Here is a 57,095-nt window from a genome sequence, read left to right as displayed (position 1 = left end):
CCCGGCCGACGGCTCGTCCAGGAACAGCAGCCCCGGCCGGTGGACCAGCGCCATCGCGACGTCCACCCGGCGCCGCTGGCCACCGGAGAGCGTGCCGACCCGGCGCTTGGCCAGCCCGGTCAGGTCGAACGCCTCGGCGACCTCCCCGGCCCGGCGCTTGGCCTCCCCGCGGCTCATGCCGTGGAACCGGCCCTGGGTGTAGAGCTCGTCGCGGACCAGGTGGTTGTGGCCGCCGCTGGTGCCCTGGCCGAGGTAGCCGATGCGCAGGCGGACCTCCTGCGGCGCGGCGACGACGTCGTGCCCGGCCACCTCCGCGGTGCCGGAGGACGGCGGCAGCAGGGTGCTCAGCATCCGCATGCTCGTGGTCTTCCCGGCGCCGTTCGGGCCGAGGAACGCCACGACCTCGCCCGCCGCCACCTCGACGTCCAGCCCGCGCACCGCGTCGACCTGGCCCTTCTTCACCTTGAAGCGCCTGGTCAAGCCCTGCGCGCGAATGATCGGGGGTGCCGTCATCGCAAATCCTCTCCACGTGCTGGGGGATTCCTCGGGCGCCTTCGAGGATTGACACGGGCACGGTAGTGCCGTTTACTACATCACCGTCAGGAGTCTTGACAAAGCTCCCCGGGGGCGTGGGGCGACCCCCGTGACCGGTGACCACGGCCTAGCCGATGATCGACTTGTACCAGTGGTAGGAGTCCTTCGGCGTACGCCGTTGCGTGGCGTAATCGACGTGGACCAAGCCGAACCGCTCCCGGTACCCCGCAGCCCACTCGAAATTGTCGGTCGCCGACCAAGCGAAATAACCTCGAACATCAGCCCCGTCGGCCATGGCCTGGTGCAGAGCCCGCAGGTGCGCGTCGTGGTAGGCGATGCGGTCGGGGTCGGGGACCCGACCGTCCACAGGGTCCGGATCGTGGTACGAGCACCCGGACTCGGTGATGTAGAGCGGGGGAAGGGCATCGCCGTACCGTTCGGTGAACAACGCGACTGTCTCGCGCAGACCGTCGGGGACAACGGGCCAGTCGAAGTCGGTGCGGGGGTAGCCGGTGATCTCGCGGGGCTCGAAGGGCAGCCCGGGCGGGAGCATCGCCCCCTCGACGTGCCCCTCGCCGCCGTCGGTGAGCGCACCGATCAGCGTGGGGCGGTAGTAGTTGATCCCGAACCAGTCCAGCGGCTCCGAGATGGTCTTGAGGTCTTCGACCACCGGCCCGGGCACCATCGCCGCCAGCTCGGGGGCGGGGTACTCGCCGCGCAGGACCGGGTCGGCGAACAGCCAGTTGACCAGGGTGCTGTAGGCCGACGCGGCCTGGGTGTCCTCCTCGGAGCCGGACGCGGCCCAGACGGGGGCGTGGTTGCTGGCGATGCCGATCGACGAGCACCCGGCCGCGCGCAGCGCCCGCACCGCCAGGCCGTGGCCGAGGAGCTGGTGGTGGGCGGCGGGCAGCGCCTCGAAGCCCAGCGCCCTGCCCGGCGCGTGGTTGCCCAGGGCGTAGCCGAACATGGTGACGACGACGGGCTCGTTGAGCGGCATCCACATCCTGACCCGGTCGCCGAGCCGCTCGCCGACGATCGAGGCGTAGTCGGCGAAGCGCTCAGCGGTGTCGCGCGAGAGCCAGCCGCCCGCGTCCTCGATGGCCTGCGGGGTGTCCCAGTGGAACAGCGTGGCCGCCGGGGCGATGCCCGCCGCGCACAGCTCGTCGACCAGCCGGTCGTAGAAGCCCAGGCCCGCCTCGTTCACCGGGCCGGAGCCGTCGGGTTGCACGCGCGGCCAGGCGATGGAGAACCGGTATGCGCCGACACCCAGGTCGCGCAGCAGGGCGACGTCCTCGGCGTAGCGGTGGTAGTGGTCGGCCGCCACCGCGCCGGTGTCACCGTCGACGACCCGGCCGGGCTCGGCGCTGAAGGTGTCCCAGACCGACCTGCCGCGCCCGTCCTCGTCGACCGCGCCCTCCACCTGGTAGGACGCCGAGGCGGCACCCCACAGGAAGTCGGCGGGGAAGGTGGGGAAGGGGTCGGTCATGGCGGGGCTCCCGGCATCAGGCGGTCAGCGGACCCCCTTGATCCTGTAGACCAGGACCGCGCCCAGCAACCCGATCGCGGCCGACACCAGGTAGAGGGCGGTGTAGCCGCCCAGGTTGGCCACGATGGGCGCGGCGACCACGGGGGAGAGCACCTGCGGCAGCGTGTTCGCGATGTTGATCACGCCCAGGTCCTTGCCCCGGTCGGTCGCGGCGGGCAGCACCTGGGTGACCAGGGCGAAGTCGACCGAGGTGTAGGTGCCGAAGCCCAGTCCCAGCACCGCCGCGGCCACCACCGCCCCCGCCCAGGTCGGCCAGGCCACCATGAGCACCGAGGACACCGCCATCACCACGCCGGAGCCCAGGACGAACACCCGCCGCCTGCCCAGCCGGTCCGACCACACGCCCGCGACCACCACGGTGGACAGCAGGGTGGTCGCGTAGATGGCGGTCAGCACCAGCACCCCGCCCTCGGGGTCGGCGACCTGGATGCCGTCCTTGAGGTAGTAGAGCAGGTACAGCAGGGCGATGGCGTTGCCCAGGTTCATCAGGAACCGGGTCAGCCACGCCCAGCCGAAGTCGGAGCCGAACCCGCGCGGCCAGAAGCCCCTGGCGAACTCCTTGGCGTCCCACGGCGCGCGCCGCTCGCTCGGCAGCCGCACGTCCCGGCGCAGCACCACGAACGGGATCGTGGCCAGCACGACGAACACCGCGCAGGCGGCGTACCCGCCGAACACCGACCCGCCGGTGGCGTCGCCGCCCCCGACGGCCAGGCCGGTGCCGATCAGCACGCCGACGGTCTGGGCCAGGCCGAACCAGCCGCCCGCCGCACCCCGGCCCGCCACCGGCACCTGGTCGGGGATGGCCGCGGCCAGTGCCGCGAACTCGGCGTTGAGCGCGATCTGCACGACCGACCAGCCCAGCACCATCCCGGCCAGCGAGTCGGCGGTGGCCAGCAGCAGCAGACCGCCCGCGCCCGTCAGCGCGCCGCCGAGCACCCACGGCAGGCGCATGCCCCAGCGGCCGGTGGTGCGGTCGGACAGGGCGCCCCACAGCGGGTTGGCCAGCATCGAGCACAGCGCGCCGACACCCGCGACCAGCGCCAGCACCGACTCCTTGGACCCGGCGGAGACGATCTCGGCCTGCCGGGCGAGCAGGATCTGGATGGGCCCGAAGAAGCCGACGTTGACCGCGAGCGCGGCCAGCGCCATCGACGCCATCCAGCGCTTCGGCGGGTTCGCGGTCGGGGCGTCGGCGGTCGCCGGGCGGGTGTCCGCGCTCATCCGGCCTCCGTCGGGGGACTGGGCGACCTGGACGGCCGCGGGCAGGGGCAGCGCGGGCCTGCTGGTCGGATCGGGGACTGGCGGTTCTGCGGTGGGGGACGAACCAGCATGTGTCGGCATCGGGAATCCAGTCAAGGGGGAGGGGAGGGGGTGAACTCACCCGGCCGCGAGCGCAGGCCGAGCAGCCACTGCACGGCCTGCTCGCACCGCTGGGCCGCGCGGCCGTCCCCGAAGGGGTTGTCGAAAGGGTATTGCGGTGCGGCCCCGGTGGCGCGGGTCGCGGCGTCCCGGTCGTCGGAAACCAGCTTCTCGGCCACCCTGACCAGCACCGACCGGTCCGCGCCCGCGGTCCAGGGGTGGCCGGGGCGGTCCGGCTCGGCCCACGTCCCGCCCGGCCCGCCGACGACCAGCGCGGGGACGCCGAAGCTGGGCGCCTGCTCGGCCACGGTGGGCGAGTCGGTGAGCACGGCGCAGGCCCGGGCCATCAGGTCCACGGCGTCGTGGGCGGGCAGCGGGTCGGTGATGGTGACCCGCACGAGGCGGCCGAGCAGGTCCTCGGCCAGCGCGCGCAGCCGCCCGCCCGGCGCGGCGGGCAGCACGACCTCCAGGTCGGGGGTGCCCAGCACCAGGTCGCCGACGCCGAGCAGCACCGCCTCCAGCTCGTCCGCCGGGTGCGGCTCGTGCAGGACCAGCAGCGCCATCCGGGTCTCCCCGGCGGCAACGGCCCCGGTGACGGCGGCGACCTCGGGGTCGGGCTGCCCGCCCGCCCGGTCGAACGCGCGCAGCCCGGCGTCGACGGCCGTGCTGCCGACGGTGAGCACCTTGGGGCCGGTGTGCGACTCCTCGGCCAGGTTGGCCGTCGCGTCCGGGGTGGCGGCCAGGTGCAGGGAGGACACCTGGGCTATCAGCCGCCGGTGGCCCTCCTGCGGGAAGGGGGCGGTCAGGTCGAACGACCGCACGCCCGCGTCGAGGTGGACGACCGGCACCTTGCGGTAGAAGGCGGCCATCGCCGCGCTGAACGCCGTGGCCGAGTCGCCCTGCACCAGCACCGCGTGCGGGGCGGTCTCGGCGAACAGGCCGTCGAAGCCCGCCAGCAGGGCGGGCACGCCCCCCGGCGCGTCCAGCACGAGGTCGGCGGGCACGCCCAGGTCGCACAGCAGCGCGACGGGCGCCCGCGGGCCGCAGGCCACCACCACCGGCCGCACGGCCGCGTGCTCGCGCATCGCGGCGGCCACCGGGGCCAGGCGCAGTGCCGAGGTCGGGTCGCCCGCCACCAGGCACACCTCGGGGACGAGGCCGGGCGAGCACTGCGCGGGCACTGGCACCAGGGTGTTCACCACCCGCACCCCCCTTCCGGCCGACGGTCCCTGCCACCGGTATAGCGCGGAACGAGGCCGACGTTACCTCTGGCGGAACACCGGCTCAGCGTGAAACACCTCGCCTGATCGGGTGAGTCCGCCCGGGTGTCACCGAACGGGTGTCATCCGGGTGGTTTTCACGCGTGAACTGCTATGGGAAATGCTTCCCTTTGTCAGCACGCGGTTAAATTCTGGGATCCGCCCCGCCGGTCCGCGCGGATCGTCCGTGTGGTCCAGGCCGTACGGCGTTGGGCTCAGCGGGGGAGGGCAAGTGGTTGAACGAGCCGGTCAGTCGCTGCGCCATCAGGGTGTAGCGGGGAACTTTTCCAACTTCGGGCTTTGCTCCCGGCGTGCACATCGGAAGCGGGCTGTTTCGTCGGACCGGACACATTGACAAATATGGAAGTGATCCGGACCACATCGCATTCGGAAGGGCTCGGCGGCGTGGTCAGAATCGAACGAGAAATAGCGGCCAATTCGCCAGGGGATGTCGGGAACATGTGCGTGCACCTGATCGACCTGACCGTGGGTTACGCCGACCGGGTGGTGCTCAGCGGGGTCACCGCGCACGCCCGGCGCGGTGGGCTGACGGTCCTGCTGGGGCCCGCGGGGGTGGGCAAGTCGACCCTGCTGCGCACGCTGGCCGACGCGCAGCCCGCGCTGGCCGGGTCGGTGTGCGTGGACGGGGCCTACCTCGAGCGGCTGGGGCCGGGGGAGCGCTCCCGCCGGGTCGCGCTGGGCGCGGACGGGATGACCGCGGGCGCGGGCCTGCTGCTCGTCGACGGACAGGACGCGCCGGTGGAGCGGTTGCGCAGCCTCGCCGTCGAGCGCGACATCGCCGTGGTCGTGGCCAGCAGCACCCCGCCGGGGGAGCTGCGCGCGGGAGACACGGTCTGGCTGCTCGGCCGCGACGGCGTGCTGCGCACCGGCAGCCCGCGCACCCTGGCCGACCGCATCCGCGACACCTTCGACCTCGCCCCCGCCCACCCGGCCGACCGGACCCTGGTCGCCGCCGCCCTCGCCGCCCAGGACCGCTACACCTTCGACCCCGACGCGGACGGCGTGCCGCTGCCTGCGCTCTACCGCTCCCGCGACCTGCTGGCCCGCGCCGTCGACACCGTCGCCGACCGCCTCCAGGTCACCGAGAAGCGGGTCGCCGCCTCGGCCATCCACTTCGGACTCACCGCCCGCCTGTGGACCGCCGCCCTGGGCGGCCTTTCCACCCACGGCGTCCTCCCCGACCTCGACCGCCTCCGCTTCTCCTTGACCGACAAGGGTTTCGTCCAACTCGGCACCGCTGACCCAGCGGGCTGGACCACCACCGACCCGCTGGCGCTGCTCACCACCCACCTCGTCGACGGGCACCTGCGGCCACTGCACGCGGCGTTGTGCGAGTTGACGAAGGTCAAGGAGCGCATCCTCTGGGGCAACGCCGCTTCGGCTCTGGTCGCCCGGCCACTGCACCCCGACCTGGTCGCCCGCCTGCGGCTGCTGCCCGAGTTCGCGGCAGCGCTGGGCGACGACGGCAAACGCCGTAGCTGCTGCCTCTACTACCGCTCCCCGGTCGGCGGAGTCTGCGCGGACTGCCCCCTGGAAGGCTCCAAGGCGACCGAGGGCAAGTGCGTGCACTGCGGTTGACCTCACCCACGACCGGGCACCCCACGGAGGCGACTGTCATCTGGGGACGGGGACGACTGTGGGATTCAAGACGTGGGTCCGCGCCAAACCGCGCTGGCCGAAGCTCGTCGGGGCGGCTGTCCTGCTGTACGCGGTGTACTTCGGCATCGGCCTGCTGGTCCGCTCGGCGCTGCGCGGCTTCGACTGGCACCCCGACATCCTCATCGGCTCGTTGATCTATGGCCTCACGGGCCCGGCTGTCATGGTCGGGGTGTACTGGGTCCTGAAACGCAGGTGTGAGCGGAAGGCGGGGCAGGACCGGTGAGCCCTCAGCCCTGGGTCCGGCGGCTGTTCTGCAGGCGGGTCGCGTAGACGGCGGCTTCGGTGCGGCGGTCGAAGCCGAGTTTGTGCAGGAGGGTGGAGACGTAGTTCTTGACGGTCTTCTCGGCCAGGTAGAGGGCTCCGGCGATCTGGCGGTTGGTCATGCCCTCGGCGATCAGGTCGAGGATCTTGCGCTCCTGGGGGCTCAGCGAGGTGTACCGGGGGTCCTCGGTCCGCCCGCCGCGCAGGCGTTCGAGGACTGTGGCGGTGACCTCGGCGTCGAGGAGCGAGCCGCCCGCGGCCAGGGTCCGCACGGCGGACACGAGGTCGTTGCCGGTGACCTGCTTGAGCATGTAGCCCGCCGCGCCCGCCATGATGGCGCCGAAGAGGGCCTCGTCGTCGGAGAACGAGGTCAGCATCAGGCAGGCGGGGGGCGGCTGCACCGCCGAGCGGATCTCCCGGCAGACGGTGACGCCCTCGCCGTCGGGGAGGCGGACGTCCAGGATGGCCACCTGGGGGCGGACCGCCGGGACGCGGGCGAGCGCCTGCGCCGCCGACGCGGCCTCGCCCACCACCTCGATGTCGGGTTCGGCCTCGAGCAGGCCGCGCAGGCCCGCCCGCACCACCTCGTGGTCGTCCAGCACGAACACCGAGATACTCATGCGCGCCCCTCCTGCCCCCGCGCCGCCGGCGGCGCCGCCGTCCAGCCCAGGGGGACCGACCAGTCCACCCGGGTCCCCCCGGCCCCGGCGGGCTCGACCACGCAGTCCCCCGACCACCGCCGCGCCCGCTGGGCCATGTTCGTCAAGCCGCTGCGCCGGGGCAGGCCGTCGGGCAGGCCCCGGCCGTCGTCCTGCACGAGCAGGTCCAGCCTGCTGCCCCGGCGGTCCACCGCCACGGTCACCTGCACCCCGGACGCGCCCGCGTGGCGCACCACGTTCGACAGTGCCTCGCGCAGGGTCGCGATCAGGTCCAGCGCGATGTCCGCGGGCACCACCGAGTCCAGCGGCCCCTCCAGCCGGACCGTGGGCTCGTAGCCCAGCGACACCGTCGCCTCGGAGATCACCCGCAGCACGTCGCCGCGCAGGCTGTGCGGGCCGTTGGCGGGCTGCTGCAGGGAGAAGATGCTGCGCCGCAGCTCGCGGATGGTCTGGTCGATCTCGGCGATGAACCCGCCGATCCGCTCCGGCGCGTTCTCGGCGGCCGGGTCGCGGCGCAGGCCCTGCAGGTTGAGCCCGAGCGCGAACAACCGCTGGATCACCAGGTCGTGCAGGTCGCGGGCGATGCGGTCGCGCTCCTCGAACAGGGCCAGCCGCTGCTTGTCGCGCTGCGCGTCGGCGAACCCCATCGCCAGCGCCGCGTGCGCGCCGATGTCGCGAACCATCCGCAGGTCCCACTCGTCGAACGCGGCGGCGCCCCGCGCCCGGCACACGATCAGCACGCCGACCGGGGTGCGCCCGCCGGTCAGCGGCGCGAACACGGCCGGGCCCAGCCCCTCTACCCCGCGGGGCAGCGCCTGGAACGTCCGCGCCGAGCGGGTCAGCGCCGCGTCGGCCACCTCGCCGACCAGCCTGGCCCGGCCGGTGCTGAACACGTCACCGGTGAGGCTGTCGACCACGGCGATCCTGGACCCGGTCAGCTCCGCGGCCAACTGCCCGTCCGCGCGGCGGATGACCAGGTGCTCCGGGCCGTCGGGCACGGCCACCATCGCCACGACCGCGCCGGTGATGCCGCGCGCGCGCCGCGCCAGCAGCGCCAGGCCCTCGTCGTCGCCCGCGCGCAGCATGGCCGTGACCTCGGTGGTGGCCACCAGCCACTGCTCGCGGCGCTGGCTGAGCTCGTAGTGCCGGGCGTTGGCGACGGCCATGCCCGCCGTGGCGGCCAGCGCCACCACGATGTCCTCGTCCTGGGCGGTGAACGCCCGGCCCGTGACCTTGTCGCCCAGGTAGAGGTTGCCGTAGGCCTCGCCGCGCACCCGGATCGGCACGCCCAGGAACGACTCCACCACCGGGTGCCCCGGTGGGAAGCCCGCCGCGTCGGGGTGCTCGGACACGGCGTCCACCCGCACCGGGCCCCCGCCCTGGCCGACGACGCCGAGCAGGCCCTTGCCGCGCGGCAGGGACGTGATGCGGTCGCGGGTCTCGTCGTCGACGCCGTGGTGCAGGAACTCGGTCAGCTCCCCGTCGGCGCCCAGCACGCCCAGCGCGCCGTATCGGGCGCCCACCAGCTCGCAGCCCACGGTCACGATGCGGCGCAGCACGTCGGGCAGGGACAGGTCGCTGGCCACCGACAGCAGCGCGTCGAGCAGGTGGCGCACGCGCTCGTTCGAGACCTCCGCCGCGGCCGCCCGGTCGAGCAGGCCCAGGAACAGCGCCTGGCGCGCGGGGACGGCCGGGGCCACGGCGCCAAGGGCGCCCGCGTCCGCGACGGCATCGCCCGGTGTCTCCGCGTTCGTCGCGCCGGTCTCCAGCACGGCCTCCCACCGTCGTGGCGGTCCCGACCCGGGGCGGACGCCGTCGGGCGTGATCGGTGGGACGAGGGTCCCGGACTTGCCCCGCCCGCGCAAGCTCGCGCGTGAAATGTCACCGAAATGCCCAACAACGTTGCCGGGCAACGACTTCACGCCCTTCTTGGTTACCTGGTCTCACGCCTGCGCGGCGGGGGTGAGCCAGCGCAGCGACCACCGGCCGGGGCCCCCGCGCAGCACGACCCGCGCCAGCGGCACGACGTCGACGCGCCAGTACGCCGCCGGGGGCGCGCCCAGCGCCGCGACGACCGCCGCCCGCACCACCGACGGGTGGGTCACCGCCACCACCGGGGCCGGGTCGGCGGCCCGGTCGTCCAGCCACGCCCCGACCCGGTCCACCAGAGCGGCCACCGACTCGCCGCCGTGCGGGGCGCTGTCCGGGTCGGTCAGCCAGTGGGTCACCGCCCCCGGGTCCACCGCCGCCACCGCGTCCAGCCGCCTGCCCCGCCACGCGCCGAAGTCCAGGTCGCGCAGCGCCGGGTCCACCCGGGCCGCCAGCCCGAACGCGGTGGCCGTCTGCGCGCAGCGGACCTCCGGCCCGCGCAGCGCCACCGCCACCCGGCCCAGTCCGGCCCGCGGGAGCGGGGCGGGGTCGGCGAGCGGTTCGTCGACCGGGAAGGCCGCGGCCCGGGTCGCCGCCGTGGCCCCGTGCGAGACCAGGGTGAGGCGGTTACCCACCGACCCGCCCTGGACCGGCCGAGCGCGGCCCGGCGTGGTGGCGCTCGCGTTGACACCGCATACGTGCTCCCATAAATTGGCCGATCGACCGTGATGGTAGGCGGAAGCCGGTGTGACTCCGGCACGGCCGCGCCACTGTGATGGACCGGGGAACCGGTCCGCAGTCAGACCCCCACCATCATCCCCACCTATCCCTCGGGCCGCGTGCAGCCCGTCGAGGAGGCCTTGATGACGACGCAAGCCGTCGCGTTCCCCGCCCCGATCCCGGTCAGCATCCCCGTGCGGCAGATCCTGCCGTGGGCGCTGTTCGGCGGGCTCATCTCGTTGATCGTGCTCTACTTCGTCGGCGCCGAGCAGGGCGCGTTCGCCGTGTTCGAGGGCACCGCCGTGCACGAGCTCGTCCACGACGCCCGCCACCTGCTGGGTTTCCCGTGCCACTGACCGAGGAGAGGGCGGCCGCGACGGCCGCGCCCGCTGTCCGGTCGCTGCTGGTGTGGGGCCTGCTCGCGGGCCTGGTCGGCGGCGTCCTCGCGTTCGGCTTCGCCAGCGCGTTCGGCGAGCCGTCCGTGGCCGCCGCGATCGGCATCGAAGAGGCCGGGGCCGAGGGGCACAGCCACGACGCGGGTCACTCGCACGGCGAGGAGGAGGTCGTCTCCCGGTCCTTCCAGGCCACCGGCGGCCTCGCCATCGGCACGCTGGCCTACGGCGTGGGACTGGGCGGCTTGTTCGGACTCGCCATGGCCTTCGCCTACGGCCGGATCGGGTCGGCGAGCCCGCGCGGCACGGTCGCGGCGGTGCTGGGCATCGGCTACCTGGCCGTCGTGCTCGTGCCGTTCCTGACCTACCCGGCCAACCCGCCCGCGGTCGGCAGCGGGGACACGATCGGCGAGCGCACCGGGCTGTTCTTCGGGGTGCTCGGGATCTCCCTCGTGCTCGCCGTGGCGGCGGTCGCGGTGGCCCGCGCACTGGCCGACCGCGTGGGCGGCTGGACGGCGACGCTGGTCGCCGGTGTCGGCTACCTGCTCCTGGTGACGGTGGTGGCCAAGCTGCTGCCGACCATCCAGGAGGTGCCCGCGGGCTTCCCCGGCGCGGTGCTGTGGGAGTTCAGGATCGCCTCGCTCGGCACTTCCGCGGTGCTGTGGGGCGGGATCGCGGTCGTGTTCGCCACCCTGTTGCAGCGGGGGCTCACCCGAACCAGGTAGAGCGCGCCTCGGCCCCGGCCCGGCCGGGNNCGAGCAGCTCGGCGAGGTGGACCGGCTGGGCGTCGCTGAGGTCGGTGATCTGGGTGCGGCAGGAGAACCCGTCGGCGAGGGTCGTCCGCGGGTTCTGCCGCAGGGCGGGCAGCAGCGCTGTCTCGGCCACCGCCGTGGAGACCTCGTAGTGCCCCCGCTCGACGCCGAAGTTGCCCGCGAGGCCGCAGCAGCCGCCGAGCTGGGTGAGCTTCGCGCCCGCCCGGCGCAGGAGCGCGGCGTCGGTGTGCCAGCCCAGGACCGCGCGGTGGTGGCAGTGCGGCTGCGCGGTGACCTCCACACCGGACAGGTCGGGCGGCCGCCAGCCGGGGGTGCGGGTCAGCAGCTCGGCCAGGGTGGTGGTCAGCTCGGCGAGCCGCCGGGCCCTGGGGTCGTCGGGGAGCAGCTCGGCCGCGTCGGAGCGCAGGGCGGCGGTGCACGACGGTTCGAGGCCGACGATCGGGACGCCGTTGTCCAGCCAGGGTTCCAGCGCGTCCAGCGTGCGGCGGAGTTGGCGCCGGGCGCCGTCGAGCTGGCCGGTGGAGACCCAGGTGAGTCCGCAGCAGACCTGGCTGCCGGTGACCTCGACGCGGTGGCCCGCGCGTTCGAGCACCCGCACGGCGGCGAGGCCGATGCCCGGGTCGAAGGACTCAGTGAAGGTGTCGACCCACAGCAGCACGCGGTCGCCGCTTGCCTTGGGGCGCTTGGCGAACAGGCGGCGGAACCGCTCGCGGGCGAACCGGGGCGCGGTCCGGCGGGCATCGATGCCCGCGAGGCGCTTGACCGCTCCGAGGGACAGCAAGGCGTTCGCCAGCACGGGAATCCGGGAGGCGACCTTCGCGAGCCGGGGGAGCTGTCCGAGGGTGTAGTGCGTGACCGGGCGCAGCCTGCCCTTGTACCGCTGGTGCAGCACCTCGGCCTTGTAGGTGGCCATGTCCACGCCCGCCGGGCAGTCGGTGGCGCAGGCCTTGCACGACAGGCACAGGTCGAGGGCCTCGTGCACCGCGGGGTCGGCGAAGCCGCCGCGGACGAGGTCGCCGCGCACCATCTCCTGCAGCATCCGCGCGCGGCCCCGGGTGGAGTGCTGCTCCTCGCCGGTGGCCAGGAACGACGGGCACATGGCGCCACCGGTCGGGGTCAGGTCCGCGCGGCAGCGGCCCACGCCGACGCAGCGGTGCGCCGCGCGGGTCAGGTCGCCGGAGTCGGCGGGCAGCGCGAAGCCGGTGGTGGCCACGACCGGCAGCGCCGGGCCCACCCGCAGGTCCGCCTCCACCGGGGCCGGGTCGACGAGCACGCCCGGGTTGAGCCGGTGGTCCGGGTCCCACACGCGCTTGACCCGCGCGGCCAGCTCCAGCGCCTCCGGCGAGTACATCCGGCCCAGCAGCGCGCCCCGGGCGCGGCCGTCGCCGTGCTCGCCGGACAGCGACCCGCCGTGCGCGGCGACCAGGTCGGCGGCCTCGGTGAGGAAGGCCAGCGTGCGCGCCGCGCCGCCGGGGGCGCGCAGGTCGAAGTCGAAGCGGCCGTGCACGCACCCGTCGCCGAAGTGGCCGTAGAGCAGGCCGTCGTACCCGTGCTGGTCGAGCAGCGCCCCCAGGTCGCGCAGGTAGGGGCCCAGCCGCTCGGGCGGGACCGCGGCGTCCTCCCAGCCGGGCCACGCGTCCGCGCCCGCCGGGGTGCGCCCGGCCAGGCCGACGCCGTCAGCGCGGATCCGCCACAGGGCCGAGACCTCGGCGGCGTCGGTGAGCACCCGGCCGTCGAGCGCGCCCGCGGCGGCCAGCACCGCGGCGGCGGCGTGCTCGGCCTCGGCGCGGGTGGCGCCGCCGGTCTCCACGAGCAGCCAGCCCGCGCCGCGCGGCAGGGCTGGGACCGCGGCGCTGCCCCTGCGCGCGGCGACGACGTCGACCAGCCGCCGGTCCATGCCCTCGACCGCGAGCGGCCCCAGCGCGACCACGGCCGGGGTGGCGTCGGCCGCCGAGGCCATGTCGGGGTAGCCCAGCACGGCCAGCGCGCGGGCCGCGGGCGCGGGCGCCAGGCGGACCGTGGCGTCCAGGACGATGGCGAGCGTCCCCTCCGAGCCGACCAGGGAGCGGATGACGTCGAAGCCCCGTTCGGGTGAGAGGGCGTCGAGCGCGTACCCGGACGCCTGCCGGGGGAACCTGCCGTACTGGGTCCGCACCACGGCCAGCCCGGCGTTGACGACCGCGCGCAGCCGCGCGTCCAGGTCGGGGTCCGAGGTGCCGCCGCCGTGCGCCTCGAGGTAGGTCCCGTCGACGCGCAGCAGGCGCGCCGACAGCGTGTTGTCGCGGGTGTTGCCCCAGGCGACGGCGTGCGCGCCGCAGGCGTTGTTGCCGATCATCCCGCCGAGCGTGCACCGGTCGGCGGTCGAGGGGTCGGGGCCGAAGAGCAGCCCGTGCCTGCGGGCGGCGCGTTGCAGGTCGGCCTGCACCACCCCGGCCTGGACGGTCGCCGTGCGCGTGTCGGGGTCCACCTCGGCGATGGCGGTCAGCCGGGTCAGGTCCAGCAGGACGGCCGGGCCGATCGCGTTGCCCGCCACCGACGTCCCCGCGCCCCGGGGGGTGACCGGCAGGCCCAGCTCGTGGCAGCGGCCCACGACCTCGGCGGCGTGCGCGGCCGAGTCCGCGGTGACCACGGCGGCGGGCGGGACCCGGTAGTTCGAGGCGTCCGACGAGTGCAGCGCGCGGGTCGCCGCGTCGGTCCGGACACAGGGGCCCAGCAGCTCGCGCAGCCGGTCGAGCGGGGTCACGGCGTCCTCCACGGGCGGTCGGGCGGTCCCGACCACGATCGCACCGCCCCGGGGGGTGCGCCGCGCTGGGTGCTCCGCAGCACTTCCCGGCCATTTCGCGACACCGGCTCAAGCGGGTCTCAATTCTTTTTCAAGTGCCGCTCGACCGTTCCTGTCTTCGTTTCTGCCGGTTTTGCCGCTAGATCCCAGGTAAACGCGACAACGCTCGGTGATGTCTGCCTTTTGCCAGTTGTCAGCGGTTTATCTGCCTGCGAAGATGTCTTTCCATCACGTGCGTTACCGCTTGTGTAGGGGAGTCATGAGCGCAAGACCGAAAACCGGGTGGGTGCGCGCCAGCGGTTGTGGCGCGCAGTTCGACTGCGTGGAACTGCGCGTGCCGGACGGCGGGCGGGTGTGGTTTCGCGACTCGAAATCCCCGACCCCGAGAACGCTCGCGCTGCCGGTGAGCGCGCTCGCCGAGCTGGTCGGGTTCGTCGGTGCGCGGGGCGCCGATTAGTCGGGCCGGGGTGAGGTTGGGGAGGGGGTGCAGCGAAGTGATCGCAGAGTTACTACCCTCGGCGTCCTATCCATAGTTCGGGTGGAATTGGGAGACACGCTCGTGGATCCGGTGACCGATGGCGAGCTTGGTGCGTACCTGCGCACCCTGCGCAGGAGCGCGGGGCTGACCCAGATCGAGCTGGCGGGCCGGATGAGCTGCTCGCAGAGCAAGATCCAGAAGATCGAGACCGGGCAGAACCGGCTCACCGCGCGCGACCTGCGCACCGCGGCCGGGGTGCTCGGCGTCGCGGGCGCGGAGCTGGACGCCATGATCGACTGGGCGGCCCGGGTGGACGCGGGTTACCAGCGCAGGCCGCGGGCCGCCGACGAGATCTCCACCGCGTTCCGCGAGTTCCGCCGCGGCGAGCAGCACGCCGTCGAGATCTACGCGCTGCACGGCGAGCGGTTCCCGGGTTTGCTGCAGTGCGAGGAGTTCATGCGCGCGCTGTTCGCCGGGGGCCCCGCCGACGAGGTCGAGCGGCGGGTGGCCGAGCGCCGGGGCCGGGCCAGGCTGCTGGCCGGGCCGCTGCGCTACTCGGTGGTCCTGGGGGAGGCGGCGATCACCCGCCTCACCCGGGCGCACCCCCGCGGGGTGGCGGCGGCGCAGCTCGCGCACCTGGTCGAGGTGGCCACCACCACCGAGGGGGTGTCGCTGCGCATCCTCGACTTCGACGCCGACCTCCCGTTCGTGCCCACCGACGCGACCGTGCTGCGGTTCGGCGGGGCGCGCAAGGACTTCGGCTACCAGGAGTCGGCGGTCGACGCGCGGGTCATCGACCGCGCCGTCGACGTCGAGGCGCTGGTGCGGGTCTGGCGGGACGTGGCGGGGCGGTCGCTGGACGAGCAGGAGTCGGTGGTGTTCCTCAAGGACGCGCTCGGACGGCTGCGCTGACCAGCCCCGCCACGGCGGCGGGGTTGCCCGCCGGATGGGTGTGCAGGTAGGACGCGTGCACACCGCGCCAGGCGAAGCCCTCGCGCCGCACCGCCCCGCCGTGGTCCCGCCACACCCAGACGGGGGTGGCGCCGTGCTCGGGCAGGGTGCGGGTGCGGTGGAACTCGTGCCCGGCTACCCGCTCGCCCTCGGCGTGCAGCGCCGTCGTCGAGGCGGCGACGGCGTCGCGGTAGCCCAGGCGCAGCCGCGGGGTCATCTCCGCCTCGGCGGGCAGCACCCCGGCCATCGGGTGCCCGTCCAGCTTGGCCACCAGGTAGAGCAGCCCGCCGCACTCGGCGTGCACCGGCGCGCCCGAGGCGGCGAACGCGGCCACCGCGTGCCGCAGCGGCTCGTTGGCCGACAGCGCCTCGGCGTGCGCCTCCGGGAACCCGCCGGGCAGCACCAGCCCGGCGGTGCCCTCGGGCAGGGTCTCGTCGCGCAGCGGGTCGACGACGGCGACGACCGCCCCGGCCGCGCGCAGCAGCTCCGCGTGCTCGGCGTAGCCGAAGGTGAACGCCGGACCGCCCGCCACGGCGACGACCGGGCCGCCCGCGACCCTGGCCACCTCCGCCTCCGGGGCCCAGCGCTCGCCGGGCAGCTCGGGTGCGGAGCGGGCCAGCCGGACCACCGCGTCGAGGTCCACCGACGCCGCCACCAGCTCCGCCATGGCCTCGACCGCGCGCAGCGCCGCCGCGCCGCGCTCGGCGGCCGGGACCAGACCCAGGTGCCGGGAGGGCACGTCGACGGCGGGGGCGCGGCGCAGCGAGCCCAGGACGGGCAGGCCCACGTCCAGGCACGCCTCGCGCAGCACCTCGTCGTGGCGGTCGGAGCCGACCTGGTTGAGGATGACGCCCGCGATCCGCACCCCGGGCCGGTAGGAGCGGAACCCGTGCAGCAGGGCGGCCACGCTGGTGCTCTGCCCTCGGCAGTCGACGACCAGCACGACCGGGGCGTCCACCAGGCCCGCCACGTGCGCGGTCGAGCCGAAGCCGCCCGCGGCGACCTGGTGGCCGATGCGCCCGTCGAACAGGCCCATGACGCCCTCGATGACGGCGAGGTCGGCGCCCGCGCAGCCGTGGCGCAGCAGCGGGGCGAGGCGGTGCTCGCCGACCAGGACCGCGTCGAGGTTGCGGCCGGGGCGGCCCGCGGCCACGCAGTGGTAGCCGGGGTCGATGTAGTCCGGGCCGACCTTGAACGGCGCGACCCGGTGCCCGCGCCGCGACAGCGCGGCCATCAGCCCGGTGGCCACCGTCGTCTTGCCGCTGCCCGAGCCGGGGGCGGCGATGACCAGCCTGGGCACGGCTACCACGCTGTCATCCAAGACGTCACCACGCGGTCACCACTCGATGCCCCGCTGGCCCTTGGTGCCCGCGTCCATCGGGTGCTTGACCTTCGTCATGTGGGTGACCAGGTCCGCGGCGTCGACCAGCGCCCGCGGGGCGTCCCGGCCGGTGATCACCACGTGCTGGTGGCCCGGCCGGTCGCGCAGCGCGGACACGACCTCGTCGACGTCGACCCAGCCCCACTTGAGCGGGTAGGTGAACTCGTCGAGGACGTACATGTCGTGCTGCTCGGCGGCGATCCGGCGGGCGATCTCGGCCCAGCCCTCGCGCGCGGCGTCGGCGTGGTCGGCCTCCTCGCCCCGCTTGCGCGACCAGGACCAGCCCGCGCCCATCTTGTGCCACTCGACCGGGCCGCCCTCGCCGGTCTGCTCGTGCACCCGGCCCAGGGCGACCAGCGCGTTCTCCTCGCCGACCTTCCACTTGGCCGACTTGACGAACTGGAACACCCCGATCGACCAGCCCTGGTTCCACCCGCGCAGCGCCAGGCCGAACGCGGCGGTCGACTTGCCCTTCATCTCACCGGTGTGCACCACGACCAGCGGCCGGTTGCGGCGCTGGCGGGTGGTGAGCCCGTCCTGCGGGACGACGAGCGGTTTGCCCTGTGGCATCTCAGACCCCTTACGCGGCGCGTGCGGCGCGGACGACCCCGGCCACCGCGTCTGCGGACAACTCCTCCAGGCGCAGCGGCGTCGCGCCGAGCGCGGTGGTGACCCGACCGGCGAGCCCCAGCCGCACCGGGCCGGACTCGCAGTCGACCACGACCCCGGCGACACCGTCGGCGGCCAGCACCCCGGCCGCGCGCACCGCGTCGCGCACGGCGTCGCCGCCGGGGCGGGCGGGGACGGTGGCGCGGCCGTCGGTCACCACGACCAGCAGGGCGCGGCGGCGCGGGTCGCGCAGCCGCTCCACGCGCAGCACGTCGCGGGCGCGCAGCAGGCCGTCGGCCAGCGGGGTGCGCCCGCCGGTGCGCAGGTCGCGCAGCCGCGCCACGGCCGCCTCCACCGACGACGTCGGCGGCAGCGCCACCGTGGCGCCCGCGCCGCGGAAGGTCACCAGGCCCACCTTGTCGCGGCGCTGGTAGGCGTCGCGCAGCAGCGAGACGACCGCCCCGGTGACCGCCGACATCCGCTTGCGCGCGGCCATCGAGCCGGACGCGTCGACCACGAACAGCACCAGGTTCGACTCCCGGCCCTCGCGCACGGCCTTGCGCACGTCACCGGCCTTGACCACCAGCCCGGCGCCGTCCCGGCCGCGCGCCCGCTGGAACGGCGCGGCGGCGGTGAGGGTGCCGATGAGGTGCAGGCCGCTGCCCTGCGAGGTGGACGAGCGCAGCGCCCGGCCGGAGCCCGCCCGCGACCGCGACCGGCGGCCGGGCGCGCCCTCGCCGACGCCGTCGACCTGCAGCAGCCGGGCGCGGAAGGCGGGGTCGGGGGTGGCCGGGGGCTGGCCAGGGCCCTGCGCGCCCGCACCGGGGTCGGCCGTGGGCTGACCGGGGGCGGGATCGGCCTGGTCGACCGGGGCGGGCTGCTCGGCGGTGTCCGGGGCTGACCCGTTCTGCTCGGGCGGGGCTTGCCCGTTGTCGGGCGCGGGGGACTGGTCGGGGCTGTCCCCGGGCTCGGGGGCGCCACCGCCCGGGGGCTCGGGGTCGGGCTCGCGGTCGGCCTCCTCGGCGGCGTCGCGCAGCGCCTGGTCGAGCTGGTCCTGCTCGATGCCGGGCTCGTCGAAGGGGTCGCGCCTGCGCCGGTGCGGCAGGGCGAGCCGGGCGGCGGTGGCCACGTCCTCCTCGGCGACCTCGGCGGCCCCGCGCCAGGCGGCGTGCGCGGTCGCGGCCCGGGCCAGCACCAGGTCGGCGCGCATCCCGTCGACGTCGAAGGCGGCGCACACGGCGGCGACGCGGCGCAGCTCCCGGTCCGGCAGCGCGACGGACGGCAGCGCGGCGCGCGCGGCGGCGATCCGAGCGGCCAGCCCCGCGTCGGCCTCGGCCCAGCCCGCGGCGAACCCGGCCGGGTCCGCCTCGAAGCGCAGCCTGCGGCGCACGACCTCGGTGCGGGTGTCGATGTCGCGCGAGGCGCGCACCTCCACGGTCAGGCCGAACCGGTCGAGAAGCTGCGGGCGCAGCTCGCCCTCCTCCGGGTTCATCGTCCCGACCAGCAGGAACGACGCCGCGTGCGCCACCGAGACACCCTCGCGCTCGACGTGCGCGCGGCCCATGGCGGCGGCGTCGAGCAGCAGGTCGACAAGGTGGTCGTGCAGCAGGTTGACCTCGTCGACGTAGAGCACGCCGCGGTGCGCGGCGGCCAGCAGGCCGGGCTGGTAGGCGCGCACGCCCTCGGTTAGCGCCCGCTCCAGGTCCAGCGAGCCGATCAGCCGGTCCTCGGTCGCGCCGACCGGCAGCTCCACCAGCCTGGCGGGCCGGGCGGCGGCGGGGGTCTCGTGCGGGCCGTCCGGGCAGCCCGGGTCCGGGTCCGCCGGGTCGCAGCTGAACCGGCAGCCGTCGACCACGGCGACCGCGGGCAGCAGGGCGGCGAGCGCGCGCACCACCGTGGACTTGGCGGTGCCCTTCTCGCCGCGCACGAGCACCCCGCCGATGCCCGGGTGCACCGCGTTCAGCAGAAGGGAGAGCCGGAGGTCGTCATGTCCGACGACAGCCGAGAAGGGAAAGCCGACAGCAGAGGGCACGCCGTTGATCCTCACTCCGGGTCCGCGCCCGGGTCGGTCGTCACAGGGGGCCAGTTCCTGGCTCCCGGGCGGGGACTGGCCCAACCCGGTCACAGTGGCGGGACCGCACCGGACTCACACCGGTTTCCTCGCGCACCCTGTCTTCGGTCCACCGGGGATCGTCGCACCCCGCCGCCCGGGCTACAAGCCACGTGGCGTGGGTCTCCACGGGCCCTGGGTTAGCGTTGGCGCTCGTGGTCGAGAAGGTGACTGTCGTCGGAGTCGGCGCGGACGGGTGGACCGGGCTCGTCCCGGCCGCCAGGGCGGCGCTGCTCGCCGCGCGGGTCGTGGTCGGCTCGCCCCGCCAGCTCGGCCTGCTGCCCCCCGAGGTCGCCGCCGAGCGGGTCGCCTGGCCGACCCCGCTGCTGCCCGCGGTGGAACCCCTGGTCGCCGCGCACGAAGGCACAGTGATGTGCGTGCTGGCCAGCGGTGACCCGATGTTCTTCGGGATCGGCACGACGCTGGCGCGCCACACGGCCGTCCACGTCATCCCGCACCCGTCGTCAGCGTCGCTGGCCTGCGCCAGGCTGGGGTGGGCGCTCGACCGCACGACGGTCGTGAGCTGTGTGGCGCGACCTGTGGAAAGGCTGCACTCGGCACTGCACCCGGGGGTCCGCCTGCTGATCTTGAGCGAGGGTGCGCAGACGCCTGCCGCGGTCGCCGCGCTGCTCACCGACCGCGGCTTCGGCCCGAGCCGGATGACCGTCCTGTCCGACCTCGGCGCGCCCGCGGAGACCGTCGTCGAGGGGACCGCCTCGACGTGGTCGGGCGCGGTGGGCCCGCTGAACGTCGTCGCCGTCGAGTGCGCCGCCGAGCCGGGGGCGCGCAGGCTGCCGCGGGTGCCGGGGCTGCCCGACGACGTGTTCGAGCACGACGGGCAGATCACCAAGCGCGAGGTCCGCGCGCTCACCGTCTCCGCGCTCGCCCCCGAGCCCGGCGAGCTGCTCTGGGACGTCGGCGCGGGCTCCGGCAGCGTCGGCATCGAGTGGTCGCGGACCGACCCGACCTGCCGCGCGGTCGCCGTCGAGCCCCGCGCCGACCGGGCCGACCGGGTCGAGCGCAACGCCCTGGCGCTGGGCGTACCGGAGTTGCGGCTGGTCCGGGGGTCCGCGCCGGCCGCGCTGGACGGGCTGCCCGAGCCGGACGCGGTGTTCGTCGGTGGGGGAGTCACGGCCGAGGGCGTGCTGGACGCGTGCTGGTCGGCGCTCGAGCCGGGCGGCCGGATCGTGGTCAACGCGGTGACGGTGGAGTCCGAGGCGCTGGTCGTGCGCTGGCGCGGCGTGGTCGGCGGGACGCTGACCAGGCTGTCGGTGGCGCGGGCGGCCCCGATCGGTGGGTTCACCGGCTGGCGGCAGGCCATGCCGATCACCCAGTGGGTAGCGAGCAAGGAGCGAGTGTGACCGTCCACTTCATCGGCGCGGGCCCGGGCGCGGCCGACCTGATCACCGTGCGCGGCCAGCGGGTCGTCTCGGCCGCGCCGGTCTGCCTGTACGCGGGCGCGCTGGTCCCGGTTGAGCTGCTGGACCTGTGCCCGCCGGGCGCGCGCAAGGTCGACACGGCGGAGCTGACGCTGGACGAGATCATCGGCCTGCTGGTCCAGGCGCACCAGGAGGGCCACGACGTCGCGCGGCTGCACTCGGGCGACCCCTCGGTGTTCAGCGCCATGCACGAACAGATGCGCAGGCTCGACACGGCGGGGGTGCCCTACGAGGTCGTGCCCGGCGTGCCCGCCTTCGCCGCCGCCGCCGCGACCCTCAAGGCGGAGCTGACCGTCCCGGCCGTCGGCCAGACCGTCGTGCTCACCCGCACCTCCGCCCGGGCCACGCCGATGCCCGAGGGCGAGGACCTGGCCGCGCTGGGCCGGTCCCGCTCGACGATGGTCCTGCACCTGGCCGTGCAGCGGATCGACGAGGTCGTGGCCGACCTGGTCCCCAACTACGGCTCCGGCTGCCCCGTCGCCGTCGTCGCCTACGCCTCCCGCGCCGACGAGGTGGTCCTGCGCGGCACGCTGGCCGACATCGCCGAGCAGGTGCGGGCGGCGGGCATCAAGCGCACGGCCGTGATCATCGTCGGTCGCGTGCTCAACCCCGGCGCCTACTGCGAGAGCCACCTCTACTCGGTCGAGCGCGAGCGCCCGTGAGGCGCTACCTCATCCTCGGCGGGACCGCGGAGGCCCGTGCGCTCGCCGAGCGGCTGCACGCCCTGCCGGACACGCTGGTCGTGTCGTCCCTGGCGGGGCGGGTGCGGCGGCCCCGGCTGCCGGTGGGACAGGTGCGGGTCGGCGGGTTCGGTGGTCCGGCGATGCTCGCGGCCTACCTGGCGGCCGAGCGGTTCGACGCCGTCGTGGACGCCACCCACCCGTTCGCCGAGCGGATCAGCGCCTCCGCGGCCCAGGCCGCCGAGCTGTCCGGGACCCCGCTGCTGGTGCTGCGCCGCCCCGGGTGGACCGAGCGCGAGGGCGACGCCTGGCACTGGGTGGACGACCTGGTGGGCGCCGCCGCGCTGCTGCCCGAGCTGGGGGAGCGGGTCTTCCTGACGACCGGCAGGCAGGGGCTGCCCGCGTTCGCCGAGTGCCCCCAGTGGTTCCTGGTGCGCTGCGTCGACCCGCCGGAGCCGCCGCTGCCCGCCCGGCACGAGCTGCTGCTCGACCGCGGCCCGTACACGCTGCCGGGTGAGCTCGGGCTGCTGCGCGGGCACCGGATCGACGTCCTGGTCACCAAGGACAGCGGTGGGCCGCTCACCGCCGCGAAGCTCGACGCGGCCCGCGAGCTGGGAATTCCGGTGGTCGTGGTCCGCCGCCCGGCCACGGGTGCCGCGCCCGTCCTGTCCGATGTCGCCCAGGCGCTCCGCGCGCTGACCGAGGGTGACGACTGAAGACCCGACCACCGTGTCGACGGCTTCGGTGAGCGGTCACCCGAGGCCCCCGATCTGTCTCACCTGGTGCAGCGGCTTGCCGAGCAGGCCATCGCCGGTCCCCGGTCTCGCTGTGGGACCAGACGCCCCCGCCCCACCCAGCCACGGGCAGGGCACACCACCACCTAGATGATCGAACTGGTGTTGATCTTCCACACCCCGTTCTCGGAAACCAGCCCGAACCGGGTCCGCTCAGTGGAACGACTGCCATTGGTGCGGACATAGGTGATCGTGGCATCCACCTGGTTGTTCCCGCTGGAGGAGATGTCGCTCACGCTGACCGCGGAGAAGCCCGCCCAGAAGCGCTGATAGCTCTCGAAGCTCTTCGACGTCGCGCTCTGGTAACTGGCCGTGAGCCGGTTCCAGTTCTGCTCGGTCCCACCAGGCATCGCCGCGTAGTAGGCGGAAACAGCCGAAACCTGCGCTTCGGGCGAGTTGTCGGCAGGCGGCGGGGGTGGGGGTGACGGGGGAGGGGTCGACGTGGGCGTGCTGGTGGTCGTGCGCGACGAGGTGGTGGGAGCGGGTTCCTCGACCGGCGGCTGCTCCGGCTCGGGTGTGCTCGGCTGCTCCGTCACCGTCTCGTAGGTCGTGGCGGGCGGCGCGGCGGTGGGCTCGTCCTGCCCCGCCTGGTTCAGCGCGACCACGATGACCGCGACCGCCAGCAGGACCACCACGGCGACCGCGCCGACCAGGACACCCTTCTTGCGGCGCTCATCGTCCTCTGCGACCGGCGGCTCCGGCGCGACAGGGTGCTGGACGGCCGTGGGGAGTGGCGCGGCGGCCGCCGCCGGGGTGCTCATGCGCGTGGTCCGCAGCGACGGCGCGACCTGGGTGGGCACGTCGGCGGCCGACCAGTCGCGCGTGGTGAGGATGGCGCTGACCTTGGTCATCGTCGGCCGCTGCTCGGGGTCGACCGCGAGCATCGACATCAGCAGGTCGGACATCGGGCCCGCGTGCTGCGGCGGGTCGACCTGCCCGGAGGCCGCCCGGTGCAGCAGGGCCATCGCGTTCTCCTGCCGACCGAACGGCGAGTGCCCCTCGATCGCGGCGTAGAGGGTCGCGCCCAGGGAGAACACGTCGGAGGCGAAGGTGGCCGAGTGGCCCTGCGCCACCTCCGGGGCCAGGTAGGCCGGGGTGCCCGCGATGTTGTCGGTGGTGGTGCCGGTGACGTCCTCGACCAGCCGGGAGATGCCGAAGTCGGTGATCTTGACCGTGTCGTCGTGGCCGAGCAGCACGTTGCCCGGCTTGACGTCGCGGTGCACCACGCCGACCTCGTGCGCGGCGGCCAGCGCGGCGGCCACCTGCGCGCCGATCTCGGCCACCTCGTCCAGCGGCAGCGTCCGCTGCTCCTGGAGCACCACCGACAGGTTCGTCGACGGCACGTGCTCCATCACCAGGTACGGCTCCCCGTCGTCCTCCACCACGTCGAACACGGTGATCGACGACGTGTGCGACAGCTTGGCCGCGATCCGGCCCTCCCGGATCGCCCGCCGGTTCACCTCGGCGACCTCGGGCGCGCTCAGCGACGTGGGCACGCGCAACTGCTTGACGGCCACCGTCCGGTGCAGCCGCTCGTCGTAGGCCTGCCAGACGACCCCCATGCCACCCGCGCCAAGCTGCTTGGACAGCCGGTACCGCCCGGCCACCAGCCGGTCGTCCTGCTCGCTCATCTCGATCTCCACCCCGCGCGCGTCACCCCATCAGAGTGACACGAACAGGTGACAACCAAACAGCTTGGTGTCCCACCCGGCGTGGCGGCGGCCCGGGTTGTCGCGCCGGGACGAAAGGCGCTCAGACCTCTCCCGGCCGGAACCGCACCGTGTGGCCCACCCGCAGGTCGAGTTCGGCGGCGGTGAGGAGCGAGTCCGCCGCCACCAGGATGTTGTAGTGGTTGGGGAAGTGGCACTCGTCGAACCCGGCGACCGTCCCCACGCGCCGCCCGGACCCGGTCCACACCTCGTCGCCGCGCTGCACGACCGTCGCCGCGGTGAACTCGGCGAAGCCGAGGAACCCCACCCGGTCCACCCGGTCGCCCTCGCCGCGCGGCTGGTCCACGGTGGTGACCAGCTCGTGCACCTGCCCGGCCTGCACGCACCGCGACTCCCACGGCGACAGCACCATGCCCCGGTCGTCCCGGCTGTGGAACATCAGCGCCACCATGCGCGCCTCCGCGTCGTCCTTGACGCACATCCGCGGCCTGCTCTCCTTCGCCCGCGCCACCCGGTAGGCCGCCGCGACCAGCGCCACCAGGTCCGGGCCGGGGTCGGGCGTGCCGGGACCGGCCTGCACGGCGTCGTGGAACGCCGACAGGATGCCCCGGTACTCGTGCGCCAGCGACGCCTTGAACCCGGAGTGCCCGGCCAGCAGGTCGGCGGTGCGGCTGGTGCCGTCGCGCAGGTCCACGGTGACGTCCTTGACCTCGCCGGTCGGCAGCGCCCAGTCCAGCTCCACCCGCACCGGGATGCCGCCCGCGTCCAGGTCCAGGTCGGCGCAGTGCTCCGCGCCGCCGCGCACGTCGCCGATGGTCGCGTCGACCAGGGCCAGGTCGCCGACCAGCAGCCGCACCGCGTCCAGGGCGTTGGGGCCGTTGTCGATCAGGCAGCCGCCGCCGCAGCGGGCCGGGTCGAGGTACCAGCCCTCGCCGCCGGTGTGCTCGGCGATGTTCTCCAGGTACCGCGCGGTCACCCCGGCGATCTCCGAGCGCGGCGGCAGGGAGGCGGCCAGGGCGCGCAGCGTGCTGTTGTACCGCCGGTGGAAGGCGGTGAACAGCACCGTCTCGTGCGCTGCGGCGGTCTCGGCCAGCGACCGCGCGTCGTCGGGGTCGATGGCCAGCGGCTTCTCGCAGCACACCGCGATGCCCCTGGTCAGCGCCGCGCGCGCCACCTCGGCGTGCAGGTCGTTGGGCAGGGTGATCACCACCGCGGCGACCAGGCCGGAGTCGAGCAGCGCGTGCGTGTCGGTGAAGCAGGCGACCTCGGGGAACTCGGCCAGCTTGTCCTGGTCCAGGTCGCACACCGCGACCAGGGTCAGCCGGGGGTCCTCGGCGAGGGCGTCGAGGAAGTAGCGGGAGATCGTGCCGAGTCCGATGACGCCGAGCTTCATCCCTGGCTCCTTGGGTGGTCGGTGGCCGCCGGGTCCCGGACGTGGGCGCCGAAGGCGTGCACCAGGGCGCGCACCCGGTCGGCGTAGGTGTCGAGGTCGTCGAGGCGGACGTGCTCGTCGGGGGTGTGCGCGCCGTCGCGGTCGAGGAGGCCGGGGCCGCAGGCGACCACGTACCGGTCGCGGTCGGGGGCCCAGATGGCGTCGCAGGTGAACGCGGTCCCGTCGGCCACCCCGTCGTGCCGGGGCAGCCCCGCCGCGCCGAGCACCGCCTCCATCGCCGCGTCGCGGTTGGCCAGCGGCGGCAGCCCGCGCTTGACCCAGTCCAGGCGGACCACCCGGGACCAGTCGGCCAGCAGGGTCCTGGTCAGCGGGTTGCCCGCGAAGCGCTCGGCGAACTCCGCGCCCGACTCGGCCACCGCCCGCTCGACCGCCACCGCGAGCTCCTCGGCGGCGGCCGTGTCGTGGTAGGCGATGTTCAGCTTCAGCTCGCCCGTCCCGTGCACGCGGTTGTGCGACTCCCCGGTCCGCAGCCCGGACACGCACACCCGCGCGCCGAGCCGCTCGGCCAGCGGTCCCAGGCGCTCGGTCAGCCGCGCCGCGAGGAAGCCCAGCGCGGTGGTCGCGTTGTGGCCCTCGGTCGGCCGGTCGTCGGTGCTGTCGTGCCCCCGCACGGACACCACCGGGGTCATCGTGGCGCTGCACGCGTCCAGCGCCCGGCAGCCGGTGGGCTCGGCGAAGACCATCAGCCTGCCCACGCACCCGGACTCCACCAGCCAGCGGGTGCCGTGCACGCCCATCGCGCCGCCCTCCTCGCCGGGCACGCTGGCCACCAGCACCTCGATGTCGCGGGCCAGCGACGGGTCCTCGGCCAGGGCCCGGGACACGCCGACCACCGCGGCCACCCCCGGGCCCTTGTCGTCCACCGTGCCGCGCCCGCGCACCACCCCGTGGCCGAGGGCAGGCGGGATGTGCGGGCCGACCGTGTCCAGGTGGAAGTTGAGGACCATCCGCCGCGCGGTCGGCTGCGGGTCGCCCACGCCGACCACCACGGACGGCTGCGCCGCCAGCCACCCGGCCCGGTCCCGCCCGGCCGCGGCCCGCACCGGCGCGGGCACGTCCGGCCGGTCCAGCTCGTCGGGCGGCGGGCTGTCCCAGCGGCGCAGCGCCAGCCCGCGCTCGGCGGCCCCGCCCGCGAACAGGCCCTGCGCCCGGGAGAAGCCCGCGAGGTCGCCGCCCTCCAGCGGGGACACGGTCGGCACGGACAGCAGCGCCAGCAGCCAGTCCCGGTCCTCGGCGCGCAGCCCGCTCACCTGGCCGCCACGGGCGCGCCCGCGACCAGTTCCCGGAAGGCGTGCACGCAGTCGGCGTAGGCCTGGACCCGCCGCGCCGGGTCGGCCTCGGCCAGGCCGAGGTGGGGGAACAGCGCGACGTGCGGCTCCAGGCTGAACCACCCGGTGTACCCGGCCTCGACCAGCAGGCCGACGCACTCGGCCAGCCGCGCCTGCCCGGACCCGGGCAGGCCGAACACCGCCCGCCCGCACACCCGGTGGCCGTCCTTGACGTGCACGTGGTCCACGTGCGGCAGCACCGCCTCGAGGAACGGCAGCGCCGCGTAGCCGTGCTCCAGGCCGTTGCCGGTGTCGAACAGCAGCCGCAGCGCGGGGTTGTCCACCTCGGCGAGCAGGTCCAGCGCGCGCCGCGGGTCCGCGCCCGCCCAGCCCACGCAGTTCTCCACCAGCAGCGTCATCCCCAGTTGCTCGGCGACCGCGGTCAGCTCGACCATCCGCGCGATCACCGCGGCGCGCCACTCGGGCCCCGGCCTGCCGTCGGACGGGTAGGACATGACCCGCAGCCGCGAGCAGCCCACCTCGCCCGCCGCGCGCGCCGAGGCCCGCAGCACCCGCAGGTCGTCGGCCAGGTCGGCGGCGATGGTGGTCGACCAGTCGCCCAGCGGCGTGTCGATCACCGGCACGCTCAGCCGGGCGGCGGCCACCGCCTCGGCCACCTCAGCCAGCCCCCGCTCGTCCAGCTCGTGCAGCCGCTTACCGCCGACGCTCCGCAGCTCGATCGCCCGCAGCCCCAGCGCCCGGTGCGCGGCGACCTGGTCCGCGACCTCCTCCGCCGCCTCGTCGCCGATGCCGCACACCCGAACCGCCATGGCACTCCCCGTCCTGATCGGCTCCCAGAGCTACCACCGGCCGGGGCCCGGGGCGCGCGCACCCACCCGATGGTGGAGAAACTTCCTCGTCTGGGTCGGAGAGATCACGGCCACCGGCGCGTCCACCGCCAAGCTGCCGACCTCCAGCGCCACCGCCGTCCAGCGAACCCTGGTCACGGCCGGGGCGTGGTGCACGCCCGACAGCAGCACCGGCACGCGGCTATCGGGCGCGGTAGGTCAGATGGGTGACCTTGGGCGACTGCACCGCCCGGATCGGGGTGAGCGCCAGGTCGAGCCCCGCGAACGGCGACTCGCCCGCGCCGAGGGTGACGGGGGACTGGTGCAGCAACAGCTCGTCGATCTCGCCCGCCGCGAGGTAGTGGCGCACCGTGGCCGCCCCGCCCGCGATCGCCACCCGGTTCGAGCCCGCTGCCTCGCGGGCCAGCTCCATGGCCCGGTCGGGGCCGTCGGTGACGAAGTGGAACGTGGTGCCGCCCCGCATCTCCAGGGGGTCGCGGGCGTGATGGGTCAGCACGAACACCGGGCAGTGGTACGGCGGCTCCTCGCCCCACCAGCCCCGCCAGGACAGGTTCCACGGGCCGCGGTCGCCGTCGAACATGTTCCGCCCCATCAGGTAGGCGCCGATGCCCGCGTCGGCCTCGGCGACGACCCTGGCGTCGACCGGGTGGACGTCGCCGAACGACCAGGTGTGCACCTTCTCCCCGCCGACGCCGAGCGGGTGGTCGGGGCTCTGGTCCGGTCCGGCGGTGAAGCCGTCGAGCGAGATCGCCATGCGCGCGATGGTGGTCACTGGGTGCTCTCCTCGAACAGGTTGGTCAGGGTGGTGGCGAACGCGGCCGGGTGCTCACCGAAGCCGCCGTGGCCGCCGGGGACCGTGACGGCGCCCACGCCGAGGCGGGTGGCGAGGGCGAGCGTGGCCTCGTGCGGCGGCTCGCCCGCCGAGTCGGCGCCGACCAGCGGCACGACCGGGACGGCGAGGTCGAGCGGCGGGGTGTGGGTGGCGAAGCCGGGGACCTCGTAGCCGATGAAGAAGTCGGCGTTGACGCCCATCCGCAGCGCGGCCGCCACCGCGTCGGGGGTGTCGGGCCCCTCCGCGCCGCCCGCGGTCATGCCCATCGCCGCGCCGAAGACGCCCAGAGCCGGGATGTAGCCGCCCTGGGCGTAGGCGGCGCCGATCTCGGAGACCATCCGGCGCCAGCGGTCGGGGTCGGGGAGCAGTGTCAGCAGGGGGGCCTCGTGCGCGGCCAGCAGCCGGACGTCCCCGGGGTGGCGGGCGGCCAACTCCAGGCCGATCAGCGCGCCGCTGCTGTTGCCGAACACGAACGCCGGGCCGCCGCCGACCTCGGTGATCAGCCGGTGGGCGTCGTCGGCGTGCTCCTCCACCCGCTGGACCGCCCGCTCGCCCGCGAGCGGGCTGCGGGAGTTGCCGCGCCGGTCGTAGCTGAGCACCGTGAACCGCTCGGCCAACGCGTCGGCCAGGTCGCGCAGGCCCCAGGCGTCGTAGACCCCGCCGCCGATCAGCAGCACGAGCGGGCCGCAGCCGCGCACCTCGTGGTGTAGCCGCGCGCCTGCCACGGCCAGCGTTCGTGTCCTCACATCGTCCTCCGTCTTCGTGGCCCGGGGCCATCTTCACTCCGAGGTCGAAGCCGGGGTCGGGAGACCGACGGAGGTCAGGTCACGGTCGAGTAACGGCGCTCGGGTCCGTGGCGGAGTGCTCGGGGACCAGGGCGTTGCGGGCGGCGCGACCACACCGGACGGTGCCGCCCGTTGACCGGTTCAAGTGGACGTACCCCCCGTTACCGTGGGGTCCACCGTGTATCGCGGCAGACACAGTTGGTTGAACTCGGTCCGCACGGGGCATGTCACTGAACACGACAATTCGTCAGGTCCGTCGGAAGGGTCACCCTCATGAACACCACGGTCCCCACCACCGAGAACATCTCCGCCGCCTTCAGCACCCCCGAGGACGAGGCGTTCGGCGCCTGCTTCTGCCCCGAGTTCGCCCCGGGCCGCCGCGAACTGCACATCGCGGGCCAGCCGGGCTGCGCCTACGACGTCCACGCCGACGTCGCCTGACCCCTTCTGCTTGGCTGTCCCCGGCAGCGAGGTCGGGGAGGGCGCATGCGCGGGCACGACGGCAATCACGCTGGCGATGAGACCGAGCCAGAAGAGGGCGCGCGGGGGTGGGCGACAACGCTCACCGGCGCGGCCGCCCTTTTCGTGTTGCTGCGCTTGCTCGCGGTGGCGCACTACGACTGGCACACGGCCTTCGCCCTGCTGCACACGCTGGACTTCGAGGACGCGCCCGCGATCTTCCTCGGCACCTTCATGGCCAACCGCGTGGTCAGCACCGTCCTGCTGGTCGGCCTGACCTCCTTCACCCTCTTGGCCTGGACCGCCCGCGGTCGTGCGGGCCGCCGCGGCCGGGCCGCCCACCTGGCCGACCCGCGCCGCTGGCTGGGACCCGCCCTGCTGACGGCCGTGCTGATCGCCATGGTCGTCGCGCACATCCGCAGCTACCGCAGTTGGGGCTTGCTGGTCGCCGTCGTGCTGCTGGCGCTGGTCGTCCCGCTGCTGGGCCGGGTCCGCGAGCACCCCCGGTTGGGCCGCGTGGTCTCCGCCGTGCTGCGCCAGTCCAAGGTGCTGGTGATCGTCGCCGCCCTGGTGTGCGCCGCCGTCGTCAGCACCCCGTGGGTTCCGCTGGAACGCGTCGAAGTCGAGGACGGGACCCGCGAGGTCCACGTCTTCGACGTCAGCCCCGGCTTCGTCAAGGTCTTGGACGCGGACACCCGCGAGTTCCACATCTACCGCGAGGACGAGATCCGCACCCGCGTCGAACTAGCCGACCACTAGTACGCCAGGCCCGCCCCCGCGCCCAGCAGCGAGACGCCGCCGGTGCCCAGCCAGCCCTCGGCCGAGCCCGCGTGCTGGCTCATGGTGTGCGCGTCGCGGAAGCGGCGCTGCAACGAGGACGAGTCGCGGGCCGCGCCGCCGCCGCCCGCCCGGTAGCAGGTGTCCACGGCGGCCACGCAGGTCTCGGTGATCCAGGACAGGGTGGCGCTGGCCTTCGGGCTCGACGGGTGCCACGCGGCCGGGTCCGCCCAGAACTCGTCGGCGACCTGGGCCAAGAGGGCGCGGGCCGCGCGGACCGATGCCTCGGCGCGGCCGAGGTGGACCTGGAAGACGGGCGAGTCCACGAGGGAGGCCTTGGCGTAGAGGCGCTGCTTGCCCCCGGTCGCCAGGGCCACCACGTCGTCGATCGCGCCCTGCGCGGTGCCGACGGCCACGGCGGCCATGTGCAGGACGCAGTGGACCAGCGGGGCGTTGTAGAGGCCGCCGGGGACGCAGGCGGTGCCGGTGAAGATGTCGAAGGTGTCGGGGCAGCGGGCCTCGGTGACGGCGATGTCGTCGCTGCCGGTGCCGCGCAGGCCCAGGACCCGCCAGGTGTCGATCACCTCGGCACCGGGCAGCAGGGCGGCGCGCATGACCGGGACGCCGTTGTCGCCGATGACCGGCGTGCCGCCGTCGGTGACCACGCAGTTGCCGAACAGCAGGTCGGCGTGGCGGGCGCCGCTGCAGAAGTTCCACCGGCCGGACACGCGGTGGCCGTCGTCGACCGGCTCGGCGGTGCCCTGGGCGTTGAAGCCGCCCGCGACGACGACGTCGGGGGAGTCGGCGTAGAGCGCGTCGAACCGCTCGCGGGGCAGCAGGGCCAGCAGCATCGGCGACTCCGAACCGATCATCACCGTCCACCCGGTCGCGGCGTCGGCCCGCGCCAGCCGCTCCAGCACGGCGATCCCGTCGCGGGGGCCGGTCTCGGCGCCGCCGTGCGAGCGCGGGACGAACATCCGGAAGAACCCGGCCGCCTTGAGCTCCTTGACCAGGTCGACGGGCAACTCCCGGCCCGCGTCGATCTCGTCGGCGCGGGCGGTCAGGGTGGGGGCGAGGTCGTGGGCGGCGTCGAGCAGGGAGGTCATGGCAGGTCCTTCCGGGCGGTGTCCGTTCTGAGGGGTTCTCGTGTCGTCGCCCACTCCCGTTAGGGGTCCGCCAGATAATTGGTACGCTAACGATTGGTGTACCAAAGGAGTGACCGTTGGCTGAACCGGAGATCGACCTCGGCGAGGACCCGTTGGCCCTGGAGCGACAGGTCTGCTTCGCGCTGTCCATCGCCGCCCGCGGCGTGGTGGCCATCTACCGGCCGCTGCTCGAGCCGATGGGCCTGACCCACCCGCAGTACCTGGTGATGCTGGCGCTGTGGGGGCGCTCCCCGCTGACCGGCAAGGAGTTGTGCGGGCTGCTCGCGCTCGACCCCGGCACGCTCACCCCGCTGCTCAAGCGCCTGGAGGCCGCGGGCTACCTGCGCCGCGACCGCCACCGCGACGACGAGCGCGCGCTCGCGGTCACCCTGACCGACGAGGGCCGCGCGCTGCGCGAGCAGGCGTTGACGATCCCCCCGCGGGTCGTCGCCGCCCTCGGCATGCCGGTGCCCGAGTTGGAGAGCCTGCACGCCGCCCTCACCCGCGTCATCGCCGCCGCGAGACAGGAGCAGTCATGACGACCCCCGGCCCGGGCCTGCGCCTCTGGTACGCCGTCGGCGGCAAGCTGCCGCGCCGCCACGCCGACTACGTCCTCAAGACCGCCACCGACCGCTCCTGGCTGGCCCGCTTCGCCCTGCGCGTGCTGATGCGCGCGGTGCTGCCCTCCACGGTCCTGATCACCGCCGTGCTGCTGGTCGCCCTGGACGCGCCGCTCGGCCTGGCCCTGGCCTGCGGGGCGTTGGGTCTCATCGTCGGGATGTACTACGCGCTCTCATATTCGATCGAGAGCGTCGAGGGCCTGGTCGGCCGCTACGGCTTCGAGCCCGGCATCGCCGCCCGCATCCGCGAGGAGCGCAAGGAGGCCCGTGACCCCGGCCGGGACGCCCGCTACGCCGAGCGCTACCGCCGGGACGGTTCCGCGAACTGACCCTACTCCCGGTAACTTAACGGTGGTAAGTTAGCCGGAGTCATCCGCGCGGAAGGGGATCGGCATGGCCGCCGAACACGAGACCGAACACGTCGACGTGCTGATCGTCGGGGCCGGGCTGTCCGGCATCGGCGTCGCGAGCCACCTGCGGCGACGGCTGCCGGGCAAGAGCTACGCGATCCTGGAGGGCCGGGGCGCCATCGGCGGCACGTGGGACCTGTTCCGCTACCCGGGCGTGCGGTCGGATTCGGACATGTTCACCCTCGGGTACGCGCACAAGCCCTGGACCGGGGCGAAGTCGATCGCCGACGGCGAGTCGATCCGGGAGTACATCCGGGAGGCGGCCCGCGAGAGCGGCGCGGACGAGCACATCCGCTTCCACCACCGCGTCGTCGCCGCCGAGTGGTCGAGCGCCCAGGCGCGCTGGACGGTGACCGCCGAGCGCTCCGACACCGGCGAGACCGTCGTGCTCACCTGCTCGTTCCTGTTCACCTGCACCGGTTACTACCGCTACGAGCACGGCTACACCCCGGACTTCCCCGGGGTCGACGAGTTCGAGGGCGCGCTGGTGCACCCGCAGTTGTGGCCGCAGGACCTGGACTACAGCGGCAAGAAGGTCGTCGTCATCGGGTCCGGGGCCACCGCGGTCACCCTCGTCCCGTCGATGGCGGGCACCGCCGAGCACGTGACGATGTTGCAGCGCTCGCCCAGCTACGTGCTGACCCTCGGCGCCCGCGACCCCATCGCCGACCGGCTGCGCAAGCTGCTGCCCGACCGCGCCGCCTACGCCGCCACCCGGTGGAAGAACGTGCTCACCGCGACGCTGTTCTACCAGCTCAGCAAGCGCAAGCCGAAGCTGGTCAAGGACTTCCTGCGCAAGGACGCCACCCGCAGGCTGCCCGAGGGCTTCGCCGTCGACACGCACTTCAAGCCGCGCTACGACCCGTGGGACGAGCGCGTGTGCTTCGTGCCCAACGGCGACCTGTTCCGGGCCCTGCGCAAGGGCGGGGCCTCCATCGTCACCGACCGGATCAAGACCTTCACCAGGACCGGGATCGAACTGGAGTCCGGCGAGCACCTCGACGCCGATGTCATCGTCACCGCCACCGGCCTCGACGTGCTAATGCTCGGCGGCATGACCGTGACCGTCGACGGCGAGAAGGTCGACCCGTCGAGCCGGGTGGCCTACAAGGGCGCGATGCTCGGCGGCGTGCCAAACGCGGCCCTGGCCATCGGCTACACCAACGCGTCGTGGACGCTCAAGATCGACCTCGTCGCGCAGTACGTGTGCAGGCTGCTCAAGCACATGGACGACACCGGGAACCGCGTGGTGACCCCGAAGGAGCCCGACGCCTCGATCGAGCGGGTGCCGTTCCTGGACCTGCAGTCGGGCTACGTGCGCCGCGCCGCCGACCGGATGCCGCAGCAGGCCGCCCGCGCGCCGTGGCGGCTGCGCCAGAACTACCCGGCCGACGTGCGGACCCTGCGCTACGGCCCGGTGACCGACGAGGTGGAGTTCAGCCGTTGATCCGCTGAGCCGATCCCCTTCGAACGGCGGCGGGTAAACTGAAGGCCCCGCCGCCGTTCGAAGGGGAGCATGCGCACGCTCGCACCCGCCACCGCCTCCGGTCTCGCCCGCTGCACCCCGGTCTTCGCGCCGGGCGACCCGCACCGCGCGGGCACGGTCGCCTTCCACGGCGACCTGCCAGACGACCCGACCGGTGAGCTCGACATCCTGCGTCCGCTGCCGGACGGGAGCCTGGAGCACGCCACCGTCGCGGTGCTGCGCCTGCCCGTCGGCGACGCCGTCCCCGCCCTCACCGCCGCCCGCCGCACCCCCGGGGCCGACCCGGCCGCCGCGTTCTGGGGCGCGGTCACGGTCGTGGCGCTGCAGCTCATCACCCGGGGCAGGCTCGTGCCCGGGGTCTCCCCGGGCGGCTTCGACACCTGGCGCGCGGGCCCGCTCGACGCCGCCGACGCCGCCCGGCTGCGCGAGCTGGCCGACGCCATGCCCGCCACCGCCCGCGCCGTGGCGCTGCCCGGGACGGGCGACCCGGCCGAGGCCGTGCTCGCCGAGCCGCTGGCGCTCGTGCGCGCGTTCGTCGACGCCGTGGCCGACGCCTGGCCGCGCACCGCGGCCGCCCCGCTCGCGGCGGGCAGCCCGCTGTTCGCCTCCCGCGAGCCGAACCACGTGCCGCGGCTGCGCTCGTGGTCCGACGAGCTCTCGGCGGGCCTGGACTCCGGGGTCCGGGTGTCGCTGCGGCTGGAGGTGCCCGGCGGGGACTACGCGGGCGGCGCCTTCCACGCCGTCGTGCAGGCGCACTCGCTGTCGGACCCGGCGGTCGTGGTCGACGCCGAGCGGCTCTGGGCGGGCGGGCACCCGCTCGGCGCCGACGCCCGCATCGAGCTGACCAGGGCGCTGCGCCGCGCGGCGCGCACCTGGCCCGCGCTCGAGCGGCTGCTGGCCCAAGGCGTCCCCGACCACCTCGTGCTCGACGACGGCGAGCTGGCCGAGCTGCTCGCCGTCGCGCCCCGGCTGGCCGCGGCGGGGGTGGAGGTGCACTGGCCACGCGAGCTGGTGCGGTCGCTGACCGCGCGCGCCGCCGTCGGCCGCGCCGAGCGGGCGCCGTCGGACCTGGCCTCGGTGCTCGGCGGCGACGGCCTGTTCGCCTTCGACTGGCAGCTCGCCCTGGGCGACCGCGCGCTCACCGCCGCCGAGCTGGACCGGCTCGCCGAGTCGCGCAGGCCGGTCGTGCGGCTGCGCGACGAGTGGGTCCTCGTCGACCCGGACCTGGCGCGCAAGGCCCGCGAGCGCGAGCTCAAGCCGGTCACCGCGATCGAGGCCCTCGGCGTCGCGCTCACCGGCACCGCCGAGGTCGACGGCGAGCGGGTCGAGGTCGTCGCCGACGACTGGCTGGCCGACCTGCGCGCCCGCATCGCCGACCCGGACTCCGGCGGCGAGCCGGTCGAGGCCCCGGCCGCGCTGGCCGCCACCCTGCGCGACTACCAGTTGCGCGGCCTGCGCTGGCTGGTCCGGATGACCGACCTCGGCCTCGGCGGCTGCCTGGCCGACGACATGGGCCTGGGCAAGACGGTCACCCTCATCGCCCTGCACCTGCACCGCCAGCTCGCCGAGCGCACCGCCGGGCCGACGCTGGTCGTCTGCCCCGCCTCGCTGCTGGGCAACTGGCAGCGCGAGATCACCCGCTTCGCCCCCGGCGTGCCCGTCCGCCGCTTCCACGGCGCCGCCCGCTCCCTCGACGGCGCCGACACCGGGTTCGTGCTCACCACCTACGGCACCATGCGCCTGGACGCCGAGCGGCTCGGCGCGCACCCGTGGGGGCTGCTGGTCGCCGACGAGGCCCAGCACGTGAAGAACCCGGGCTCGGGCACCGCCAAGGCGCTGCGCGCGATCCCGGCCCGCGCCCGCGTCGCGCTCACCGGCACGCCGGTCGAGAACAACCTCTCGGAGCTGTGGGCGGTCCTGGACTGGACCACCCCCGGCCTGCTCGGCGGCCTGGCCTCGTTCCGCGCCCGCTGGGCCAAGCCGATCGAGGCCGACCGGGACGCGGCCACCGCCGACCGGCTGGCCCGGCTGATCCGCCCGTTCCTGCTGCGCCGCCGCAAGTCCGACCCCGGCATCGCCCCCGAGCTGCCGCCCAAGACCGAGACCGACCGCCCGGTGTCGCTCACCCAGGAGCAGGCGGCGCTGTACCGCGCGGTGGTCACCGAGACCATGGACCGCATCCGGGCCGCCGACGGCATGCAGCGGCGCGGGCTGGTCATGCGGCTGCTCACCGGGCTCAAGCAGATCTGCAACCACCCGGCCCAGTACCTGCGCGAGCCGCAGGCCCGGCTCACCGGCCGCTCCGGGAAGCTGGAGCTGCTCGACGAGCTGCTGGACACGATCCTGGCCGACGACGGGACGGGGCAGGGCGGCGCGGTGCTGGTGTTCACCCAGTACGTGCAGATGGCCCGGCTGCTGGAACGGCACCTGCGCGACCGGGGCGTGGCCACCGGCTTCCTGCACGGCGGCACCCCGGTGCCGCGCCGCGAGGACCTGGTGCGCGGCTTCGGCGCGGGGGAGTTCCCGGTGTTCCTGCTCTCGCTCAAGGCGGCGGGCACCGGGCTCAACCTCACCCGCGCCGACCACGTCGTGCACTTCGACCGGTGGTGGAACCCGGCGGTGGAGGACCAGGCCACCGACCGCGCCTACCGGATCGGGCAGACCAGGCCGGTGCAGGTGCACCGGCTCATCGCCGAGGGCACCGTCGAGGACCGGGTCGCGGAGATGCTGCGCGGCAAGCGCGACCTCGCCGACGCCATCCTGGCCAACGGCGAGGCCGCGCTCACCGAGCTGACCGACGCGGAGCTGACCGAGCTGGTCGAGCTGCGGGGTGGCCGGTGAGCGTTCCCGCGCGCGGGTTCCCCGCGTTCCCCGCCGCCGCCCGCCGCGCCGGGCAGTTCGCCCGCTCCTGGTGGGGGCGGGCCTGGGTGAAGGCGCTGGAGGACACCGCCCTCGACGAGGGGCAGTTGCGCCAGGGCCGCCGCTATGCCCGCGCGGGCTACGTCGGCGCGATCACCGCGGCCCCCGGCAGGCTCTCGGCGACCGTGCAGGACTACGAGGACGACACGGCCTACCACACGGTCGTGCGGCTGGAACCGCTGTCCGGGGCCGAGTGGGACCGCTTCGCCCGCCAGATCGGCGCCGAGGCGGGCCACATCGCGGCGCTGCTCGACGGCGACATGCCCAGCTCGCTGGTCGACGCCGCCGCCGACGCCGGGGTGCGGCTGCTGCCCGAGATCGGCGACCTGGACCCGGACTGCCCGTGCCCCGGCTTCGAGCTGCCCTGCCGCCACGCCGCCGCGCTGGCCTACCAGACGTCCTGGCTGCTCGACGCCGACCCGTTCGTGCTGCTGCTGATCCGCGGCCGGGACCAGAGCGGCCTGCTGGACTCGCTGCGCAGCGGCCGGGCGCCCGCTCCGGCGGGCGACCCCGCGGCGGCCGCGTTCGCCCGCCCGCCGGTCGACCTGCCCGACCCGCCCCCGCTGCCCGACGCACCGCCCGCGGCGCTGTCGGTGCCACCTGCCCCCGGGGTCGACCCCGCGGTGGTGGAGATGCTCGTCGCCGACGCGGCCGCGCGCGCCCGGGCGGCGCTGCTGGGCGATGCCGTCCCGGACCACCCGCGGTGGCCCGACACCGTGCGCTGGGCCGCGGCGCACCCGGTCGCCCACGCGCGCATCGGGTCCGGTGTGGACAGGGCGGTCGCGGCGTGGCGCGCGGCGGGGGACGAGGGGCTCGACGTGCTCGAGCACCCGTGGAGCCCGGCTGCCACGACGATGGCGCACGCCAGGGACGTCCTGGTGCACCAGGAGGAAGGCGTCGCCGCGGAGCCGGGGGCGGTGTGGCGCAACCGATGGACGTCCGGGGCACACCAGTTGCGGTACTCGCGCGAGGGCCGCTGGCACCCCTACCGGGAGCGGGACGGGCAGTGGTGGCCCGCGGGCCCGGCCCAGCGCGACCCGGTCGCGGCGCTGCAACTCCTGCAGTCCTGAACCGCTCGCGCCGCAGGGTGGTCAACGCGGAACGGCCCTCCCCGGAGCACCGGGGAGGGCCGTTCGCTGTGCGCTGGCGGGGGTTACCTCTTCGGGGCCAGCTTGATGTTGACCGTGTTGCCGTCACTGGCGACGAAGGCGCCGATGATCGGGGTCAGCGGACCGCAGTTGACGGTCTCGGACAGCGAGTACTTGCCCTTGAGCGTGCCGCCCTTGGCGACGTCGAACTTGCCGGTGGACTTGAGCTCGATGGCCGCGGGCTCCGCGGTCTTGCAGGTGTCGCCCTTGTAGATCGAGAAGCCGAACAGCGAGACCTTGGTCAGCTTGATGTCCAGGCTGGTCGAGAAGGTCACCGAGGACCGGCTGATCGTGCCGCTGGACTGGCCCACCTGGTCGAAGGCGATGTTGGCGCCGACCGGCACGAAGCCGAAGATGCGGAACCGGCCGGTGGTCGACTTCAGCGCGAGGTCACCGGTGTAGGTGCCCTTGGCCAGGTCGGCGTTGGCGGCGAAGGAGCCCTGCAGCGGCACGGTGCCGTTGAGGCCCTTGAGCTTCGACGAGCCGCTGACACCGAAGTTCACGTTGGTGCCGGGGTTGGGCGGCGGGGTCGTCGAGGTCGGCGGCTCGGTGGGCTCCGAGGTCGGCGGCTCGGTCGGCTCGCTGGTCGGGGGCTCGGTGGTGGGCGGCTCGGTCGGCTCCGTGGTCGGCGGCTCGGTGGGCTCGCTGGTGGGCGGCTCAGTGGGCTCGCTGGTCGGGGGCTCGGTGGTGGGCGGCTCGGTGGGCTCCGTGGTCGGCGGCTCGGTCGGCTCGCTGGTCGGGGGCTCGGTGGGCCCCGACGTGGGGGGCTCGGTCGGCTCGCTGGTGGGCGGCTCGGTCGGCTCCGAGGTCGGCGGCTCCGAGGTCTCCTTCGGGGTGATCTGGAAGGTCGCCAGGGTGGTGTTCTGACCCGGCACCAGCTTGCACTGCGAGTCGAACACGCCCAGGCCGGTGTCGGTCCCGTCGGCGCGCTTCGGGTGCAGGTTCAGCTTCAGCTCACCGATGGTGATCTTGGCTTCGCCCGGGGTCGGGAACGACAGCGACGGGGTCTGGCCGAAGGCGGCGATGTCGAACGCGCCGCCAGCCTGCGGCACGTCCGTCTTCGGCACCGTGATCGGCACGTTGACCGGCAGCGTGAGGTCCGGGGTGGTGACGGTGGCCGAGGCGAGGGCGGTGCCCTCGACGGTGGCCGAGCCGACCAGGGTCAGGCCCTGGGTCGCGTCCGCGGGAACGGTGGTGATCGCCTCGATCTCGAACGCGCCGGTGGGCTCACCGACACCGATCTCGAGGGGCAGGTCGGTGTTGATGACCGCCTTGATCTGCTTCTCGCCGATCAGCGGGAAGGGGCACGAGTAGTTCAGGGTCAACGAGACCGGCTGCGCGTTACTGGTGCCGCTGCCGAGCAGCAGCCCGGTAGCCACCAGCCCCGCGGCGGTGGTGGCGGCAGCTCCCGCCAACACCTTCTTGGAGACCTTGCGACGCATCAGGGTTTACGACCTTCCTGGTATCAGCGGTGATACGGGAATGGAACATGAGGCCCGCCCGGCCTGTTTGCTCTATTCCGAGGGGTCCGCAGGCGAAACAAAACCACGCCCCCATCACGGAAAGCAAGGATAGATTATTCTTTTCTCGGTTCGTGTAGTTTTTGTTGCTCGGCAACGGAAGTAGCGGTTTACAGGGGCGTGCTCGGTGTCCGACTCGGATAATCGCGCCGTGCGGGAACGTGCCCGTTCCTCGTCTGCTTTTAGTCGGGTAGTGATGAAAAACGCATTGGTGACAATGGGTCACCGTGCGGCGGCCGCGTCCGGAGGCCGATTCCACCGGCGCGGCGCGCGCCTGTCAGACCCCTGGTCCACCATGTCCCCATGGAGTGGACCCTGGAAGTCATCGTCGTCCCGGTCTCCGATGTGGAGCGGGCCAAGCAGTTCTACGCCGAGAGCCTCGGCTTCACCGTGGACCACGACACCAGCCCCGGCGGCGGCGTGCGGGTCGTGCAGCTCACCCCGCCCGGCTCGGGCTGCTCGATCGTGCTCGGCATGAGCCAGATGGAGCCCGGCACGCTCAAGGGGCTGCAACTGGTCGTCGGCGACCTGCGCGCGGCGCACGCGGAGCTGACCGCCAGGGGGGTGGCGGTCTCGCCGGTGCAGGTCGCCGGAGCGGAGGGGTTCCGCGACGCCACGCCGGGGGACGAGCTGGACAACGCGGGGTTCGCGTTCTTCCAGGACCCGGACGGCAACGCCTGGGCCGTCCAGCAGATCACGTCCCGGCTGGCGAGTCCCCTGCTGGGTAGGTCCGGGGGGTGAACACCGCGGCCGAGCCGTCGCCGCGCTCGACCACCCTGGTCTGCGACGACCCGATCAGCAGCAGGCAGCGCATGTCCACGGTGCCCGGGTCCAGGTCGCCCAGCCGCAGCACGCGCACCGACTCCTCCGGCCCGCCCACGTCGCGGCCGACGACGACGGGCGTCTCGGGGGAGCGGTGGCGCAGCAGCACCCGGACCGCCTCGCCGAGCTGGTGCGGCCGGGCCTTGGAGCGCGGGTTGTAGAGGGCGATCGCCAGGTCGGCCGCCGCCACCGCCTCGAGCCGGGAGACGATGACGTCCCACGGCTTGAGGCGGTCGGACAGCGAGATGGTGGCGAAGTCGTGGCCCAGCGGCGCGCCGACCCGGCTGGCCACGGCCTGCGCCGCGGTCACCCCGGGCAGCACCCGCACCGGCACGTCCTTCCACTGCGGGTCGGCGGCCACCTCCATGACCGCCGCCGCCATCGCGAACACGCCCGGGTCCCCGGAGGACACCACGGCGACCCGGCGGCCGCGCTTGGCCAGGTCGAGGGCGAACGCCGCCCGCTCGGCCTCCACCTGGTTGTCCGAGGCGTGCCTGCGCTGGCGCGGGTTGGGCGCCACCCGCGCCAGGTACGTCGCGTACCCGACCAGGTCGTCGGCCACCGCCAGCGCCTCCTGCGCCTCCGGGGTGAGCCACGGACGCCCGGCCGGGCCGGTCCCGACGACCGTCACCGAGCCCTCCTCCGCGCCGGAGGCCACGTGCGGGGACACCCCGGCTGCCACGCCGTCGTTGACCGGGCTGGGCAGCAGCGCCAGCGAGAAGTACGGCACCGACGCCGGGTCGACCTCGGCCAGCGGCAGCGACCGCCCCTCGCCCCAGGTCGCGCGCTCCACGTACAGCGCCCGGTCGAGCTTGCCCGCGGCCTCGAACGCGCCGCGCACCTTCTCGAAGTTGCGGCCCAGCTTGAGCACCGCCGCGGAGTCGGTCGCCGCGAGCTGGGCCGCCAGCGCCTCCGCCGGGAGGGTCCCCGGCAGCACCGTCAGCACCTCCTCGCCTTCGACCAGCGGCACGCCCAGCACCGCCGACGCCCCGCTGACCGAGGTCACGCCGGGCACGACCTCGGTCCGGTAGCGGCCGCAGAGGCGCTTGTGCATGTGCATGTAGGACCCGTAGAACAACGGGTCGCCCTCGGCGAGCACGACCACGTCGCGCCCGGCGTCGAGGTGCGCGGCGAGCCTGGCCGCCGCGGACTCGTAGAAGTCGGCCATCGCGCCCGCGTACCCGCCGGGGTGGTCGGTGGTCTCGACCGTCAGCGGGTAGACGAGCTGTTCCTCGATCTGGCCCTCGCGCAGGTACGGCGCGGCGAGCCCGCGCGCGATCGACCGGCCGTGCCGGGCCGAGTGGTAGGCCACGACGCCCGCGCCCTGGATCAGCCGGGCCGCCTTGACGGTGACCAGCTCGGGGTCGCCGGGGCCCAGGCCGACGCCGTAGAGGGTGCCGCTCACTCGTCCTCGCTCGCGATCGCGTTGACCGCGGCCACGGCCATCGCCGAGCCGCCGCGCCGCCCGCGCACCACCAGGTACGGGATGCCGCCGGTGTGCTCGGCCAGGGCGTCCTTGGACTCCGCCGCGCCGATGAAACCGACCGGCAGGCCCAGGACCGCCGCCGGGCGCCCCGCGCCCGAGTCGATCAGCTCCAGCAGCCGGAACAGCGCGGTCGGCGCGTTGCCGATGGCCACCACGGCGCCGTTGAGGTGGTCGCGCCACAGCTCCAGGGCGGCGGCGCTGCGGGTGGTGCCCAGCTCCTCGGCCAGGCCCGGCACGCGCGGGTCGGACAGCGTGCAGAGCACGTCGTTCTCGGCGGGCAGCCTGCGCCGGGTGATGCCGGAGGCGACCATGTGCGCGTCGCACAGGACCGGGTGCCCGGCCAGCAGCGCGGCGCGCGCCGAGGCCACGACCTCGGGGTGGAAGTCGACGTCGCCGACCAGGTCGACCTGACCGCACGCGTGGATCATCCGGACCACCGCCCGCGCCACGTCGGTGGGCAGCCCGTCCAGGGCGGCCTCGGACCGGATCGTGGCGAACGAGCGCCGGTAGATCTCCGCCCCGTCCTTGATGTAGTCGTACTCGCTCACTGCTTCCTTCCCCGTGTGACCGCCTCGACCACACTGTGCCCACCGTCTTCGCCGACCGCCGCGCTGATCGACTCCGCGCCCACCAGGTACCCGCCCCCGGGGGTCGCCACCACGTCCAGCACCTCGCCCGCGGGTCGACCGCACCGCCGGTCGCAGCCAGACCAGTGCACCGCCCGCCCGCCGACCCGGACCAGCCGGGCCGCCGCCTGCACGTCCGCGTGCGCCTTGGCGCAGCCAGGACGTCCGGTGCACGCTGTCACGCCGAGGCCGGGGTCGTCCGGTGATGTGATGAGCCCGACGCCCGCCAGGCCCGCCCCGTCGCCGCGCACCACCGCGCCCCGCCACGGCGTCAGCACGACGTCGCCGGTCGCGGCCAGCGCCTCGGCCTGGTCCTGGGTGATCCGGCCCAGCGGCACCGCGACGCCGAAACCCGGGGCCCCGCCCGCGAACGCCACCGACCCGATCGGCCCCGCCGCCACCGGCGCGCCCCTGGGCACGCGCTGCGGTCCCGCGCCCAGCCGCTCGGCGATCACCGCCACGCCCGCGCCGAGTTCGCGCACGCGCCACTGCCCGTCGCGGACGTCGAGGAAGGCCCTGGCGGCGGCGGTGATCGACGGGACCACCTGGTCGGCGGGCACGCGGACGCCGTGGTCGGCCCCGCCCAGCAGGATGGCCACCCGGTCGCCGACCGGCAGCGCGGCCACGTCGGCCCCGGCCCAGGCGACGTCGCCGCGGCCGTCGTCGAGGGCGATGAGGAACCGGCCGGGCAGCGCGGCCAGCGCCGGGTCCGCGCACAGCGCGGCGTCGACCCCGGCCACCCAGCGCCGCCCGCCCAGCGGCGAGGCCATGATGTTGCGCACTTTCTCGTGCGTCGGCGACGGCAGCAGCCCGATCCCGGCCAGCCGCTCGCCCAGCTCGACCGCCCCGCCCGGACCCAGCCCGCGCACCTGCAGGTTGGCCCGCGAGGTCAGCTCCAGCACCGGGGTTCCCAGGTCGGCGGCTGCGGCGGCGACCGCGCGCAGTTGCGCCGGGCGCAGCAGGCCGCCCGGGACCCGCACCCTGGCCAGGCCGCCGTCGGCGGCCGGGTGCGTGTCGAGCGCGCCGGGACAGGCGTCGGCGCCCGTTCGGCGCTGGGGTTGGGACACGTCTCGAATATAGGGTGAGCGCGACACAGCGATGGCACGTGGAGGAAGCCGGTGCGAGACCGGCGCGGTCCCGCCACTGTCACCCGGCCCGTCCGGGGAGCCAGGAACTCCGGCCATCGCGAGCCGACCCCGGGGCGCGGACCCCAGGAAGGGACCCATGATCCTGCTGCTGTCCACCTCGGACACCGACCTGCTCTCCGCCCGCGCCAGCGGCGCGGACTACCGGCTGGCCAACCCGGCCCGGCTGCACGTCGACGACCTGCCCGGCCTGCTCGACGGGACCGACGTGGTCGTCGTGCGCCTGCTCGGCGGCCGCCGGGCCTGGGAGCAGGGCCTCGACGCCCTGCTCGCGGGGGACCGCCCGGTCGTCGTCCTCGGCGGCGAGCAGGCCCCGGACGCCGAGCTGATGGAGCTGTCCACCGCCCCCGGCGGCGTGGTCGCCGAGGCGCACCGCTACCTGGCCTTCGGCGGCGCGGACAACCTGCGCGAGCTCAACCGCTTCCTGTCCGACACGCTGACGCTCACCGGCCACGGCTTCCAGCCGCCGGTCGAGCTGGCCGCCTGGGGGCGCCTGGACTGGACGCCCACCCGCACCGAAGGCCCGCGCGTCGGCGTCCTCTACTACCGCGCCCACGAACTGGCCGGGAACACCGCGTTCGTCGCCGCCCTGGCCGACGCGGTCGAGGCCAAGGGCGGGCAGGCCGTCCCGGTCTACTGCGCCTCGCTGCGCACCGCCCCGGCCGAGCTGCTGGAGCTCCTCGGCTCGCTCGACGCCCTGGTCGTCACCGTGCTCGCCGCGGGCGGCACCACGCCCGCGGCCGCCTCCGCCGGGGGCGACGACGGCGCGTGGGACGTCGGCGCGCTGGCCGACCTGGACATCCCCATCCTGCAGGGGCTCGCGCTGACCTGGTCGCGGGAGTCCTGGGCGGAGTCCGACGACGGCCTGTCCCCGCTCGACACCGCCACCCAGGTGGCGGTGCCGGAGTTCGACGGCAGGCTGATCACCGTCCCGTTCTCGTTCAAGGAACTCGACGCCGACGGCCTGTCGGTCTACGTGGCCGACCCCGAGCGCGCGCTGCGCGTGGCGGGGATCGCGGTCGCGCACGCGCGCCTGCGGCACGTGCCCCCGGCGGAGAAGAAGGTCGCGCTGATGCTCTCGGCGTACCCGACCAAGCACGCCCGGATCGGCAACGCCGTCGGCCTCGACTCGCCCGCCTCCGCCATCGCCCTGCTCGAGGCCCTGCGCGGCGCGGGCTACGACGTCGGCCCGGGCGAGGGCCCGGACGCGCTGGCCGGTCTCGCCGCCCGCGACGGCGACGCGCTCATCCACGCCCTGATCGAGGCCGGTGGCCAGGACGAGGACTGGCTGACCGAGGAGAAGCTGGTCGGCAACCCGGTCCGCATCTCCGCCGCCCAGTACGGCGAGTACTTCCAGACCCTGCCCGCCGACCTGCGCGAGTCGATGGAGGAGCACTGGGGCCCCGCGCCCGGCACGCTGTTCGTCGACACCTCCGCCGACCCGGCGGGCGAGATCGTGCTGGCCGCGCTGCGGGCGGGCAACGTCGTGCTGATCGTGCAGCCCCCGCGCGGCTTCGGCGAGAAGCCGGTCGCGATCTACCACGACCCGGACCTGCCACCCAGCCACCACTACCTGGCCGCCTACCAGTGGGTGCAGCGCACCTTCGGCGCGCACGCCATGGTCCACCTGGGCAAGCACGGCAACATGGAGTGGCTGCCGGGCAAGAACCTCGGCCTGTCCGCCTCCTGCGGCCCCGACGCCGCGCTGGGCGACCTGCCGCTGGTCTACCCGTTCCTGGTCAACGACCCGGGCGAGGGCACCCAGGCCAAGCGGCGCGCGCACGCCACCCTGGTGGACCACCTGGTGCCGCCGATGGCCCGCGCGGAGAGCTACGGCGACATCGCCCGGCTGGAGCAACTGCTCGACGAGCACTCCAACATCGCCGCGATGGACCCGGCCAAGCTGCCCGCCATCCGCGCCCAGATCTGGACGCTCATCCAGGCCGCCAAGCTCGACCACGACCTGGGCCTCGACGACCGCCCGCACGACGCCGAGTTCGACGACTTCCTGCTGCACGTCGACGGCTGGCTGTGCGAGATCAAGGACGTCCAGATCCGCGACGGCCTGCACACCCTCGGCCTGGCGCCCACGGGCGCGGCCAGGGTCAACCTGGTCAACTCCATGCTGCGCGCCCGGCAGATGTGGGGCGGGCAGGCCGCGGCGCTGCCCGGTTTGCGCGAGGCGCTCGGCCTGTCCGAGGACGGCTCGGAGTCGCGGGTGCGCACCGACGAGATCGACGCCCGGGCCCTGGCGCTGGTGCAGGCCATGGAGGACCTCGACTGGGACCCGGCGCGGGTCTCCTCGGTCACCGCCGACCCGGCCGTCGCCGAGGTGCTGACCTTCGCCGCGGTCGAGATCGTGCCCCGGCTGGCGCGCACCACCGACGAGATCGACAACGTGCTGCACGCGCTGGCGGGCGGCTACGTCCCGGCTGGCCCGAGCGGGTCGCCGCTGCGCGGCCTGGTCAACGTGCTGCCCACCGGCCGCAACTTCTACTCGGTCGACCCCAAGGCCGTGCCCAGCAAGCTGGCCTGGGAGACCGGGTACGCGATGGCCGACTCGCTGGTCGAGCGCTACCGCAAGGACACTGGCGAGTGGCCGCGCTCGGTCGGGCTGTCGGTGTGGGGCACCTCGGCGATGCGCACCGCGGGCGACGACATCGCCGAGGTGCTGGCGCTGATGGGCGCCCGGCCGGTGTGGGACGAGGCCTCGCGGCGGGTCAGCTCGCTGGAGGTCATCCCGCTGGCCGAGCTGGGCAGGCCCCGGATCGACGTGACGGTGCGCATCTCCGGCTTCTTCCGCGACGCCTTCCCGCACGTGGTCTACCTGCTCGACGACGCGGTGCGGCTCATCGCCGGGCTCGACGAGTCCGAAGAGGACAACTTCGTCCGCGCCCACGTCACCGCCGAGGCGGACAAGGGGGAGCGGCGGGCCACCGCGCGCATCTTCGGCTCCAAGCCCGGCGCCTACGGCGCGGGCCTGCTCCCGCTCATCGACAGCCACAACTGGCGCGACGACTCCGACCTCGCCGAGGTCTACGCCGTCTGGGGCGGCTTCGCCTACGGCCGCGACCTCGACGGCGTGGCCGCCAGGGACGACATGGAGTCGGCCTACAAGCGCATCAACATCGCCGCCAAGAACGTCGACACCCGCGAACACGACATCGCCGACTCCGACGACTACTTCCAGTACCACGGCGGCATGATCGCCACGGTCCGCGCGCTCACCGGCAAGGCCCCCGCCGCCTACATCGGCGACAGCACCAACCCCGACGCCGTGCGCACCCGCTCCCTGTCCGAGGAGACCAACCGCGTCTTCCGCTCCCGCGTGGTCAACCCCCGCTGGATCGAGGCCATGCGCCGCCACGGCTACAAGGGCGCCTTCGAGCTCGCCGCCACCGTCGACTACCTGTTCGGCTACGACGCCACCACCGGCGTGGTGCAGGACTGGATGTACGACAAGCTGGCCCAGACCTACGCGCTGGACGAGGAGAACCGCAAGTTCCTCACCGAGTCCAACCCGTGGGCCCTGCACGGCATCGCCGAGCGCCTGCTGGAGGCGGCCGACCGCAAGATGTGGGCCGAACCCGACCCGGAGACCCTCGCCGCCCTGCAGCGGCTGTACCTGGAGGTCGAGGGCGACATCGAGGCTGGCTCGGAGTAGGGGCCGCGCCGTTCGCACGTCCGGGCGGGGTCACCCCGCCCGGGCGGGGTCACCCCGCCCGGGCGGGCCGCCGGTGAGGCGGGCCGGACAGCCAGCACCCGGGATGGCGCGCCCGGGGGTTGACCGGCGGGCGACTTGGGTACCCACAACAGGTATCCCGAGCACGGAGGCCCACCACATGCCCACCACCACGACGACGGACGTCATCGACCTCATCCTCGCCGACCACCGCCGGTTCGAGGACCTGTTCCGCGGTCTGCGCGACCGCACCAACGACCGGGCGAAGCTGCTCGGGGAACTGGCCCAGGTGCTCGTCGCGCACGCCGAGGCCGAGGAGTCCGAGGTGTATCCGGCGTTGCGCCGGTACAAGAACGTCGACGACGACGAGGTCGAGCACGGGGCGGAAGAGCACGCCGAGGGACACGTCGCGCTGCTGGAGCTGATGGAGGTCCAGGACACCAGCTCCGACAAGTGGGAGGACGCCCTCGAAGAGTTGGTGACGAACATCAACCACCACCTCGACGAGGAGGAGCGCACCATCCTCAACGACGCGCGCGACACCGTCGCGGTGGCCCGCCGCCAGGAGTTGGGCGAGCGGTTCACCAAGGTGCGCGCCGAGCGCATGGAGGCCGGGTGCGGTTCGATCGAGCACGTGCGCGAGCTCGTGGCGCAGACCAAGGACCGCATCGACTAGACCCGGTCCCGAGCACAGAACCGAGCACAGAGAACCGAGCAGAGAGAGGAGGCGGGCCGGGATGATCCTGCGCAGAATCGCGCGACCCATGCTCGCTGGCATCTTCATCGTCGGGGGCATCAACGTCCTGCGCAACCCGGAGGCCCACGTCGAGGCCAGCAAGCCGTTCCTGACCGACGCCGTGGACAAGGTCGGCCCCAGCCTGCCGCAGCAGGTCCCCACCGACCCGGTGGCGCTGGTCCGGATCGACGGCGCGGTCAAGGTGGGCGCGGGCGTGCTGCTGGCGCTGGGCAAGTTCCCCCGGCTGTCGGCGCTGCTGCTGTCCGGCAGCACGGTTCCGACCACGCTGGTCGCGCACCGGTTCTGGGAGGAGAAGGACCCCGCGGTCCGCCAGCAGCAGCAGATCCACTTCTTCAAGAATTTGAGCGTGCTCGGCGGTCTGCTCCTGGCCGCCGTCGACACCGAGGGCAAGCCCTCGCTGGGGTGGCGGGCCAAGCGGGCCGGGCGCCAGGCGTCCAAGTCCGCCCAGGACCTCAGCGCCTGGACCACCGGGACGACCGACTCGGTCGGGGCGACCCTGGGCAAGGCCCCCAAGCGCGCCCGCAAGGCCGTGACGGGTGCGGCGGACGACGCCCGCAAGGCGTTCGAGGCCGCCGTCGCCGACAGCGGCAAGCAGGCGCGCAAGGCCCGCCGGGCGGTCGAGGGGGCGCCGAAGCGCGCCCGCAAGGCCCTGGAGTCCGCGCTTCCCAGCTAGAGAAGCCATGACGGCAGCGCCCCGACCGCCCCCGGTCGGGGCGCTGCTGTCACCCGACCCGGCGGCTGTCCCCGGTGGTCATGTGCCAGATCACCGCCCGCGCTCCCTGGCGGCTCCCGCCTGCGTGACTAGCCTGGGGGCATGAGCGACGCCCGCGCCTTGGTGCCGACCGACTCCGCGCTCCGCCGAGCCCTGCGCCGGGCCCGCGACGGGGTCGCCCTCGACCGCACCGAGGCCGAGGTGCTGCTGCACGCCAGGGGCGAACACCTCGACGACCTGTTCACCACCGCCTCCCGGGTGCGCGACGCCGGTCTCGAGGCGGTGGGCCGCACGGGCGTCATCACCTACTCGCGCAAGGTCTTCATCCCGCTGACCCGGCTGTGCCGCGACCGCTGCCACTACTGCACGTTCGCCACCGTGCCGCACCGGCTGCCCGCCCCCTTCCTCAGCCCGGACGAGGTGCTCGAGATCGCCCGCCAGGGCGCGGCGATGGGCTGCAAGGAGGCCCTGTTCACCCTGGGCGACCGTCCGGAGGACCGCTGGTCGGCCGCCCGCGAGTGGCTCGAGGCCGCCGGGTACCCCGACACCCTGTCCTACGTGCGCGCCATGGCGATCCGGGTGCTGGAGGAGACCGGCCTGCTGCCGCACCTCAACCCCGGCGTGCTGTCCTGGTCGGACCTGCAGCGGCTCAAGCCGGTGGCCCCCTCGATGGGCATGATGCTGGAGACCACCTCGACCGACCTGTGGGCCAAGCCGGGCGGCCCGCACCACGGCTCCCCGGACAAGGAGCCGGCGGTGCGGCTGCGGGTGCTCGAGGACGCCGGGCGCAGCGCCGTCCCGTTCACCACCGGCGTCCTCATCGGCATCGGCGAGACACTGGCCGACCGGGTGGAGTCGCTGTTCGCCATCCGGCGGGTCGCCCGCCAGTACGGCGGCGTGCAGGAGGTCATCGTCCAGAACTTCCGGGCGAAGCCGGACACCGCGATGCGCGGGATGCCCGACGCCGAGGCCGAGGAGCTGGCCGCCACCGTCGCCGTCGCCAGGGTCGTGCTGGGGCCCAGGGTCCGCATCCAGGCCCCGCCGAACCTGATCGGCGGCGAGTTCGGGCTGCTGGTGCGCGCGGGCGTCGACGACTGGGGCGGCGTGTCGCCGCTGACACCCGACCACGTCAACCCCGAGCGGCCCTGGCCGCACATCGAGGAGCTGGCCGCGCGCACCGCCGACGCCGGTTTCCGGCTGGCCGAGCGGCTGACCATCTACCCGGAGTACGTGACCAAGGGCGAGCCGTGGCTGGACCCGAGGCTGCGCCCGCACGTCGAGGCGCTCGCCGACCCGGCGACCGGTCTGGCCGTGGAGTCCGCGCCGCTGGTCGGCCGCCCGTGGCAGGAGCCGGAGGTCGCGCTCACCGCCGCCGGGCGCACCGACCTGAACACCGCCATCGACACCGAGGGCCGCACCGCCGACCGCCGCGACGACTTCGACTCCGTCTACGGCGACTGGGACGAGCTGCGCGGCAAGGTCGCCGCGGGCGCGTCGGCGGTCGGGGCCGGGGGAGCGGCCCGCCCCGAGTTCCTGGCCGCGCTGCGCCACGCCGAGTCCGACCCGGCCGGGCTGTCGGACCCCGACGCGCTCACCCTGCTCTCGGCAGGACCCGGCGCGGAGATCGAGGCGCTGGCGGCCCTGGCCGACGGGCTGCGCCGCGACGCGGTCGGCGACGAGGTGACCTACGTGGTGACCCGCAACATCAACTTCACCAACGTCTGCTACACCGGCTGCCGGTTCTGCGCGTTCGCCCAGCGCCGCACCGACGCCGACGCCTACACGCTGTCGCTGGACCAGGTCGGCCAGCGCGCCGACCAGGCGTGGTCGGTGGGCGCGACCGAGGTCTGCATGCAGGGCGGCATCCACCCGGACCTGCCCGGCACGGCGTACTTCGACATCGCCGCCGAGGTCAAGCAGCGCGCCCCCGGCCTGCACGTGCACGCGTTCTCCCCGATGGAGGTCGTCAACGGGGCGGGCCGCACCAACCTGTCCATCCGCGACTGGCTCACCGGGGCCCGCGAGGCCGGTGTGGACTCGCTGCCCGGGACCGCGGCCGAGATCCTCGACGACGACGTGCGCTGGGTGCTCACCAAGGGCAAGCTGCCCACCTCGGCGTGGATCGAGGTCGTCACCACCGCGCACGAGCTGGGCATCCCCACCACCTCGACGATGATGTACGGCCACGTCGACACCCCGGCGCACTGGGTCGCCCACCTCAAGCTGCTCGGCCGCCTACAGGACCGGACCGGTGGCTTCTCCGAGTTCGTGCTGCTGCCGTTCGTGCACACCAACGCGCCCCTGTACCTGGCGGGCATCGCCCGTCCCGGCCCCACGCACCTGGAGAACCGCGCGGTGCACGCCCTGGCCCGGATCCTGCTGCACGGCAAGATCCCCAACATCCAGACGAGCTGGGTCAAGCTCGGCGACGAGGGCGTGGTCGACGTGCTCAACGGCGGTGTCAACGACCTCGGCGGCACCCTGATGGAGGAGACCATCAGCCGCATGGCGGGCAGCGACAACGGCAGCTACAAGACCATCGCCGACCTGGAGGCCCTCGCCGCCAAGGCGGGCCGCCCCGCCCGTCAGCGCACCACGACCTACGGGCGGGTCCCCGACGAGCGCCGCGCCGCCGCCCTGGCCCACGACGGGGTCTGGCGGCCCAACACCCTGCCCCTGGTCTGAGTGACCACTATGGACTCCTAATCCAGGCGAGGTGGGCTCGGGAAGGCCTGGCCTCGCATCAGAAGTGGCTCGGTCAGGCCCCGACGAGCGGTACGACTCGTTCTCAACCGCGCCGCAGGACCCCGGCTCCAGTTTGGTCGAGGTCGACACCCGCTCCCTGGGCACCTGCGTGGTGCTCGTCCGGACCGAGACCGAGCGGACGCTCGACCGCGCCCGGGGCTGCGCACTGGCGGGCGATGTCGCCCGCCGCAACGCCACCGCGCGCGTGCCCCTCGCGGGCGGCGCCGTGTGGGAGCCCACCCCGCAGCGCCCGACCACCGTGCCCAGCGACCCGTGCGAGGTTGTCGACGACATAGTCGCCACGTTCGCGGGCTCGGCCCACAAGGGGCACGAGGCCGAACGCGGGACCAGTGTCCTCGGCCCCACCTGCCTCCCGGAGGGCCCCGCACCGATCGGCCCCTCGCCGCCCGCAAGGAGGCCACGGCCGCCGCGTGCAGCCCGTCCCGGGCCGTCCAGTACCGCCAGGGCGAGGCGTCGGCCTGGCCCGCTCAACCAGTGAGTGAGTCCGGGGGCGCCGCCGAACACGTCCCTGGGAGCGGGTCACGACAACGTCGCGCCAGCCGGGGCCAATGTGCTCGCAAGTGCCGCGGCTCCCGGGTTCCGTGTCAGCCCTGGCCCACACCCCGCTCCCCGGTGGCCGCCCAGGCCAGCAGCGCCGCGCCGACGCGACCCGCGTCCTGGCCCAGGCGCGCGCGGACGACCTCGGGCCCGCGGTGGAAGGTGAGCCTGCCGCGCAGCGCCTCGGCGACCGGGCCGACGAGCGCGTCCCCGGCCTCGGAGAGCCCGCCGCCCAGCACGATCCGCTCGGGGCCGAACAGGCTGGTGGCGGTGTGCAGGGCGATCGCCAGGGCCTCGGTCAGGTCGGACCACACCCGGGCGGCGGCCGGGTCCCCGGACAGCCGGGCGGCGATGTCGGCGGCCGTGCGGGTGACGCCGGTCAGCGAGGTGTAGCGGCGGACCAGGGCGGGGGCGGCGGCCAAGGTCTCCAGGCAGCCGGTGGCGCCGCAGCCGCAGACCTCGCCGCCGGGGTCGACCACGACGTGCCCGACCTCCCCGGCGTAGCCACCCGCGGCGAGCATCCGCCCGTCGACCATGGCCGCGGCGGCGATGCCGGTGCCGATGGCCAGGAACAGGGCGTTGTCCAGGCCCGCCGCGGCGCCCACGGTGAACTCGGCGAGGCCGCCCGCGCGCACGTCGTGCCCGATCCGCACCGGCAGGCCGGTCGCCGCGGCCAGCCGCTCGCGCAGCGGCAGCTCGCGCCAACCCAGGTTGACCGCGTCGCGGACCACCCCGGCGGTGTCGTCGACGATGCCCGGGACCACCACACCGACCCCGGCCGTGTCCTGGCCGTCGGCCAGCTCCCGGATCAGCTCGGCGATCGGCCCCACCGCGACGGCCCCGCCCTCGCGGGTGCTGGGACGGCGCTCGGCCCGCAGCGGCTCCAGGTCCGCGCCGACGAGCGCCGCCTTCACCGACGTGCCGCCGACGTCGACGGCCACCACCGTTGGCTCGTCCATCCGGCCTCCCCGATCGCGTGACGCTGCGCGTGGACCCGCTGAATACTGCGTGATCCCGCACGTGATGCCAAGTCTGCGCGACCCGGCCCGCGGGCGACACCGCGCGGGGGAGGGCAGGTGGACCGCCTCAGCGCTCCGCTCGCGGGTCGCGGCAAGATCGACGTCAACGTCCGCGCCCGGGGCAGCGCCAAGCTCGCCACCCGGGCCTTCGACCGCGTCTGCCCACCCGCGGTCTCCGCGCACCTGGCCTGCGCGTCTTCAGACCGGGCGGCACCAGTAGTTAACAAAGCAATCAGCTTGGCGCACGATCTAGTCAAGCTCTCAATTACTTGGAGGACCCATGGCTGGCGTGGACGTGCGGCGCGCGGACGACCGGTTCAAGACCGACATCTCCTGGCTGGACTCCAAGCACTCCTTCTCGTTCGGCCGCCACCAGGACGCGGCGAACACCCACCACGGCCTGCTGCTGGTCAACAACGACGACATCGTCACCCCCGGCGCGGGTTTCGAGACACACCCCCACCGCGACATGGAGATCGTCACCTGGGTCCTGCGAGGAGCGCTGGTGCATCAGGACTCCGAGGGGCACAACGGGATCATCTACCCCGGCCTGGCCCAGCGGATGAGCGCAGGCCGGGGCATCCTCCACTCGGAGAAGAACGACTCCTGGCGCGTCTCCGGCGGCCCCGAGCACGCCGAGCCTGTCCACTTCGTCCAGATGTGGGTGGTGCCGGACCAGGCTGGGGCCAAGCCGGGGTACGAGCAGGTGGAGATCGACGGCGAACTGCTCTCCGGCGGCTTGGTCCCGGTTGCCTCCGGCATGGCCAAGCACGAGGGCGCCGCGGCTATCCGGATCGGGCAGGAGCACGCTGCCCTGCACGCGGCCCGCGTCCGTCCCGGCGGGGTGGTCACGCTGCCGGAGGCGCCGTTCGTCCACGTGTTCGTGCCGGTGGGGTCGGTCGAACTGGAGGGCTCCGGTGTGCTCGGGACCGGCGACGCCGCCCGGCTCTCCGCGACCGGGGGGCAGCGGGTGACCGCGGGTCCGGAGGGCGCGGAGATCCTGGTGTGGGAGATGCACGCCGAGTTGGAGTTGTTCTAGGGCTTGGGTGGGCAGTGGTGGGGCCGGGTCTTCCACGCGGCGGTGTGGTCCTGAGTGGAGGGTGGTTGAGTCCACTCTGGTGGGTGAAAGTACTCGGTCCGATGTGTACTGCGCCATCGGCCGAGGAACTCGGCCGATGACTCGCTTCCATCCTCGATCATGAAAAGAGCCTCGCTGTGGTCTCTCTCCGCCGATTGGCTGTCACCGCCGCCCTCGCGTTGTCCGCCACCGCGCTTCCGGTCGTGGCCGCCACCCCCGCGCACGCCGACGAGCAGGCATGTCTCGCCTACCTCGAAGGCAACCTCGTCACCGGCGCCGAAGCGGAAGAGGCATGTTCCGTGGGCGCGCAAGCGAACCTGGAGGAGTGCATGATCACGCTGTTCCGCGAGGATGTGGAACCGTCGATCGTCCTGATGGCCTGCGCGACCGCGTTGCAGGAGGCCGGGGCCATCACCGACGCCTGATCTCTTCGCGCCCGCCAGGAACACCGCGGCCTTGAGTGCTTTGGCCGCGGCGAGGGCGTTGCTCGGGTGGGGGGACGAACCCGCCGGCGCCCATGGCGACCGGCGGGTTCGTCATTCCCGTTCCGTTGAGCGGTGCGGACCTAGTTGGTCACGGGGGCGTCGAGCAGGATGACCTCCGGCGAGGGCGTCGCGCAGCTCGCCTTGGTCGGCGCGCCGCCGTCGAAGACCAGGTCGGCCTCCGCGGTGCCCAGCGAGAGCTTCACGTGCGAGGAGCCGGGGTCCGGCCTCCACGGGCCCGCCGTCAGCGTGCCCTCCGGGGGCAGCGGGATCGTGATGTCCTGGCCGGAGACCAGCGTGGTCTCGGGGATCGGGAAGCTGCTGCCCAGCACGTTGCTGACCTTCGGCGAGCCGCCCTCGGCGTTGAGGTTGAGGGCGTTGACCGTGCCGCTGATCCTCTCGAAGCCCGCGCCGATCAGTTCGTCCACCGTCGCCTTCGGGATCACCAGCGCGCCGGAGGCGTTGGTGAACACGATCTGGCCGCCCTTCTTCACCGACAGCGGCGTGTTCGCGCCCACCGCGATGCCCACGTCGAACGGGCTGCCGAGGATGGTGCACTTGTAGGGCGAGTTGATGATGCCGACCTGGTTGTTGGCCTCGACCGGCTGGTAGTGGTCCATCGGCACGCCGTGGAAGGCCAGCGGCTCGCCGCCGGGCTCGCCGCCGACGGCCATCGACAGCAGGGCGTTGCCCGCCACCGGCAGGCAGACGGCCTTCACCTTGAGCCGCAGGCCCCAGTCGGCCTTGAGCGTGATGTCGACCAGCGCGCTGTCGAACTGCAGGGTGACCACGCCGTCGCTCGGCGCGGTGTACGGGCCGATGTCGTCGAACACGCCGCCGTCCTGCGGCACCCGCACGTCGAGCTTCTTGCCCATCTCGAGCGGGATGTCGGGCAGCAGCAGGCCGCCTTCCGGGGAGATGTTGATGACCGAGGGGCTGGCGTTCTTCGCGCCGATGTTCATCTCGATCAGGTTCGCGTCGACCTTGCCGATGCCCACCAGGCCCGCCAGCGTCGGCAGGAACTCGGGGAAGATCATCCCGCCCTTGCCCTGGGTCAGGTAGAACTGCTGGCCGGGGCGCAGTTGGGTGGGCGCCACGCCCTGGATGTCCACGGTGGTGGGCAGGTCCAGCACCTTGATGTCGCCGAACTCGGGCAGGGTGATCGCACAGCTGATCGGGAGTGCGAACCGCCCCGAGTCCGCGCCGATCGGTGGCACCTCGTCAACCGGGATGGCCTGGGCCGCGGGCATGATCGCCCAGGTGCCCGCCGCCACCCCCGCCGCGACGGCGGCGGCCGCGACAGCCTTGCGCAGCCCGCTGCGGGACCGTCCTCGTATTCCGGACATTCGTTGTCCTCCGACTTGTGAGAGCCCAACAATGATGACAAGCGAATCTGGCAGGTCAGGGAAAGGGATAAGGACGATAGGAACGCTACGATACCTATCTAGTTCCGGACAAGCCGGACGTCGATTTACAGATAAACTGGCCAGCCTTTGGGCGCCGCTCGGCGCGCGTTTGCTCGGCTCGTGACAAGCCGGGTGGCGGTAGGCTGGAGCGGTGAGCTCCGCACCCACGCCGACCTTCGACGACCTGCCGGACGACGGGGGGCCCCTGCCCAGCGGCAGGCACCGCCTAGACCCGGAGCAGGTCCGCGCCTCCCAACGCGGCCGACTGCTGCGCGCGGCGCTGTGGACGGCGGCGAACAAGGGCTACCCCGAGATGACGATCGGGGACCTCGTGGAGCGGGCGAGCGTGTCCCGCCGCACCTTCTACGAGCACTTCACCGGCAAGCTGGACTGCTTCCTGGCCGCGATCGACTACGGCGTGGCCGATGTCGTCAAAGCGGTGGGCAGCGCGGAGTCCGCTGTCTCCGGCCAGGACTGGCGGGTGCGGCTGCGCTCGGGTCTGCGCGCCTACCTCAAGGTGCTGGCCTCGGCGCCGGAGGCGAGCTGGGCGGTGCACATCGAGACGCTGCGCGCGGGCTCGGAGACCCTCGACCAGGTCATCGCCAGCCGCGAGCAGTTCGTCCTGCTCTTCCGCGCCACCCACGCCGTGGCCAAGGCCCAGGGCAGCCCCGTCGCCGAGGTGTCCGACGAACTCCTGCACGTGCTCATCGGCGGCATGGGCGACAGCATCCGCGCCTGTCTGCGCGCCAAGGGCGCGGCCGCCCTGCCCGAATTGGAGGACGTCTTCGTGGAGGCCACCCTCCGCGTTTACGGCGTCCCGTCAGAGTCCGTGGGCGGTCCTGCCGAAATCTGACAAAAGCACGCGCTCAGCGGTGTGACGGAAATCCGCCGGGGGATTATTCCGCATTCTTCTGACGGTCGTCACTTTTGTCCGTTTCGG

The 57,095-nt window shown here is 74.1% G+C and carries 49 protein-coding genes, 1 pseudogene and 2 riboswitches (2 of these 52 only partly in view); of the genes and pseudogenes, 25 read left to right on the top strand and 25 right to left on the bottom strand.

All coding sequences use genetic code 11. The annotated features are described in order from the left end of the window. The 4 genes from GCL84_RS15025 to GCL84_RS15010 form a co-directional block, all read right to left on the bottom strand. A protein-coding gene (locus GCL84_RS15025; RefSeq protein WP_328618777.1) for an ABC transporter ATP-binding protein crosses the window boundary here: on the bottom strand, positions 1–513 show its 5' portion. 459 nt of this gene lie to the left of the window's left edge; 513 of the gene's 972 nt are visible here — the first part of the coding sequence; the start codon lies at positions 511–513; its stop codon lies beyond the left edge, outside the window. 148 nt (positions 514–661) lie between these two features. Then, positions 662–2,020 (bottom strand): GH1 family beta-glucosidase, encoded by a 1,359-nt coding sequence (locus GCL84_RS15020; RefSeq protein ID WP_156756072.1) that lies wholly within the window; start codon positions 2,018–2,020, stop codon positions 662–664. 24 nt (positions 2,021–2,044) lie between these two features. After that, positions 2,045–3,301, bottom strand: coding sequence for an MFS transporter (locus tag GCL84_RS15015; RefSeq protein ID WP_156756071.1), 1,257 nt, complete (start codon positions 3,299–3,301; stop codon positions 2,045–2,047). Positions 3,302–3,432: 131 nt separating this feature from the next. Next, positions 3,433–4,638 (bottom strand): UDP-N-acetylglucosamine 2-epimerase, encoded by a 1,206-nt coding sequence (locus GCL84_RS15010; RefSeq protein WP_156756070.1) that lies wholly within the window; start codon positions 4,636–4,638, stop codon positions 3,433–3,435. Positions 4,639–5,157: 519 nt separating this feature from the next. On the opposite strand from GCL84_RS15010, the gene GCL84_RS15005 reads away from it, so the two are divergent. Continuing rightward, on the top strand, positions 5,158–6,297 hold the full coding sequence (locus tag GCL84_RS15005) for a (2Fe-2S)-binding protein (protein ID WP_156756069.1): 1,140 nt from the start codon (positions 5,158–5,160) through the stop codon (positions 6,295–6,297). Positions 6,298–6,355: 58 nt separating this feature from the next. Continuing rightward, a complete protein-coding gene (locus tag GCL84_RS15000; RefSeq protein ID WP_156756068.1) occupies positions 6,356–6,601 on the top strand; it encodes a hypothetical protein in 246 nt (81 codons plus the stop codon). A gap of 4 nt (positions 6,602–6,605) precedes the next feature. Here the strand turns inward: GCL84_RS15000 and GCL84_RS14995 are convergent, their stop codons facing one another. The 3 genes from GCL84_RS14995 to GCL84_RS14985 form a co-directional block, all read right to left on the bottom strand. Further along, positions 6,606–7,259, bottom strand: coding sequence for a response regulator (locus GCL84_RS14995; RefSeq protein WP_156756067.1), 654 nt, complete (start codon positions 7,257–7,259; stop codon positions 6,606–6,608). Beyond that, positions 7,256–9,070 (bottom strand): sensor histidine kinase, encoded by a 1,815-nt coding sequence (locus GCL84_RS14990; RefSeq protein WP_235926265.1) that lies wholly within the window; start codon positions 9,068–9,070, stop codon positions 7,256–7,258. Before GCL84_RS14990 ends, GCL84_RS14995 begins: the two co-directional genes overlap by 4 nt. A 171-nt stretch (positions 9,071–9,241) precedes the next feature. Continuing rightward, positions 9,242–9,802 carry a histidine phosphatase family protein gene (locus GCL84_RS14985; RefSeq protein WP_156756066.1) on the bottom strand — a complete coding sequence of 187 codons (561 nt, stop codon included), beginning with the start codon at positions 9,800–9,802 and terminating at the stop codon, positions 9,242–9,244. 228 nt (positions 9,803–10,030) lie between these two features. On the opposite strand from GCL84_RS14985, the gene GCL84_RS14980 reads away from it, so the two are divergent. Together GCL84_RS14980 and GCL84_RS14975 are read left to right on the top strand one after the other, a co-directional pair. After that, the gene (locus GCL84_RS14980) at positions 10,031–10,243 is read left to right on the top strand and encodes a CbtB domain-containing protein (protein ID WP_156756065.1); all 213 of its coding nucleotides are present in this window, start codon (positions 10,031–10,033) and stop codon (positions 10,241–10,243) included. Beyond that, the gene (locus GCL84_RS14975; protein WP_156756064.1) at positions 10,234–11,004 is read left to right on the top strand and encodes a CbtA family protein; all 771 of its coding nucleotides are present in this window, start codon (positions 10,234–10,236) and stop codon (positions 11,002–11,004) included. Before GCL84_RS14980 ends, GCL84_RS14975 begins: the two co-directional genes overlap by 10 nt. Here GCL84_RS14975 and GCL84_RS14970 read toward each other — a convergent pair. Beyond that, the gene (locus GCL84_RS14970) at positions 10,988–13,681 is read right to left on the bottom strand and encodes an FAD-binding and (Fe-S)-binding domain-containing protein (RefSeq protein WP_456236901.1); all 2,694 of its coding nucleotides are present in this window, start codon (positions 13,679–13,681) and stop codon (positions 10,988–10,990) included. The genes GCL84_RS14975 and GCL84_RS14970 overlap by 17 nt on opposite strands. Positions 13,682–14,093: 412 nt before the next feature. Between GCL84_RS14970 and GCL84_RS14965 the strand changes: the two genes are divergently transcribed. Both GCL84_RS14965 and GCL84_RS14960 read left to right on the top strand, forming a co-directional pair. Then, positions 14,094–14,291 carry a DUF397 domain-containing protein gene (locus GCL84_RS14965; protein ID WP_156756063.1) on the top strand — a complete coding sequence of 66 codons (198 nt, stop codon included), beginning with the start codon at positions 14,094–14,096 and terminating at the stop codon, positions 14,289–14,291. A gap of 111 nt (positions 14,292–14,402) precedes the next feature. Beyond that, a complete protein-coding gene (locus GCL84_RS14960; protein ID WP_197523253.1) occupies positions 14,403–15,224 on the top strand; it encodes a helix-turn-helix domain-containing protein in 822 nt (273 codons plus the stop codon). Here GCL84_RS14960 and GCL84_RS14955 read toward each other — a convergent pair. Genes GCL84_RS14955 through GCL84_RS14945 form a run of 3 tightly spaced genes read right to left on the bottom strand, consistent with a single transcriptional unit; the run spans position 15,196 to position 19,285 of the window. Beyond that, complete coding sequence (locus tag GCL84_RS14955) at positions 15,196–16,563, bottom strand: cobyrinate a,c-diamide synthase (RefSeq protein ID WP_156756061.1); 1,368 nt, start codon at positions 16,561–16,563, stop codon at positions 15,196–15,198. The two genes, GCL84_RS14960 and GCL84_RS14955, sit on opposite strands and share 29 nt — an antisense overlap. A 36-nt stretch (positions 16,564–16,599) precedes the next feature. Continuing rightward, entirely contained in the window at positions 16,600–17,214 is a 615-nt protein-coding gene (gene cobO / locus GCL84_RS14950; protein WP_156756060.1) for a cob(I)yrinic acid a,c-diamide adenosyltransferase, read from the bottom strand. Between the two features lie 10 nt (positions 17,215–17,224). Further along, on the bottom strand, positions 17,225–19,285 hold the full coding sequence (locus GCL84_RS14945; protein ID WP_156756059.1) for a putative cobaltochelatase: 2,061 nt from the start codon (positions 19,283–19,285) through the stop codon (positions 17,225–17,227). A gap of 52 nt (positions 19,286–19,337) precedes the next feature. After that, positions 19,338–19,414: riboswitch (cobalamin riboswitch) on the bottom strand. Positions 19,415–19,530: 116 nt separating this feature from the next. On the opposite strand from GCL84_RS14945, the gene cbiE reads away from it, so the two are divergent. From cbiE to GCL84_RS14930, 3 genes are read left to right on the top strand one after another with little or no spacing between them, the layout of a single operon-like run. Continuing rightward, the gene (gene cbiE, locus GCL84_RS14940; RefSeq protein ID WP_235926263.1) at positions 19,531–20,724 is read left to right on the top strand and encodes a precorrin-6y C5,15-methyltransferase (decarboxylating) subunit CbiE; all 1,194 of its coding nucleotides are present in this window, start codon (positions 19,531–19,533) and stop codon (positions 20,722–20,724) included. Continuing rightward, positions 20,721–21,464: a precorrin-4 C(11)-methyltransferase gene (cobM, locus tag GCL84_RS14935; RefSeq protein WP_156756057.1), complete on the top strand. Its 744-nt coding sequence runs from the start codon at positions 20,721–20,723 to the stop codon at positions 21,462–21,464. The genes cbiE and cobM overlap by 4 nt, the downstream gene beginning before the upstream one ends. Beyond that, the gene (locus tag GCL84_RS14930) at positions 21,461–22,198 is read left to right on the top strand and encodes a cobalt-precorrin-6A reductase (RefSeq protein ID WP_156756056.1); all 738 of its coding nucleotides are present in this window, start codon (positions 21,461–21,463) and stop codon (positions 22,196–22,198) included. Before cobM ends, GCL84_RS14930 begins: the two co-directional genes overlap by 4 nt. 164 nt (positions 22,199–22,362) lie before the next feature. Here the strand turns inward: GCL84_RS14930 and GCL84_RS14925 are convergent, their stop codons facing one another. The 6 genes from GCL84_RS14925 to GCL84_RS14900 form a co-directional block, all read right to left on the bottom strand. After that, positions 22,363–23,907, bottom strand: coding sequence for a serine/threonine-protein kinase (locus tag GCL84_RS14925; protein WP_156756055.1), 1,545 nt, complete (start codon positions 23,905–23,907; stop codon positions 22,363–22,365). 121 nt (positions 23,908–24,028) lie between these two features. After that, positions 24,029–25,339 (bottom strand): Gfo/Idh/MocA family protein, encoded by a 1,311-nt coding sequence (locus GCL84_RS14920; protein ID WP_156756054.1) that lies wholly within the window; start codon positions 25,337–25,339, stop codon positions 24,029–24,031. Further along, complete coding sequence (locus GCL84_RS14915; RefSeq protein ID WP_156756053.1) at positions 25,336–26,649, bottom strand: M20/M25/M40 family metallo-hydrolase; 1,314 nt, start codon at positions 26,647–26,649, stop codon at positions 25,336–25,338. The genes GCL84_RS14920 and GCL84_RS14915 overlap by 4 nt, the downstream gene beginning before the upstream one ends. Next, positions 26,646–27,497: a sugar phosphate isomerase/epimerase family protein gene (locus tag GCL84_RS14910; RefSeq protein ID WP_156756052.1), complete on the bottom strand. Its 852-nt coding sequence runs from the start codon at positions 27,495–27,497 to the stop codon at positions 26,646–26,648. Before GCL84_RS14910 ends, GCL84_RS14915 begins: the two co-directional genes overlap by 4 nt. Before the next feature lie 220 nt (positions 27,498–27,717). Next, complete coding sequence (locus GCL84_RS14905; RefSeq protein ID WP_235926262.1) at positions 27,718–28,308, bottom strand: dihydrofolate reductase family protein; 591 nt, start codon at positions 28,306–28,308, stop codon at positions 27,718–27,720. Then, positions 28,305–29,114, bottom strand: coding sequence for an alpha/beta fold hydrolase (locus GCL84_RS14900; protein ID WP_156756051.1), 810 nt, complete (start codon positions 29,112–29,114; stop codon positions 28,305–28,307). The genes GCL84_RS14905 and GCL84_RS14900 overlap by 4 nt, the downstream gene beginning before the upstream one ends. Positions 29,115–29,426: 312 nt before the next feature. Here GCL84_RS14900 and GCL84_RS14895 point away from each other — a divergent pair, with 312 nt between their 5' ends. Further along, on the top strand, positions 29,427–29,594 hold the full coding sequence (locus GCL84_RS14895; protein WP_156756050.1) for a hypothetical protein: 168 nt from the start codon (positions 29,427–29,429) through the stop codon (positions 29,592–29,594). A gap of 45 nt (positions 29,595–29,639) precedes the next feature. Next, positions 29,640–30,371, top strand: a complete 732-nt coding sequence (locus GCL84_RS14890) for a hypothetical protein (RefSeq protein ID WP_235926260.1) — start codon at positions 29,640–29,642, stop codon at positions 30,369–30,371. On the opposite strand, the gene GCL84_RS14885 is transcribed toward GCL84_RS14890, so the two are convergent. Next, positions 30,368–31,495, bottom strand: a complete 1,128-nt coding sequence (locus tag GCL84_RS14885; RefSeq protein WP_156756049.1) for an acyl-CoA dehydrogenase family protein — start codon at positions 31,493–31,495, stop codon at positions 30,368–30,370. The genes GCL84_RS14890 and GCL84_RS14885 overlap by 4 nt on opposite strands. Before the next feature lie 116 nt (positions 31,496–31,611). On the opposite strand from GCL84_RS14885, the gene GCL84_RS14880 reads away from it, so the two are divergent. The 5 genes from GCL84_RS14880 (at position 31,612) to GCL84_RS14860 (ending at position 38,039) form a co-directional block, all read left to right on the top strand. Further along, complete coding sequence (locus tag GCL84_RS14880) at positions 31,612–32,073, top strand: MarR family winged helix-turn-helix transcriptional regulator (protein ID WP_197523252.1); 462 nt, start codon at positions 31,612–31,614, stop codon at positions 32,071–32,073. Then, the gene (locus GCL84_RS14875; protein ID WP_156756048.1) at positions 32,070–32,483 is read left to right on the top strand and encodes a DUF5313 family protein; all 414 of its coding nucleotides are present in this window, start codon (positions 32,070–32,072) and stop codon (positions 32,481–32,483) included. Before GCL84_RS14880 ends, GCL84_RS14875 begins: the two co-directional genes overlap by 4 nt. A gap of 64 nt (positions 32,484–32,547) precedes the next feature. Further along, the gene (locus GCL84_RS14870; protein WP_156756047.1) at positions 32,548–34,011 is read left to right on the top strand and encodes a flavin-containing monooxygenase; all 1,464 of its coding nucleotides are present in this window, start codon (positions 32,548–32,550) and stop codon (positions 34,009–34,011) included. 69 nt (positions 34,012–34,080) lie between these two features. Further along, entirely contained in the window at positions 34,081–36,891 is a 2,811-nt protein-coding gene (locus GCL84_RS14865; RefSeq protein ID WP_156756046.1) for a DEAD/DEAH box helicase, read from the top strand. Beyond that, positions 36,888–38,039: an SWIM zinc finger family protein gene (locus GCL84_RS14860; protein WP_156756045.1), complete on the top strand. Its 1,152-nt coding sequence runs from the start codon at positions 36,888–36,890 to the stop codon at positions 38,037–38,039. Before GCL84_RS14865 ends, GCL84_RS14860 begins: the two co-directional genes overlap by 4 nt. An 83-nt stretch (positions 38,040–38,122) precedes the next feature. Here GCL84_RS14860 and GCL84_RS14855 read toward each other — a convergent pair whose 3' ends face one another. Next, positions 38,123–39,559 carry a DUF6801 domain-containing protein gene (locus GCL84_RS14855; RefSeq protein ID WP_156756044.1) on the bottom strand — a complete coding sequence of 479 codons (1,437 nt, stop codon included), beginning with the start codon at positions 39,557–39,559 and terminating at the stop codon, positions 38,123–38,125. Between the two features lie 381 nt (positions 39,560–39,940). Here GCL84_RS14855 and GCL84_RS14850 point away from each other — a divergent pair, with 381 nt between their 5' ends. Then, entirely contained in the window at positions 39,941–40,378 is a 438-nt protein-coding gene (locus GCL84_RS14850; RefSeq protein ID WP_156756043.1) for a VOC family protein, read from the top strand. Here the strand turns inward: GCL84_RS14850 and GCL84_RS14845 are convergent. From GCL84_RS14845 to GCL84_RS14835, 3 genes are read right to left on the bottom strand one after another with little or no spacing between them, the layout of a single operon-like run. Beyond that, on the bottom strand, positions 40,332–41,864 hold the full coding sequence (locus tag GCL84_RS14845) for a precorrin-2 C(20)-methyltransferase (protein WP_156756042.1): 1,533 nt from the start codon (positions 41,862–41,864) through the stop codon (positions 40,332–40,334). The two genes, GCL84_RS14850 and GCL84_RS14845, sit on opposite strands and share 47 nt — an antisense overlap. Continuing rightward, the gene (locus GCL84_RS14840) at positions 41,861–42,493 is read right to left on the bottom strand and encodes a precorrin-8X methylmutase (protein WP_156756041.1); all 633 of its coding nucleotides are present in this window, start codon (positions 42,491–42,493) and stop codon (positions 41,861–41,863) included. Before GCL84_RS14840 ends, GCL84_RS14845 begins: the two co-directional genes overlap by 4 nt. Beyond that, entirely contained in the window at positions 42,490–43,638 is a 1,149-nt protein-coding gene (locus GCL84_RS14835; protein ID WP_197523251.1) for a precorrin-3B synthase, read from the bottom strand. Before GCL84_RS14835 ends, GCL84_RS14840 begins: the two co-directional genes overlap by 4 nt. A gap of 41 nt (positions 43,639–43,679) precedes the next feature. Beyond that, a riboswitch (cobalamin riboswitch) is annotated at positions 43,680–43,748 on the top strand. Between the two features lie 47 nt (positions 43,749–43,795). Here GCL84_RS14835 and cobN point away from each other — a divergent pair. The 5 genes and pseudogenes from cobN to GCL84_RS14810 all read left to right on the top strand — a co-directional run bounded on the left by cobN (position 43,796) and on the right by GCL84_RS14810 (position 52,111). Then, a complete protein-coding gene (gene cobN / locus GCL84_RS14830; protein ID WP_156756040.1) occupies positions 43,796–47,380 on the top strand; it encodes a cobaltochelatase subunit CobN in 3,585 nt (1,194 codons plus the stop codon). A gap of 178 nt (positions 47,381–47,558) precedes the next feature. After that, positions 47,559–48,074 (top strand): hemerythrin domain-containing protein, encoded by a 516-nt coding sequence (locus GCL84_RS14825; RefSeq protein WP_156756039.1) that lies wholly within the window; start codon positions 47,559–47,561, stop codon positions 48,072–48,074. A 61-nt stretch (positions 48,075–48,135) separates the two neighbouring features. After that, positions 48,136–48,612 (top strand): annotated as a pseudogene (locus GCL84_RS14820) (DoxX family protein); the annotation flags it as partial. Positions 48,613–48,969: 357 nt separating this feature from the next. After that, complete coding sequence (locus GCL84_RS14815) at positions 48,970–51,552, top strand: bifunctional FO biosynthesis protein CofGH (RefSeq protein ID WP_156756037.1); 2,583 nt, start codon at positions 48,970–48,972, stop codon at positions 51,550–51,552. Positions 51,553–51,616: 64 nt separating this feature from the next. Then, positions 51,617–52,111: a hypothetical protein gene (locus tag GCL84_RS14810; protein ID WP_156756036.1), complete on the top strand. Its 495-nt coding sequence runs from the start codon at positions 51,617–51,619 to the stop codon at positions 52,109–52,111. 106 nt (positions 52,112–52,217) lie between these two features. On the opposite strand, the gene GCL84_RS14805 is transcribed toward GCL84_RS14810, so the two are convergent. Continuing rightward, positions 52,218–53,129 (bottom strand): ROK family protein, encoded by a 912-nt coding sequence (locus GCL84_RS14805; RefSeq protein ID WP_156756035.1) that lies wholly within the window; start codon positions 53,127–53,129, stop codon positions 52,218–52,220. A gap of 340 nt (positions 53,130–53,469) precedes the next feature. On the opposite strand from GCL84_RS14805, the gene GCL84_RS14800 reads away from it, so the two are divergent. Then, a complete protein-coding gene (locus GCL84_RS14800; RefSeq protein ID WP_156756034.1) occupies positions 53,470–54,228 on the top strand; it encodes a pirin family protein in 759 nt (252 codons plus the stop codon). 176 nt (positions 54,229–54,404) lie between these two features. After that, positions 54,405–54,692 carry a hypothetical protein gene (locus tag GCL84_RS14795; protein ID WP_156756033.1) on the top strand — a complete coding sequence of 96 codons (288 nt, stop codon included), beginning with the start codon at positions 54,405–54,407 and terminating at the stop codon, positions 54,690–54,692. A 140-nt stretch (positions 54,693–54,832) separates the two neighbouring features. On the opposite strand, the gene GCL84_RS14790 is transcribed toward GCL84_RS14795, so the two are convergent. Continuing rightward, positions 54,833–56,095, bottom strand: coding sequence for a hypothetical protein (locus GCL84_RS14790; RefSeq protein WP_156756032.1), 1,263 nt, complete (start codon positions 56,093–56,095; stop codon positions 54,833–54,835). A 211-nt stretch (positions 56,096–56,306) separates the two neighbouring features. Between GCL84_RS14790 and GCL84_RS14785 the strand changes: the two genes are divergently transcribed. Continuing rightward, positions 56,307–57,008, top strand: coding sequence for a TetR/AcrR family transcriptional regulator (locus tag GCL84_RS14785; RefSeq protein ID WP_156756031.1), 702 nt, complete (start codon positions 56,307–56,309; stop codon positions 57,006–57,008). Between the two features lie 43 nt (positions 57,009–57,051). On the opposite strand, the gene GCL84_RS14780 is transcribed toward GCL84_RS14785, so the two are convergent. Further along, a protein-coding gene (locus GCL84_RS14780; RefSeq protein ID WP_156756030.1) for a hypothetical protein crosses the window boundary here: on the bottom strand, positions 57,052–57,095 show its 3' portion. The gene runs 142 nt beyond the window's last position; 44 of the gene's 186 nt are visible here — the last part of the coding sequence; its start codon lies beyond the right edge, outside the window; its stop codon occupies positions 57,052–57,054.

The sequence above is a fragment of the Actinokineospora pegani genome (assembly GCF_009745975.1).
GTDB lineage: Bacteria > Actinomycetota > Actinomycetes > Mycobacteriales > Pseudonocardiaceae > Actinokineospora > Actinokineospora pegani.
The sequence above is the reverse complement of the archived record's forward strand: the minus strand, read 5'-3'. Positions and strand labels throughout refer to the sequence as shown.

What these genes read in the sequence shown, in the direction of transcription:
- GCL84_RS14925 (WP_156756055.1), bottom strand. Translation starts at nt 23,907, where the DNA reads ATGAGCGAGCAGGACGACCGGCTGGTGGCCGGGCGGTACCGGCTGTCC.
- GCL84_RS14875 (WP_156756048.1), top strand. Translation starts at nt 32,070, where the DNA reads ATGACGACCCCCGGCCCGGGCCTGCGCCTCTGGTACGCCGTCGGCGGC.
- GCL84_RS14890 (WP_235926260.1), top strand. Translation starts at nt 29,640, where the DNA reads ATGCGCGGGCACGACGGCAATCACGCTGGCGATGAGACCGAGCCAGAA.
- GCL84_RS14855 (WP_156756044.1), bottom strand. Translation starts at nt 39,559, where the DNA reads ATGCGTCGCAAGGTCTCCAAGAAGGTGTTGGCGGGAGCTGCCGCCACC.
- GCL84_RS14980 (WP_156756065.1), top strand. Translation starts at nt 10,031, where the DNA reads ATGACGACGCAAGCCGTCGCGTTCCCCGCCCCGATCCCGGTCAGCATC.
- GCL84_RS14805 (WP_156756035.1), bottom strand. Translation starts at nt 53,129, where the DNA reads ATGGACGAGCCAACGGTGGTGGCCGTCGACGTCGGCGGCACGTCGGTG.
- GCL84_RS14895 (WP_156756050.1), top strand. Translation starts at nt 29,427, where the DNA reads ATGAACACCACGGTCCCCACCACCGAGAACATCTCCGCCGCCTTCAGC.
- GCL84_RS15005 (WP_156756069.1), top strand. Translation starts at nt 5,158, where the DNA reads ATGTGCGTGCACCTGATCGACCTGACCGTGGGTTACGCCGACCGGGTG.
- GCL84_RS14815 (WP_156756037.1), top strand. Translation starts at nt 48,970, where the DNA reads ATGAGCGACGCCCGCGCCTTGGTGCCGACCGACTCCGCGCTCCGCCGA.
- GCL84_RS14965 (WP_156756063.1), top strand. Translation starts at nt 14,094, where the DNA reads ATGAGCGCAAGACCGAAAACCGGGTGGGTGCGCGCCAGCGGTTGTGGC.
- cobN (WP_156756040.1), top strand. Translation starts at nt 43,796, where the DNA reads ATGATCCTGCTGCTGTCCACCTCGGACACCGACCTGCTCTCCGCCCGC.
- GCL84_RS14790 (WP_156756032.1), bottom strand. Translation starts at nt 56,095, where the DNA reads ATGTCCGGAATACGAGGACGGTCCCGCAGCGGGCTGCGCAAGGCTGTC.
- GCL84_RS14995 (WP_156756067.1), bottom strand. Translation starts at nt 7,259, where the DNA reads ATGAGTATCTCGGTGTTCGTGCTGGACGACCACGAGGTGGTGCGGGCG.
- GCL84_RS14920 (WP_156756054.1), bottom strand. Translation starts at nt 25,339, where the DNA reads ATGAAGCTCGGCGTCATCGGACTCGGCACGATCTCCCGCTACTTCCTC.
- GCL84_RS15015 (WP_156756071.1), bottom strand. Translation starts at nt 3,301, where the DNA reads ATGAGCGCGGACACCCGCCCGGCGACCGCCGACGCCCCGACCGCGAAC.
- cobO (WP_156756060.1), bottom strand. Translation starts at nt 17,214, where the DNA reads ATGCCACAGGGCAAACCGCTCGTCGTCCCGCAGGACGGGCTCACCACC.
- GCL84_RS15020 (WP_156756072.1), bottom strand. Translation starts at nt 2,020, where the DNA reads ATGACCGACCCCTTCCCCACCTTCCCCGCCGACTTCCTGTGGGGTGCC.
- GCL84_RS14865 (WP_156756046.1), top strand. Translation starts at nt 34,081, where the DNA reads ATGCGCACGCTCGCACCCGCCACCGCCTCCGGTCTCGCCCGCTGCACC.
- GCL84_RS14850 (WP_156756043.1), top strand. Translation starts at nt 39,941, where the DNA reads ATGGAGTGGACCCTGGAAGTCATCGTCGTCCCGGTCTCCGATGTGGAG.
- GCL84_RS14910 (WP_156756052.1), bottom strand. Translation starts at nt 27,497, where the DNA reads ATGGCGGTTCGGGTGTGCGGCATCGGCGACGAGGCGGCGGAGGAGGTC.
- GCL84_RS14825 (WP_156756039.1), top strand. Translation starts at nt 47,559, where the DNA reads ATGCCCACCACCACGACGACGGACGTCATCGACCTCATCCTCGCCGAC.
- GCL84_RS14800 (WP_156756034.1), top strand. Translation starts at nt 53,470, where the DNA reads ATGGCTGGCGTGGACGTGCGGCGCGCGGACGACCGGTTCAAGACCGAC.
- GCL84_RS14870 (WP_156756047.1), top strand. Translation starts at nt 32,548, where the DNA reads ATGGCCGCCGAACACGAGACCGAACACGTCGACGTGCTGATCGTCGGG.
- GCL84_RS14885 (WP_156756049.1), bottom strand. Translation starts at nt 31,495, where the DNA reads ATGACCTCCCTGCTCGACGCCGCCCACGACCTCGCCCCCACCCTGACC.